The sequence below is a fragment of the Streptomyces sp. ADI95-17 genome (assembly GCF_003846175.1).
In the GTDB taxonomy this organism is placed as follows: domain Bacteria; phylum Actinomycetota; class Actinomycetes; order Streptomycetales; family Streptomycetaceae; genus Streptomyces; species Streptomyces sanglieri.
Map to the genome: position 1 here is coordinate 538787 of NZ_ML123047.1, position 57487 is coordinate 596273.

Below are 57487 nucleotides of genomic sequence, written 5' to 3' on the forward strand. Positions count from 1 at the left end.
ACACGAGCGAGATGAGCGCACGCACCCATGCGTTGCCCGGCAGATGCCGCCAGATCCAGCCGTACATGTTGTCCCCTCCATTCGGTACGAGACCAGACTAAAGGGCCGGGGCAGAAGCGTGGGTCAGCTGTGGAAAGCCGCCGGCTCGCCTTCGGAAACCGGCCGGGTGGCATCGAGGTGGGCCCAGGCGATGAGCCGGTGGCTGCTGCCCCACTCCGGGTCACAGGTGGTCAGCGTGAGATAGCGGCCGGGCCCGTCGAAGCCGGACTTGCGCGGGACGGGGTCGATGACCCCGATGTCGCCCGGCACGGTCCGGTAGGGCGGCTTGTCGATGCGGTACGTGAACCACGTCGTGCCGTCGCTCAGCACCACCGCGTCGCCCGGACGCAGCTTCGGGAAGTCCTTGAACGGGTCGCCGTACGTACGGCGGTGTCCGGCCACCGCGAAATTGCCCGTCGCGCCGAGGCGGGCGGTCCCCGAGTAGTGGCCAAGGCCCTTCTGCAGGGTCCGGACCCCGGTGTTCTCCAGGACGGGCCACTCCCAGTCCTTGCCGAAGCGGGGTATATACAGCATCGCGAACGGCTTGCCGTCCCGGTAGGCGGCGGGAGCGGGAGGCTGCGCGGGCGCATCCGGCGCCTTCGACGTCGGGGAGGGCCGCGGCTCGGGCGCGGACACCGGACCCTGCGCCCACCGGCTGCGCAGGTCGTCGATCTGCCCCGCGGTGGCGTCGGCCGCCTTCACCCCGGTCCAGAACAGCACGTACACCACAAAGAGAACGATCAGGGCGCCGACGGTGATGCAGAGTTCGCTGAACGTCCTGACAATCAGTCGCACCGACACCTGGCCGGCCTCCCCACAGCCGCTCGCCGATTCACAGCTTCGCGGCCGCTCGCTACTGCTCCACGGGCTCCGCGTAGTGGAGGTCCACTGTGCCCGAGTAGCCGGGAAGAGTCACCGCCTCGTGCTCATCGACTTTCCAGCCGAGCCCGTACGCCTTCACATACAGCAGGTAGTTGCTGATCGCCGGGGAGTTGTTGAGCGCCTGCTTGAGCTTGCCCTGGTCGCCGACCGCGGTGATCTTGTACGGCGGGGAGTAGACCCGGCCCTGGAGGATCAGGGTGTTGCCTACGCAGCGCACCGCGCTGGTGGAGATCAGCCGCTGGTCCATGACCTGGATGCCCCGGGCGCCGCCCTGCCAGAGGGCGTTGACGACCGCCTGGAGGTCCTGCTGGTGGATGACCAGGTCGTTGGGCTGCGGGTCGGGGTAGCCGGGGTTGGCGGTGGCGTTGGGCGGGGCGTCGTTGAGGGTGACGGACACCGACCGGCCGGTGAGCTTCGTGGTGCCGGCGGCCCGCTCCAGCTCCTTGAGCCGGGCCTCCTCCGCCTCGGTGCTGCCGTCGTCCCGCCGGACGAGGGCGTCGATGTCGTCGCGCACGGCCGCGGTGGTCTCGTCCAGCTGGGCGTTCTTGTTGCTGCGCTGCTGGATGAGGTCGGAGAGCTTCAGCAGCGAGGAGTCGGTCCGGATGTTGGTGCCCTTGGCCGTGTTGGCGCTGGTGACGAAGATCAGTCCGGCGAGGGCGAAGACGGCAGCGGTGAGCACACGGGCCGGGTGCCGGAAGGTGCGCCGGACCGGGCCTTGGGGGGAGTCGGCAGAATTGCTCAACGTACCCTTATCTCCTTCGGCGCCAGGGAAGCACTACGCTAACGGACGCCCGAGGTAGGCAGCATTCTCCTCGAGCTCCGCCCCGGCGCCAGCCACAGTTCCCTGCGCGGTCACGCAGCGCATCGACAGGAGAGTTCCTCGTGCCGAAGTCACGTATCCGCAAGAAGGCCGACTTCACGCCCCCTCCGGCGAAGCAGGCAACCAACATAAAGCTGACCAGCCGCAGCTGGGTGGCGCCGGTGATGCTGGCGCTCTTCCTGATCGGTCTGGCCTGGATCGTCGTCTTCTATGTGACCGACGGCGACCTGCCGATCAAGGACCTGGGGAACTGGAACATCGTCGTCGGCTTCGGCTTCATCGCCGGCGGCTTCGGCGTCTCCACACAGTGGAAGTAGAACCGCGACCGAAGTAGTACCGCGTCGGAGTCGGCACCGTAGCCCTCGTGATCGCGTTGCCCTTTGCACAGCGGGGCTCCGTCCCGCAACCCTTGCCCCGAGTTACCCACAGCGTTATCCACAGGCGGGGGAAAAGGTCAGACGATCTGTGGATAACTCCCTGACGGTTGACGCCGATGTGACTGCAGTCTCCCCCATCGGGGGATGGCACGCCCCTTGTCCCTGCTGGAAAAACCCAGCTCAGCGACAAGGGGCACAGTTGTTCCCACAGAATGCACAAGATCCGGCACCCGCTGTGGACAACTGGAGCTGTGGACGTGCGGTTCTGGAACGATGTCCGCTCAGGTGAGCGCGGCCGTTCTGATGACGACGACGAGGATCACGGCCGCAAGGACCAGGGCGCTGGTGCCGTACTGCACCAGCGCGCGCCGCTCGCGGGGTGCGTGCACCATGCCGATCGCGATCAGCGTGCCCGCGACCAGACCACCGACATGCGCCTGCCAGGCGATCCCGCCCCAGGGGTTGAAGGTGATGACCAGGTTCACCGCGAGGAGCGCGAAGACCGGGCGCATGTCGTAGTTGAGCCGGCGCATCAGCACGGCAGTGGCGCCCAGCAGTCCGAAGATCGCCCCGGAGGCTCCGAGCGAGCCCTGCTGGGGTGCGGAGAGCCAGTAGGTGAGGGCGCTGCCCGCCAGCCCGGACACCAGGTAGAGCGTGAGGTAGCGGGCGCGGCCGAGCGCCGCCTCCAGTGGCCCGCCGAGCCACCACAGCCCCAGCATGTTGAACGCGATGTGCCACATCTCCTGGTGCAGGAACATCGACGTCACCAGCCGGTACCACTGGCCTTCCGCGACACCTTCGGGCGGGCCGCCGTAATAGGTCGGGGCACTGCCGAGCAGCATCAGGTCGTCGACCAGCGCGGTGCCCTTCGCCAGCACCGCGAGGTACACCACGACGTTGATGCCGAGCAGGATCTTGGTGACGAGGCGGGGATCGGCCGTGATGCTGCCGCCCGCGACGGTGCGCGGCCGGCCGGCGGCGGGCCCGTGTCCCGTACCCGATCCCTGGCGGACGCAGTCCGGGCACTGGAAGCCGACGGAGGCGTCGATCATGCACTCGGGGCAGATCGGGCGCTCGCAGCGGGCGCAGCGGATGTTCGCCTCGCGACCGGGGTGGCGGTAGCAGCTGAGCGAGCCGTCCGCCGCGGCGGACTGGTCACTGCCTTCCGGCGGCTGCCGGTCCATCGGTCCCATCGCTTCCCGGTCCCTTCGGTCCTGGTCATGACGGGCACGGCACGCACGACGCCGCCCTGCTCGTCCGCTATGTATCAGTACGGACGGGCAGGGCGGTTGGTTCCCGGAAGGGAGATCAGCGTGTGATCAATCGACGACCGTTGGTGATCAGCGGGTCTCGATGACGACCGACTCGATCACGATGTCCTGCACCGGGCGGTCGGTACGGGCATTGGTCTGGGTACCCGCGATGGCGTCCACGACCTTCTGGCTGGCGGGGTCGACGACCTCACCGAAGATGGTGTGCTTGCCGGTCAGCCAGGCGGTCGGCGACACGGTCACGAAGAACTGCGAACCGTTGGTGCCCGGGCCGGCATTGGCCATGGCCAGCAGGTACGGCTTGTTGAAGCTGAGGTCGGGGTGGAACTCGTCCGCGAACTCGTACCCCGGGCCACCGGTGCCGTTGCCGAGCGGGTCGCCGCCCTGGATCATGAAGCCGCTGATGACGCGGTGGAAGACGGTGCCGTCGTACAGCTTGTCCGTCGACGTCTCACCGGTCTCGGGGTGCGTCCACTCACGCTCACCCTTGGCGAGCTCGACGAAATTCTTGACCGTCTTGGGCGCGTGGTTCGGCAGAAGCCGGATCTCGATGTCGCCCTGATTGGTCTTCAAGGTGGCGTAAAGCTGCTCGGCCACGATCTGCCTTCCGTAAGTCTTCGGTGACGTTGAGTCTTCTTCGGTGACGTTGCGTCTTCAGTGACGCCACCGATCCTCGCACGGACCGTACGTTCCGGCGTCCGGCCACCACCGTGGGGCGTACGGCACTCACCTTCCTGCCCCATTCCGCATTCCGCATTCCGCGGTCCGCAGCAACAAATGCGGCCAAGTGCGTGACGAAGCGGCGCGGGCCGGGGCGAACCGTGGCATTGTCGTCGACAAGCTCCCCTTGCACCGCATTGCTCAAGATGTCACCCATGACCTGAATGACCCGGATGCCCGCCCCGCATGCCATACCGGAATTCGGCAGGCATGATCTCGAAATGGGTGGAGAGGCGGAGTGTCTACCCGCCACCAAGGAGGAGGATCCCGTGACCCGCATCGACAGCGTGCGCGCCGCAACCGACTCGGCGAAGGACAGCGTGCAGCACGCCGCGGAAGTGGTGGCGCCCTACGCCGACACGGCCAAGGACCAGGCCGCACATCTCGCGCACGAGGCCCGCACGCGGCTCGCGCCGAAGGTGTCCAAGGCTGCCCAGCAGGCCCGCGTCCAGTACGACGCACATCTGGCACCACGTATCGAACTCGCCCTGACCCATGTGCCCCCCAAGGTCGACGAGGTCAGCCGGCGCGCCGCGCACCGCACCCGCCGGGCGGCCCGGACCGCCGCGGACTACACGGTGCCGCGCGTCGAGCACGCGATGGCCGTGGCCCAGCCGGTGGCCGAGGAGGCCTCGGCCCGCAGCGCCGCCGCACTGGCCGCACTGCGCGGCCAGGTCACGCCGCAGGAGATCAAGCAGCTGATCAGGAAGCACGAGCGACGGGCGAGGGCCGGCCGGCTGTTCAAGGGGCTCGTCGTGGCCGGCCTCGTGGTGGGCGGCGCCTACGCCGCCTGGCGGTGGTGGGACAAGCAGGCCAACCCCGACTGGCTGGTCGAACCGCCCGCCGCCACGGAGGTCTCCGACCGCGCCCCCCTGACCTCGGTCGACGGCTCCGGCCCGACCTCGCTCGACCCCGATGTCCGGGCCAGGCAGGCCGAGGCGGAGGCCGACGGGACGGACGGCCCGGAGGGCGTGAACGGCTCCGGCCCGGACGACCACCGCTGAGCGGAGCGCGGCGGCGCGACGACCGGCAGGGCCCCGAGCGGAGAAACCCCGCCCGGGGCACCGGCCCGAAGCACTCACGGCCTACGGCCCCGCCCTCCGCACTGAACTCCCGCAGGCACGAAAAATGCCCTCCGATACTGCGTTTCCGCAGATCGGAGGGCATTTTCTTCGTGTGGAGCCTAGGAGATTCGAACTCCTGACATCTGCCTTGCAAAGGCAGCGCTCTACCAACTGAGCTAAGGCCCCGAACAACGGACAGCCCCGAACGCCCCAGCGTCCCGGCCACCGCCGCAGACAAGAGTACCGGGTACTCCCCGGAATCCCGCAAAAAGATGGGGGCTCCCGGTCGGCGACCACTCTCCGTAAGATGCTCGGCGAGGTTCGCAGCAGCGAAGCCGCAGCGAAGGGGAGACGCCATGGACGCAGCGCAGCAAGAGGCAACGGCCAGAGCCAGGGAGCTTCAGCGCAGTTGGTACGGGGAGCCCCTCGGCGCGCTCTTCCGCCGGCTGATCGATGACCTCGGCCTGAACCAGGCCAGGCTCGCCGCCGCCCTCGGGCTGTCCGCCCCCATGCTCTCCCAGCTGATGAGCGGCCAGCGGGCGAAGATCGGCAACCCGGCGGTCGTCCAGCGGGTCCAGGCGCTCCAGGAACTGGCCGGCCAGGTGGCGGACGGCAGCGTCAGCGCGGGCGAGGCCACCGACCGCATGGAAGAGATCAAGAAGTCCCAGGGCGGCTCCGTGCTGACCAGCACCGGCCAGACCTCGCACACCGGCGGCGCCCCCACCGTCCGGCGCGTGGTCCGCGAGATCCAGTCGCTGATGCGGTCGGTCGCGGCGGCCGGTGACATCATCGATGCCGCCGACTCCCTCGCCCCGACCCACCCGGAACTGGCAGAGTTCCTCAGGGTGTACGGCGCCGGGCGCACCGCCGACGCGGTGGCGCACTACGAGGGACACCAGAGCTAGGACCGTTCGTCCGGGTCGGGCCGGGCACTGTCCCCCGAAAGCCGGCCGTGGGCCGAAACAGGAACTGGGAGCGGGCACAGCGCAATGGGTGAGGTCTTCGCCGGTCGGTACGAACTGATCGATCCGATCGGACGTGGTGGGGTCGGCGCCGTCTGGCGGGCCTGGGACCACCGGCGCCGCCGCTATGTGGCGGCCAAGGTCCTCCAGCAGAGCGACGCGCACACGCTGCTGCGCTTCGTCCGCGAGCAGGCGCTGCGGATCGAGCATCCGCATGTGCTCGCCCCGGCGAGCTGGGCCGCGGACGACGACAAGGTCCTGTTCACCATGGACCTGGTGAGCGGCGGTTCGCTGGCGCATGTCATCGGCGACTACGGACCGCTGCCGCCCCGGTTCGTCTGCACGCTCCTCGACCAGCTGCTGTCCGGGCTGTCCACGGTGCACGCGGAGGGTGTCGTGCACCGGGACATCAAGCCGGCCAACATCCTGATGGAGGCGACCGGTACCGGCCGGCCGCATCTGCGGCTGTCCGACTTCGGCATCTCCATGCGCAAGGGGGAGCCGCGCCTCACCGAGACCAACTACGTGGTGGGTACGCCCGGTTACTTCGCGCCCGAGCAGATGATGGGCGCGGAACCCGATTTCCCCGCGGACCTGTTCGCGGTCGGACTCGTCGCGCTCTATCTGCTCCAGGGCAAGAAGCCCGACGCGCAGGCGCTCGTCGAGCACTTCGCCTCGTACGGCACGCCCGCCGCCCCGGAGGGGATCCCCGAGCCGTTGTGGCAGGTCCTCGCGGGGCTGCTGCAGCCGGATCCGCAGGCCCGGTTCCGTACGGCCACGGGTGCGCGCAAGGCGCTGACGGCCGCGGTCGAGATGCTGCCGGAGCCCGGGGCCGAGGACGAGCCGGTCGAGGTCTTCGACCAAATCGGGCCGCTGCCCGCCGGTTTCGGCCCCGATGGACCGGTCCCGGCCCCCGCGCAGAACCCTCAGAGCGCACAGAACACACAGCACGCGCAGGGCGCACAGCAGCCCTACGCCCAGCCGCCGGTCCCGATGTCGGAGACGGGCAGCTTCCACCTCCCGCCTCCTCCGCAACAGCCCACACCGTCGCCCCAGCAGATTCAGCCGGCCCAGCCGGTCACGCCGAACACCCCGCTCCCGGCGCCCGCCGCGTCCCCGTACGCCGCTCCCGTCCCGGATCGCTCGCAGGCGCCCACGGCGGCCGTTCAGCACGAACCGGCGCTCACCCGCGCGTACACCACCGGACAGCCACAGCCACAGGCACAGCCGCCGGCGCAGGCGCATTCACCGGCGCCCGCTCCGGCGCACACGCTCGCCCCGCAGAGGCGTCCGGGACCGTCCCCGAAGGTGGCGGTCCCGGTGCTGGTGGTCGCGTTGATCTGTTTCGCGGTGGGCATCTGGGCGCTGACCCAGAGCTGAACCCGGCGACCGCCCCGGGATCCACGCCGTACAGGGCGGGGCCGTGCCCGGCCCCGCCCCCGTCACCAGGCCTGCGGCGGACCCCCGTACGGCTGGTTGCCGCCGGACGGGGCCGCCGGGGCGGTGGCCGCGCGGCGCCGGGCCAGCAGCGTCCACACCCCGAGCCCGAGCACCAGCACCGATCCCGCGCCGATCCCGGCCGCGCCGATCACCTTCATCCGGCCGCTCTTGACGGCCTGCGGGGCGCTCAGGCCTTTCTCAGCCGTGTTCCTGTCGTCCTGCGTGACCTTGAAGATCCCGGCGTCCCCCGTGTAGGGCGACTTCGCGGCCGTCCCCTCGACCTTGACCCTGAGGGTCAGCGGAATCCCGTTCTTGCCGTACGACTTCGCGACCTGCGGGCTGAGCGTCACCGACAGGTAGTACCAGCCGGCGAACCGCATGGCGCTGACGCTGCTGTTGGAGTCGTACCGGTTCTCGTACGCCACCGGGGGCAGCGGATCCAGCGAGATGGAGGTGGTTTTGCCGGAGTACGACAGCGGCGTCGCGGAGTCGACGTGGCCGTGCGCCGGATTGTCCAGGGACAGCGCGAGCGCGCTGCCGATGTACTCGTCCGAGGCGTTGTTGTTGCTGAGGGTGGCGGTGGCGAAGACCTGCTGCCCCCAGTCCACCGGCACGCGGTAGAAGAGGGTCTGTCCCGGCTTGATGCCGCCCTCCTCCTTCCACTCGCCGGTCCCCAGGCCGGTCGCGTCGTAGTAGCTGGTGCCGCCGGACCGCTTCTGCGGGGCGGTGGTGGGCGGCACGGGCGAGGCCGACGGCCAGTTCTCCGGCGCGTCGGTCGGCATCGAACCGGCCGACTTCAGCTGCGGCTCCGACTCGTAGCGCAGCTCCAGGTCCCACTCGCCGGGGGCGGAGGTCTCCTTGCTCTCCCGCTCGATCAGGACGTTGTACGTGCCGGCTTCCTGGCAGATACTGCTGTCCTTCGCCACGGTCCGGTAGGCGTACGCCGCGATCGGGCGCGGGAACTCCGCCGACTCGAACCGCGCGTCCTCCGAACTGCACTGGAGGTCCGAGCTGTCGCGGATGCTGACCGTGATGCCGTCCCCGTAGGCGACCTGGCCGGCCCCCCTGGGCACGACCACCGCCGAGACGTACCCGTTCGTCTTCGCGTCGAGATTCAGGCGGTAGTAGAGCTTCTGACCGGGCTTGATCGAACTCCGGTAGACCGATCCCGGCGTCAGCGCCGACGCGTCGGTGCTGGCCTCCGCACCGTCGACCTTCTTCGCCCCGGGATCGAAGGTGTACGCGGCGGGCTCCCCGGCCGCGTACGCCTGCCCCGGCAGCGCCACCGCCGCGCACATCGCCGCGGCCGCGGCCAGCGCCACCCGGCCCCTGTTGCGCTGCCTCATCACGCGCTTCCCCTCGTCGTCTGTGCGGTCCGCCCGCGACGCCCGCGTACGAACACGAGCCCTGCGATCACCACCACCACGGCGCCCGCCCCGGCAGCGGCCGCAATGCCGGTCCATCCTGCCCCGCCCGTACCGCCGCTGTCTCCGGCACTGCTCGAATTGCCCTTGTTGTCCGCATTCTTGTCCACAGCGCCGCCCGCCTTCCCGGCCGCGGCAGGGGCGTTGTGCTCGGGTCCGGCCAACTCGTCGCCGAGCACCGACACCCGCAGCACCACATCGATCCGCGCGTTCCGCGCGATGTCCGCGGCCCGCGCCCCCAGCGTCACCGAGATACAGAAGTCGCCTCCGGCGTGCACGGGCCGGACCTGGGAGGCGTTCTCGTAGCAGTTGGTCCAGGCGACCGGCACGCCGCCCATCGCGATCGCCGCCGGCCGGCCGCCGTACATGGTCGTCGGGGTGAACTCGCCGCCCCCGGCGAGCGGGAACCGGGCACAGTGCCGTACGCGATGCCGGTACGCATCGCGTCGAAGGTGTCGACGGCCGCCCCGGCCTGCGGCACCGCCGTGACCGAGAAGTCCGCCGTCGAGACGTCGCCCGGGTCGACCGCGTAGTACCGCTTCTCGCCCGGACCGATGGTGTCGAGGTACTGCCCCGGTACCAGCACGGGCGCCCCCGCGCCCGTCGCCGTGCCCGTGACCCGCTCGCCGCGGAACCGGTAGCCGTCCGCGGCGAGTTGCGAGGCCCGCTGGAGCTGTCCGGCCGGCGAATCGGCGTCCGGCGCGTCGTAGTAACGGCCGTTGCCCGCCGCAGCGACGCATTCGAACTGCTCGCGGGCCGCGCCCCTCACCTGGAAGCCCACGGTGTCGATCCGCAGCCCGGCGACCTCCTTGCCGAGCCGCTCGGCGACCTCGCAGGGCCCCGGCGCACCGCAGTTGTCCTCGCCGTCGGAGACCAGCAGGATCATGCGCGTGCCAACGGCGCCGCCCGAGGACCCCGGAAGGTCCTCGGCGGCCTTCCGCAGCGACAGACCGATGGGGGTGTCCCCCCGGGGCCGTACGGCCGCCACGGCCCGTTTCAGGGCCGCCCGGTCGAGTCCGCGCACCGGCCTCACCAGCCGGGTGTCCGTGCAGCCCCGGACGCGGTCGGCTCCGGTCCGGCGGCCGCGCCGCCCGGGGGTGCCGCCACGGCCGGTGTCCCGCCCGCGACCAGGGCGAGCAGTGCCCCGCCGACCCACGCCCCCGCGGCCGCACCACGAAATCGGTCCCGTGCCTTCACCCGTGCCCCCTCGACCCACCCGGTCATTTTGCTCACGCAACGCATTGATTTGCTCGGGTGAACTCAAGAGCACAGGTGTCACGGTCCCGCAACAGCACGAAGCCCCGGCCGCTCAGCGACCGGGGCCCGCAATCAGGCTGTTCTGTCTCACACACCCGAACCTGCGGGCACGGAGTCAGTCGCCTCCGTCCACAGATCCTGCTCGGCGCGATCCGCCTGGATCTGGCGGTACACGAGGAGCCCGCCGATGGCGGCCAGTGCGACCAGGAGAAGCTTCTTCACCGCGCGACCTCGTCTTTCCTTGACGTAGGGGACTTCTGCCGCCCGACTATACACACCGGCCGATATCAACCGGTGACCTGCCCGCGACCCAACTGGCGCCCGGGGAAGAGCGATCCCCCGAGGAGCGCTCCGGCCGGCGGAACGGACCCCGGTACGCGGCCCGGAACGAGCCCGTCGAGGCCGGTTGAACCATACGAGTGGTGTTCATCCGAAGATCGGCGGATCGGTGGCGTCGGTCCATGAAATCGGGAGCCACATCCACATCATCAGAAAGGTAAGCAAACCGGACCACCCGAAAGTGAGGGGCCATGAGCACCTTCAAGCCCAAGAGCATCTGGACCGCCTTCGTCACCGGCCTCTTCGCCCTGCTCGCCGCGCTGGGATTCATGAGCACCCCGGCGGCGGCCACGGAGCAGAGCGCCCCGGAGCCGACCACCACGAACCAGGAGCACACGGGTGCGACCGCGGCAACCGCGACCACCCCGTCGGTGCGATGGACCCTTCCGCGTGACCGGGCGCTGCCACCCACGATGAAGCAGCGCATCCGCGCCGAGGCACACGGCTCCTCGCCCGCCACCCGCCATCTGTCCGTGGACGCCACGGACACCACGGACACCAGGAACGCCGCCCGCACCAGCCACGGCGCCCCGGCGGGGGACGCGTCCCTGCTGCCACCCTGAGAGCCGCTCCACTGACTCACTGAGCCCCCGGGCCGGTTCACACCGGACGGGGGCTTCTCCGTGCCCTCAGCAGCCTTCTCGGCTACCTGAGCCGGCGCTGCGCCGCCTCTACGGTGTCGGCGGCACCGGTGTTGAACGCGATGGCGGCCTGCGGCGCATGGCGGCGGATCAGATTCACGATCTGCTCGAGGAGCGGCAGCAGCTGCTCGGTCTTGCGGATCCCGCCTCCGACGACCACCACGTCCCACGGACGCTCGGTCAGCGACGCGACGAGCGCGGGCTCGGCGGACTCGTCGAACACGACCAGCGTCATGGCCGCTTCGACACCGAGCTCGGCGAACCGCTTCAGCGCCCCGTCGAGAGCCGCGCGAACGGTCTCCGCGTCAGTACCGGGCAGCGCCTGCGGGTCGTAACCGACAACAAGTACGGAGGACATGCGGCCAACCTACTTACGCCGGTCATGGCCGTCAGCCGTAACTACGGCCGCAATGCCGAAGGCCCCCCACCGTTTCCGGTGAGGGGCCTTCGTGCTGGTGGGGCTAACAGGATTTGAACCTGTGGCCTCATCCTTATCAGGGATGCGCTCTAACCAACTGAGCTATAGCCCCGCCGCGCTGCTGCGCTGACTTCTGAAGATTAGCGCACGTCGGGGCCAGTCCCAAAATCGATACCGGGCGCCCTACTCGTCCTCGGCCAGCGTGAGCTCGATACCGCCCACGAAACCGGCCGACAAGTTGTAGATGAAGGAGCCCAGCGTCGCCAGCGCGGTCGCCAGGACCACGTCGATGACCGCGATGACCGAGGTGAAGATGAGCACCCTCGGCAGCGACAGGAACGACTGGAGATCGAAGCCGTTGCCCTCGTTCGAACCGGTGGCCTCGCTGATCGTGCCGCCCACGGTGGAGAAGACGCCCATCGCGTCCATCACCATCCACAGCACCGCGGACGCCACCACGGTGCAGATGCCGAGCGCGATGGAGAGCAGGAAGCTGACCTTCATCACCGACCACGGATCGGCCTTGGCCACCCGCAGCCGCGCCTTGCGGGTACGCGGGGTCGTCCGCGCCCCCGTCCGCGGCCGCCGGGCCGCCTGCGCGGCGCCGACGCCCTGCGCACCACCCTGTGTGCCCTGCGGCCGGCCGCCCTGGGTCCCGCCCGCGGGCGAGGGGTATGCCTGCGGCGGGTGGTACGGCCCGCTCGCCTGCCCCGGCGCGGGCTCACGCTCACCCGGCAACGGCCCGGTCGCATAGCCCTCGTACTGGGGCTGAGGCCCCCGGGTATCCGTCACAATGCCCCCTTGGGAGTCCGTGGCAGGGCCACGGGCACCGTTCGCTCCTGCTCCGGAAGCGGCCGAACCGGCGCCCGTGGCTCTGCTCACGCTCTACTCCTCGTGCTCCCCGGCCGAAGGCGACGTGCCTTCGACATTGCCCTCGACCGTGCTCTCGGCACCCTCCGCCGCAGCGGCCTCGGAGTCCTCGGACCCCTCGACCTCTTCGGCCTCACGACCGGCTTCGGCGTTACGGGCAATACCGACGACGGCATCGCGCTTGCCCAGATTGATCAGTTGGACGCCCATGGTGTCACGGCCCGTCTCCCTGACTTCATTGACTCGCGTACGAATCACACCACCGCCGAGCGTGATGGCGAGGATCTCGTCCGTCTCCTCGACCACCAGCGCGCCGACCAGCGAGCCCCGGTCCTCGACGATCTTGGCAGCCTTGATGCCCAGACCGCCACGGCCCTGAACCCGGTACTCGTCGACGGGGGTCCGCTTCGCGTACCCACCGTCGGTGGCAGTGAACACGAACGTACCCGGCCGGACAACATTCATCGAGAGCAGTTCGTCGCCCTCGCGGAAACTCATGCCCTTGACACCCGAGGTCGCACGGCCCATCGGGCGCAGCGCATCGTCCGTCGCGGTGAACCTGATCGACTGGGCCTTCTTGCTGATGAGCAGCAGGTCGTCCTCGGCCGAAACCAGCTCCGCGCCGATCAGCTCGTCGTCCGAGCCGTCGGCCGTCTCCCGGAGGTTGATCGCGATGACACCACCGGAACGCGGCGAGTCGTAGTCCTTCAGCGCGGTCTTCTTCACCAGACCGCCCTTCGTGGCCAGGATCAGATAGGGCGCGGCCTCGTAGTCGCGGATCGCCAGGATCTGCGCGATCTGCTCGTCCGGCTGGAAGGCCAGCAGGTTGGCGACGTGCTGACCGCGGGCGTCGCGGCCGGCGTCCGGGAGCTCGTACGCCTTCGCCCGGTACACCCGGCCCTTGTTCGTGAAGAACAGCAGCCAGTGGTGCGTCGTCGACACGAAGAAGTGGTCGACGATGTCGTCTTCCTTGAGCTTCGTGCCGCGCACGCCCTTGCCGCCGCGCTTCTGCGAGCGGTAGTCGTCCGTCTTGGTGCGCTTCACATAGCCGCCGCGCGAGATCGTGACGACGATGTCCTCCTCGGCGATCAGGTCCTCGATGGACATGTCACCGTCGAAGGGCACCAGCTTGGAACGCCGGTCGTCGCCGAACTTCTCGACGATCGCCGCCAGCTCCTCGCTGACGATCTTCCGCTGCCGCTCGGGCGACACCAGGATCGCGTTGTACTCGTTGATCTTCGCCTGGAGCTCGTCGTGCTCGGCGGTGATCTTCTGGTGCTCCAGCGCGGCCAGCCGGCGCAGCTGCATCTCCAGGATGGCGTTCGCCTGGATCTCGTCGATCTCCAGCAGGCCCATCAGGCCCTCGCGCGCCACCTCGACCGTCTGACTGCGCCGGATGAGCGCGATGACCTCGTCGATCGCGTCCAGCGCCTTGAGCAGACCGCGCAGGATGTGCGCCCGCTCCTCCGCCTTGCGCAGCCGGAACTTCGTACGCCGGACGATGACCTCGATCTGGTGCGTCACCCAGTGGCGGATGAACGCGTCGATCGACAGCGTGCGCGGCACCCCGTCGACCAGCGCCAGCATGTTGGCGCCGAAGTTCGACTGCAGGTCGGTGTGCTTGTACAGGTTGTTCAGTACGACCTTGGCGACCGCGTCCCGCTTCAGCACGACGACCAGGCGCTGCCCGGTACGCGACGACGTCTCGTCACGGACGTCCGCGATCCCGCCGACCTTGCCGTCCTTCACCAGGTCGGCGATCTTCTGCGCGAGGTTGTCGGGGTTGGTCTGGTACGGAAGCTCCGTGACGACCAGGCACTGCCGGTTCTGGATCTCCTCGACCGCGACGACCGCGCGCATCGTGATCGAGCCACGGCCGGTGCGGTACGCCTCCTCGATGCCCTTGCGGCCCACGACGAGCGCGCCGGTCGGGAAGTCCGGGCCCTTGATCCGCTCGATCAGCGCCTCCAGGAGCTCCTCCTGCGAGGCCTCCGGGTGCTCCAGGTACCACTGCGCACCGGCCGCGACCTCGCGCAGGTTGTGCGGCGGGATGTTGGTCGCCATGCCGACCGCGATCCCCGCCGAACCGTTGACCAGCAGGTTCGGGAACCGCGCCGGCAGAACCGTCGGCTCCTGGTTGCGGCCGTCGTAGTTGTCCTGGAAGTCGACGGTCTCCTCGTCGATGTCCCGGACCATCTCCATGGACAGCGGCATCATCTTGCACTCGGTGTACCGCATGGCGGCGGCCGGGTCGTTGCCCGGGGAACCGAAGTTGCCGTTGGAGTCCACCAGCGGCATGCGCATCGACCACGGCTGCGCCAGACGCACCAGGGCGTCGTAGATCGACGAGTCACCGTGCGGGTGGTACGTACCCATGACGTCACCGACGACACGGGCGCACTTGTAGAAGCCCTTCTCGGGCCGGTAGCCGCCGTCGTACATCGCGTACAGCACCCGGCGGTGGACGGGCTTGAGGCCGTCCCGTACGTCCGGCAGCGCACGCGAGACGATGACGGACATCGCGTAGTCGAGGTAGGAACGCTGCATCTCCGTTTCGAGCCCCACGGGCTCGACACGCATGCCCACCGCGGCGGCGGGCTCCTCTTCAGGTGTCACAGGGGTGTTCTCGTCGGCCATTGCTGGTCAAAGTCCTTTCGGGCGGCGGCTTGCTGGTACGGCCGACTCAGATGTCGAGGAAGCGGACGTCCTTGGCGTTGCGCTGGATGAACGAGCGCCGCGCCTCGACGTCCTCGCCCATCAGCACCGAGAAGAGGTCGTCGGCCTGCGCCGCGTCGTCCAGCGTGACCTGGCCGAGAACCCGGTGGTCGATGTCCATGGTGGTGACGCGCAGCTCCTCGGCGTTCATCTCACCGAGACCCTTGAAGCGCTGGATCGAGTCTTCCTTGATCCGCTTGCCGTTCTGCTTGCCCAGCTGGACCAGGGCGTCGCGCTCCCGGTCCGAGTACGCGTACTCGAAGTCGTCCCGGCCCCACTTGATCTTGTAGAGCGGCGGGCGGGAGAGGTACACGTGCCCGGCCTCGACCAGCGGACGCATGAAGCGGAAGAGGAACGTCAGCAGCAGGGTGTTGATGTGCTGACCGTCGACGTCGGCGTCCGCCATCAGGATGATCTTGTGATAGCGCAGCTTCTCGATGTCGAAGTCCTCGTGGACTCCGGTACCGAAGGCCGAGATCAGCGCCTGGACCTCGGTGTTCTGCAGGATCTTGTCGACCCGGGCCTTCTCGACGTTCAGGATCTTGCCGCGGATCGGCAGGATCGCCTGGTACATCGGATTACGGCCGGACTTCGCCGAACCACCGGCGGAGTCACCCTCGACGATGAAGATCTCGCACTTCGTCGGGTCGTTGGACTGGCAGTCGCTCAGCTTGCCCGGCAGCGAGGCGCTCTCCAGGAGCCCCTTGCGGCGGGTCAGATCGCGCGCCTTGCGGGCCGCGACGCGGGCCGTGGCCGCCGCGATGCCCTTGCGGATGATGTCGGCCGCCTCGTTGGGATTGCGGTCGAACCAGTCCGTGAGCTGCTCGTGGACGACCTTCTGGACGAAGGTCTTGGCCTCCGTGTTGCCCAGCTTGGTCTTCGTCTGGCCCTCGAACTGCGGCTCGCCCAGCTTCACCGAGATGATCGCCGTCAGACCCTCGCGGATGTCGTCACCCGTGAGGTTGTCGTCCTTCTCGCGCAGCAGCTTCTTCTCGCGCGCGTACTTGTTGACCAGCGTGGTCAGCGCGGCGCGGAAGCCCTCCTCGTGGGTACCGCCCTCATGCGTGTGGATCGTGTTCGCGAAGGAGTAGACACCCTCGCTGTACTGCGTGTTCCACTGCATGGCGATCTCGGCCGAGAGGAGACGCTCCTTGTCCTCGGCCTCGATGTCGATCACCGACTGGTGGATGACATCGCCCTTGCGGGAGTTCAGGTACTTCACGAAGTCGACGATGCCGCCCTCGTAGTGGTACGTGACCGTGCGGGCCTGCTCCGCCTCGCCGGCCTCGGCCACCTCGGCGACGTCCGCGCCCAGCGTCGCCTTCGCCGACTCGCGCTCGTCGGTGAGCTTGATCGTCAGGCCCTTGTTGAGGAACGCCATCTCCTGGAAGCGGCGCGACAGGGTCTCGAAGGAGTACTCGGTCGTCTCGAAGATGTCCCCGTCGGCCCAGAAGGTGACGGACGTCCCCGTCTCCTCGGTGGCCTCGTTGCGGGCCAGCGGAGCGGTGGGCACACCGAGCTTGTAGTCCTGGGTCCAGCGGTAACCGTCCGTCCGGACCTCGACCGAGACCCGCGAGGACAGCGCGTTGACCACGGAGACACCGACACCGTGCAGACCGCCGGAGACGGCGTAGCCGCCGCCGCCGAACTTGCCGCCGGCGTGCAGCACCGTCAGCACGACCTCGACCGCGGGCTTCTTCTCCGACGGCACGATGCCGACCGGGATGCCTCGGCCGTTGTCGATCACGCGGACCCCGCCGTCGGCGAGGACCGTGACGTCGATCGTGTCCGCGTGCCCTGCCAGCGCCTCGTCGACCGAGTTGTCGACGACCTCGTACACAAGGTGGTGGAGGCCGCGCTCACCGGTGGAACCGATGTACATGCCAGGTCGCTTGCGGACCGCGTCCAGACCCTCGAGGACGGTGATCGCGCTGGCGTCGTACGAGGCCGTGACCTCGCCCGCGCCCGCGGACTCGCCCGCAGCGACAGCCTCGGCGCTCTCACCGGGTGTGGACGGAATGTTCTCGTTGGGGTTGCCGGAATCGGCCACGAAGCGCCCTTTCTGGCACAGCACAGGCCGTTCTCCGGGCAAACGGGAGCGGCTGCGTCGTTCGGCTTGTATCGACGACTCCCGCAAGACACGGGATTGTTCACCAGTCTACCGGTAGCGCCGACATGAATGGGGGTTTGCCGGTACCTGAGTACGCATGTGCCGCCCTGAATGAGCGGCTGACGACTCCCCATATTCAGGGAGGGCCCTCAGGAGGCTCACACAGGCCTTGAGCGCTTCGGCCTGTCAACCTCTCGCTACCGTGAGGGACACCCCAATCTCACCGCGTGGCCGCAACCACCACAGACCCGCACAACACGGACCCGGCGGACAAGCGCCCCGGGCGGACAGCACAGAGCCGCGGCGGAGCCGGGAAGGGGGACCGCGCAACGCCCGGGAACAGCCCGGACACCGGTCAGTCATGAGAAAAGCGCAGGTCAGCCGTATGTGTCGCCGGGGCCGGTGCTTCCGGGCGCGCGCAGCGGACCGAACCTGCGCTGCGGGCCGCCGGGCCCCAGCACCTTGATCAGCCGGACCGTGCCCTGCCCGAGGTCCGCGTTCAGCCGGGCCACCAGCTGGGGCGCCAGCAGGCGCAGCTGCGTCGCCCACGCCGTCGAGTCGCACTGCACCGTCAGCACCCGCTCGTCCGGGTCCTCGTCGTACTTCAAAGGCACACAATGTTTGGCCAGATCTTCACCCACGATCTGCGGCCAGCGCCCCATGACCCCGCCCACCGCCGCCGGGGTCTCCCAGCCGCGCTCGGTGATCAGCCGGTTGATCGCGGAGCCCAGCGGCAGCGGGTCACGCCCGTCGGCCCGCGCGCCCGACCGCAGTCCGCCGCCCCGCCGGGCCTGCTTCTTCTGCTGCGCGGCGGCGCCGCGCGCCCGCGCCTGCTCCTTCGCCGCGCGCAGGGCGACCCGCGCCAGATCGACGCCCGAGGGCTCCGGCGCCCTGCCCTCGCCTGCACGCTCCCGGCCCGGCTCCCCGGCTCCGTCGCCGCGGCCGCTCACAGCCGCTCCACCTCACCCGCGGACACCGCGAACCGGGTCCCCGCCAGCACGCCCGGAACGTCGTCGTCCACCGCGGCCGTCACGAGTACCTGCTCACCCGGGGCCACCAGCTCCGCCAGCCGCTCCCGGCGCCGGGAGTCCAGCTCCGCGAAGACGTCGTCCAGCACCAGCACCGGCTCGTTGCCCTCGCTGCGCAGCAGATCGTACGAGGCCAGCCGCAACGCCAGCGCGTACGACCAGGACTCGCCATGGCTCGCGTACCCCTTGGCCGGCATGCCCCGCAGCCCCAGCAGCAGATCGTCGCGGTGCGGCCCGACCAGCGTCACGCCCCGCTCGATCTCCTGCTTGCGGACCTCCACCAGGGCGGCGATCAGCTGCTCGTACAGGTCCTCACGGGTACGCGCGGACTCCACGCCCGCCCCGACCGAGCTGCGGTACTCCAGCGCCAGCGGGCCGCCGCCCGGCGCGACATCCGCGTACGCCTTGTCCGCCAGCGGCTGAAGGGTGGCGATCAGATCCAGCCGCTGCGCCAGCAGCTCCGCGCCCACCCGGCCCAGGTGCTGGTCCCACACGTCGAGCGTGGACAGGTCCATCGACCGGCCGCCGTGCCGGCGCGCCATCGCCGCCGACTTCAGCAGGGTGTTGCGCTGCTTCAGCACCCGCTCGTAGTCCGAGCGCACCCCGGCCATCCGCGGCGAACGGGCCGTGATCAGCTCGTCGAGGAAGCGCCGGCGCTCCCCGGGGTCGCCCTTGACCAGCGCCAGATCCTCCGGCGCGAACAGCACCGTACGTACTATCCCCAGCACGTCACGGGGCCTGACCTGCGACGATCTATTGATACGTGCCCGGTTGGCCTTGCCCGGATTGAGCTCCAGCTCGATCAGCTGCGAACGCTCCCCCTGCGTCACGGCGGCACGGATCACGGCCCGGTCGGCGCCCATCCGCACCAGCGGCGCGTCGGAGGAGACCCGGTGGCTGCCGAGCGTCGCGAGATAGCCGACCGCCTCGACCAGATTCGTCTTGCCCTGGCCGTTGGCCCCCACGAAAGCGGTGACGCCCGGTTCGAGAGGTACCTCGACCCGGGCGTACGAGCGGAAGTCGGCCAGCGAGAGATGCGTGACATGCATGGGTGTACGCCGACCTTCCCGGCTTCCTGCTCCGTGCTTCGTGGAGCGGACCGGCCGCCGTGGCCCGGCCCGCTTCCCGTTGCGTTACTTCTTGTTCTCGACCGCGTGGCCACCGAACTGGTTGCGCAGCGCGGCGATCATCTTCATCTGCGGGGAGTCCTCCTGGCGCGAGGCGAAACGCGCGAAGAGCGACGCGGTGATCGCGGGCAGCGGCACCGCGTTGTCGATCGCGGCCTCCACCGTCCACCGGCCCTCGCCGGAGTCGGCGGCGAAGCCGCGCAGCTTGTCGAGGTGCTCGTCGTCGTCCAGCGCGTTGACCGCCAGGTCGAGCAGCCAGGAACGGATGACCGTGCCCTCCTGCCAGGAGCGGAAGACCTCGCGCACATCGGTGACGGAGTCGACCTTCTCCAGGAGCTCCCAGCCCTCGGCGTAGGCCTGCATCATGGCGTACTCGATGCCGTTGTGGACCATCTTCGCGAAGTGGCCGGCGCCGACCTTGCCCGCGTGGACGGAGCCGAAGTCGCCCTCGGGCTTCAGCGCGTCGAAGACCGGCTGGACCTTCGCCACGTTCTCGGCGTCGCCGCCGTACATCAGCGCGTAGCCGTTCTCCAGGCCCCAGACGCCGCCGGAGACGCCGCAGTCGACGAAGCCGATGCCCTTGATGCCCAGCTCGACCGCGTGCTTCTCGTCGTCGGTCCAGCGGGAGTTCCCGCCGTCCACGACGATGTCGCCGGGCGAGAGAAGACCGGCGAGCTCGTCGATGGTGGCCTGGGTCGGGGCGCCGGCCGGAACCATCACCCAGACGACCCGGGGACCCTTCAGCTTGCCCACAAGCTCTTCGAGGCTGTGGACATCGGAGACGTCCGGGTTGCGGTCGTAACCGATGACGGTGTGGCCTGCGCGGCGGATGCGCTCGCGCATGTTGCCGCCCATCTTGCCGAGGCCGACGAGACCGAGCTCCATCAGAGATTCCTTAAGCGTTGTGCCGATTCGTACCCGAGGACGAGCCTACGCCCGGCCGGGGACGGACCGACGGGCATGCTCGTCACCGAGCGTGCCCGTCGGGAACCGCCGTGACGGGACCGATGCCGGATCGGCCGATAAGCCGGATCGGCCGGAGAAGCGGATCAGCCTGGGAGGCGGATCAGCCGGAGAGGCGGACCGGCATGATCAGGTACTTGTACGCGTCGTCCGCCTCGGCGTCCACAGCAGGGCGACCGCTGAGCAGCGCGGGCTTGGTGGACGTCGTGAACGAGAGCTGGGCGACCGGGGAGTCGATCGCGCTCAGCCCGTCCAGCAGGAAGGTCGGGTTGAAGGCGATCGAGATGTCGTCACCCTCCAGCACCGCGTCGACCCGCTCCACAGCCTGTGCGTCGTCGCTGGAACCGGCCTCCAGGATCAGCACGCCCTGCTCGAAGCTGAGCCGCACCGGGGTGTTCCGCTCGGCGACGAGGGCCACGCGCTTGACGGCCTCGACGAACGGTGCCGTCTCGATGACCGCGACCGAGTTGAACTCGGTGGGGAAGAGCGTGCGGTACTTCGGCAGATCGCCTTCGAGCAGCCGCGTGGTCGTACGCCGGCCGGCGCCCTCGAAACCGATCAGACCCTCACCGGCACCAGAGCCGGACAGCGCCAGGGTGACCGTGTCACCGCTGGTCAGGGCCTTGGCGGTGTCCAGCAGCGTCTTGGCGGGCACCAGGGCGACCGCGGAGGCGTCCGGGTTCTCCGGCTTCCAGAGGAACTCTCGGACCGCGAAGCGGTAGCGGTCGGTCGAGGCCAGGGTGACGGTGTCGCCCTCGATCTCGATCCGCACACCGGTCAGCACCGGCAGCGTGTCGTCGCGGCCCGCGGCGATGGCGACCTGGGCGGCGGCCGAGGCGAAGACCTCGCCGGGGACCGTGCCGGTGGCGGTCGGCATCTCGGGGAGTGCCGGGTACTCCTCCACAGGAAGGGTGTGGAGTGTGAATCGCGAGGAGCCGCAGACCACGGTCGCCCGTACACCGTCTGTGGAAATCTCCACCGGGCGGTTGGGGAGGGCGCGGCAGATGTCGGCGAGGAGCCGGCCGGAGACCAGCACCGTGCCGTCCTCCTCGACCTCGGCGTCCACCGAGACCCGGGCCGAGACCTCGTAGTCGAAGCTGGAGAAGCTGAGGGCGCCGTCCTCAGCCTTCAGCAGAAGGCCCGCAAGAACGGGCGCCGGCGGACGGGCCGGGAGGCTACGGGCCACCCAGGCCACAGCCTCCGCGAGTACATCGCGCTCCACCCGGATCTTCACCGGAACCGCCTCCTGCTGTTGCTCGCTCGCCCTGCTGGCCTTCGTCGTCTGATCGCGTCCTTTGCCGCCGAGGCAGCGAGGACGCCGGGGACCAGTCTGACGTACGGCACCGACACTCGGTGCTGCTCGGGGTCAAGTCGCGACAAGAGGTTCGGAGAGCTCCGGCGCCGAGTTGTGCACAGGCCCCACTTCGAAGCGGATTCCGGGCTAACTCTATGTGGCAGTAGTAGTAGGGCCTGTGGAAACCGTGGATAACGTCGTTTCCGCAGGTCAGGTCCTGTTTTTTATCCACTGCCCCTGTGGGCGGCACCGGTGGACAACACGGTGCTTCTGTGGACACAGGAAAGTTCTGCACACCCGATGCACAGGCCAGGGGGGTTTCTCCCCAGGGCTGTCCCCAGCTTTACCCAGGTTCCCCACAGCCCAACCGACCCTCCTGGTGTGACGCCTTTCACTCGGCGCGGTGAAAGGCGGTGCCGCGTTGCCGAACAGTGGACAGAGGTGTGGAGAAGCGGCGGGAAGCTGGGGACAAGACGGCTCGGCCTGTGGGTCGCCGGTGGACAACTTCATCCACGCCCTGTGGACGAATATTTTGTCCACAGGCTGTGGATCATTGTTGACCACAAATCCCCAACCCCTTGACCTGGCCTGATGGAGTATCGGCAGTCGCCCCTGTGGAAGCAATATGGACAACTTCCGGATCCCCAGGCTGTGGAGGGAGAAAACTCCCCAGATCTGTGGAGAACAGGCGGTCAGCGGCAGGTATTCGAACACCGCGGCGGCGCTGGAACGGCGGCAGCGGGTCGGGGGCGGGTCTCGGATCGGGTTCTGGGGCGGCTGCGGACGGCTCCGAGGAAGCGTTCAGGAGCCGTTCAGGGAGCGCTCAGGAGGTCTCGGGCCCGGGTTCAGGCCCGGCTCAGGCCCGGCTCAGGCCCGGCTCGTGGCCGGCTCGTGGCCGGCTCAGGACCCGCCCCGGACCGGGCCTGAGCCGGCTCGGGCCCGCTGCCGGGCGTCCTCCGGACAACGAAAAGGGCGCCCGATGAACCCTGTTGAGGATTGCTCGGGCGCCCTGTCGGCGCGTGCGGCGCGTCCGCCGGCGGCGGTGCGTCAGCCGTTCTTGATGCGGTTGGTGAGCTCGGTGACCTGGTTGTAGATGGAGCGCCGCTCCGCCATCAGCGCGCGGATCTTCCGGTCCGCGTGCATCACCGTCGTATGGTCGCGGCCGCCGAACTGCGCACCGATCTTGGGCAGCGAGAGATCGGTGAGCTCCCGGCAGAGGTACATGGCGATCTGGCGGGCCGTCACCAGCACCCGGCTGCGCGAGGTACCGCAGAGATCGTCCACCGTGAGACCGAAGTAGTCCGCGGTCGAGGCCATGATGGCCGTCGCAGTGATCTCCGGGGCCGAGTCCTCGCCTCCCGGGATCAGGTCCTTCAGCACGTGCTCGGTCAGTCCGAGGTCCACCGGCTGCCGGTTGAGACTGGCGAAGGCCGTGACCCGGATCAGCGCCCCCTCCAGCTCCCTGATGTTCCGGGAGATCCGGGAGGCGATGAACTCCAGCACCTCCGGCGGGGCGTTGAGCTGCTCCTGCACCGCCTTCTTACGGAGGATCGCGATCCGCGTCTCCAGTTCCGGCGGCTGCACATCGGTGGTCAGGCCCCACTCGAAACGGTTCCGCAACCGGTCCTCCAGGGTCACCAGCTGCTTGGGCGGCCGGTCGGAGGACAGCACGATCTGCTTGTTCGCGTTGTGGAGCGTATTGAAGGTGTGGAAGAACTCCTCCTGCGTCGACTCCTTGCTCGCCAGGAACTGGATGTCGTCGACGAGCAGGATGTCCACGTCCCGGTACCGCTTGCGGAAGGTGTCGCCCTTGCCGTCGCGGATCGAGTTGATGAACTCGTTGGTGAACTCCTCGGAGCTCACGTACCGCACCCGGGTGCCCGGGTAGAGGCTGCGGGCGTAGTGCCCGATGGCGTGCAGCAGGTGGGTCTTGCCGAGCCCGGACTCCCCGTAGATGAAGAGCGGGTTGTAGGCCTTGGCGGGGGCTTCGGCGACCGCGACCGCAGCCGCGTGCGCGAACCGGTTGGACGCGCCGATGACGAAGGTGTCGAAGAGGTACTTCGGATTCAGCCGGGCCGCCGGCTCGCCGGGGCCGGGCGTGGGAGTGGGCTGCGAGCCCATCGGCCCGGTGGCGCCGCCGGGCCGTCCGGTGCCGGCGCCGCCCTGCCGGTGCTGGGGCTGGTGCTGGTGCTGGTGCTGGTGCTGGGGCTCCTGCATGTCGTGGTGCTCGGGGCGCTGCTGCTCGTAACCCTGGCGCTCGGGCGGCTGCGGCCGATAGGCGTGCTGCGGTTGCTGGCGGCCGCCGGCGTACGGCTCGCGCCACTGCTCCGCGGGAGCCTCGCGGTCCTGGAATCCGCCGAGCCGGGGCTGCTGCCAGGAGAGATCCTCCTGGGTGCGCGGCCACGCGCCGGGTTCGGGGCGCTGCTGCTGGTAGTCGGGGTAGGCCGGCCGAGCGGTCGGCATGCCGTCGTCGGAGGGCCGGTGTCCGTACCCGTCGTACGCGTCGTTGTGCTGCCGTTCGTCGTGCTGCGGTCCCTGGTAGCGGTGCTGCTGAGGTTGCTGGGACTGGTGCATCGGAGGCGCGGGCGGGCTCGGCGGCTCGCCCGCGGAGTCGTCGACGGTGATCGCGATGCGGATCGGGCGGCCGCATTCGCGGCTCAGCGTCTCGCTGATGAGCGGCGCGAGCCGGCCCTCCAGGACGCGCTTGCCCCATTCATTGGGTACTGCGAGCAGCGCCGTGTCGGCGACCAGGGCGAGCGGCTGGCAGCGCTCGATCCACTGTTTGTCCTTCGGCTCGATCCCCTGCTGGCCCTCCCCGAGGAGTTGCTCCAGCACTCGCGGCCACACTGCGGCAAGATCGGCAGGTACGTCAGCCACAGGGCACGCTCTCTCGCTGGTCCCACGAATGTGTGGTTCTCGGGACGGGATGGGTCGGGACGGGTGAGGACCGGCAGGCAGTAAGAAAAGAACCGGAGCTCAGCCACGGTAGTCAGGGCGACCCGCGTGGTTCAAGTTGTTGTCCACAGCCTGTGCACAGTGGGGGGTGCTGTGGAGCCGGTTTGACCGGATGGCGTAGCCGCGCGTACCGTGACCAGGTCGAGTTGTCGATGGCTGCTGCCGCCTGCCTCCGATGGGCAAAGATCACGATCTGTGATCGTGAAGCGGTGCACTAGAGCGTTTACGCGAGTCTCTCGTGGGCGCACGGTGACAGCCAGGCGATGTCCCGCCAACACACGAGTCATTTCTGGAGCCCCCTAGTGAGCAAGCGCACCTTCCAGCCGAACAACCGCCGCCGCGCGAAGACCCACGGCTTCCGGCTGCGTATGCGCACCCGTGCCGGCCGCGCGATTCTCGCGTCCCGCCGTGGCAAGGGTCGCGCCAACCTGTCCGCCTGATCGCCTACAGGTCATGACGTGCTGCCTACCGAGAATCGGCTGAGGCGGCGCGAGGACTTCGCGACCGCAGTACGCCGAGGACGCCGGGCCGGCCGCCCGCTACTCGTCGTTCATCTACGCAGCGGTGCAACGGACCCGCACGTGACTGGGGAGAATGCTCCCCCGCCGCGTGCGGGTTTCGTTGTCAGCAAAGCAGTGGGTGGAGCGGTTGTGCGCACAGCGGTGAAGCGCAGGCTTCGCCACCTGGTCCGCGAACGGCTTGCCCTGCTGCCCCCCGGTAGCCTGGTTGTCGTACGAGCGCTGCCCGGAGCGGGCGACGCCGACCATGAACAGCTGGCCCGAGACCTGGACGCCGCTTTGCAGCGGCTGCTGGGAGGGGGCGCGCGATGAAGTACCCGCTGCTGGCTCTTATCAAGCTGTATCAGTGGACGATCAGCCCACTTCTCGGGCCTGTCTGCCGTTACTACCCGTCGTGTTCCCACTATGGATATACGGCGATCGACCGGCACGGAGCGATCAAGGGAACCGCGCTGACGGCCTGGCGCATCCTTCGGTGCAATCCGTGGTCACCCGGCGGCGTGGACCATGTTCCACCACGCAAACGTCCGCGTTGGCATGAACTGCTGCGTAATGCCATGCGCGGTGGCAAGGGCGGGGACTCCGCCGCTGATGTGCCTGTCCGGGGATCGGTCTCCGAATCCCCGAGCCAGGCCGCAGAGACTTCGCCCAATGCTCAAGGAGCCTGATTAGTGGACACGATTGCCAGTCTGTTCAGCTTCATCACCTGGCCCGTCTCATGGGTCATCGTCCAGTTCCACTCGATGTACGGGGCGATCTTCGGCCCTGACACCGGCTGGGCCTGGGGCCTGTCCATCGTGTCGCTGGTGGTGCTGATCCGGATCTGCCTGATCCCGCTTTTCGTGAAGCAGATCAAGTCGACCCGCAATATGCAGGTGCTCCAGCCGAAGATGAAGGCGATCCAGGAGCGCTACAAGAGCGACAAGCAGCGTCAGTCCGAAGAGATGATGAAGCTGTACAAGGAGACGGGTACCAACCCGCTCTCCTCGTGCCTTCCCATCCTGGCGCAGTCGCCGTTCTTCTTCGCCCTGTACCACGTGCTGTCGGCCATCGCCTCGAACAAGAAGATCGGCGTCATCGACCAGTCGCTGCTCGACAGCGCCCGTCAGGCACACATCTTCGGTGCTCCGCTCGCTGCCAAGTTCATGGACAGCCAGGAGAAGGTCCAGGCTCTCGGCGCCTCGCTGACCGACGTCCGGGTCGTCACCGCGATCATGATCGTGATGATGTCGGCGTCGCAGTTCTTCACTCAGCGCCAGCTGATGACGAAGAACGTCGACCTGACGGTCAAGACGCCGTACATGCAGCAGCAGAAGATGCTGATGTACATCTTCCCGGTGATCTTCGCCGTCATGGGCATCAACTTCCCCGTCGGTGTCCTCGTCTACTGGCTGACCACCAACGTCTGGACCATGGGTCAGCAGATGTACGTGATCAACCAGAACCCGACTCCGGGCAGCAAGGCGCAGGACCAGTACCTGGGACGTCTGCTGAAGAGTGTCACCACTCACGGCGAGGTCCGCGGCAAGACCCGGCGCAACACCGTCAAGCGGATCGTGTCCAAGGGCCCGGACCGCAATGACATCGAGCGGAAGTTCATCACGGGGCTGGCCAAGCTGGGCCTCGCCGCCAAGGAGGACGGCACCGTGATCAAGAGCGACACCGCTGCCGCCGAGGCCGAGGGCGGAGCCGCGCAGCGGCGTCAGCAGCCCAAGCGCCAGACCAAGTCCCAGCGCCAGACCGGTACCGCGCAGGCGGGGACCAAGGACGCCGACTCCAGCGAATCGGGTTCCAAGACCTCCCTGCAGAAGCGGGATGCCGCACAGGACGAGAAGTCCAAGCCGGCGGGCAAGTCCGCGTCCGGCTCCTCACGCCAAGCCAAGTCCGGACAGCGCAAGGGCCCGCAGCGGCCCAAGCACCCGTCCAAGAAGTAAGAAGGAGTCCATCCGTGACGGAAGGCACCACCTCCACGGCCGCTGAGGGCAGCGACACCTTGACCCGCCTTGAGCAGGAGGGCGAGATCGCAGCGGACTACCTTGAGGGTCTGCTCGACATCGCCGACCTCGACGGCGACATCGACATGGATGTCGAGGCGGACCGGGCCGCGGTCTCGATCATCAGCGACTCGGCACGTGATCTGCAGAAGCTCGTGGGCCGCGACGGTGAGGTGCTGGAGGCGCTCCAGGAGCTGACGCGGCTTGCCGTTCACCGGGAGACCGGGGACCGCAGCCGGCTGATGCTCGACATCGCGGGCTTCCGGGCCAAGAAGCGGGCGGAGCTCGCCGAGCTGGGTGCCAAGGCCGCGGATGAGGTCAAGAGCACCGGCGAGCCGGTGAAGCTGGACCCGATGACGCCGTTCGAGCGCAAGGTCGTGCACGACGCGGTTGCGGCCGCCGGCCTGCGCAGCGAGTCCGAGGGCGAGGAGCCGGAGCGCTTCGTCGTCGTCCTCCCGGCCTGACCGGACCCTGGTTCTGTCGGCCCCGTCTGTTCTCAGGCGGGGCCGATCTTTGTCAGCCTGATAGATCAGCCACCCACAGTGCGGTAGTGCGGTATGGAAGGACGGTTCCCGTGACGGAGGAAGTAGAGCTTCCCCAGGCGCCCGAAGGGGCGCGGGCGGTTTTCGGCGAGTTCTTCCCGGAGGCTGTCCGGTACGCGGAACTGCTGGCGGACGCCGGGGTGAAGCGGGGGCTGATCGGCCCGCGTGAGGTGCCGCGGCTGTGGGAGCGGCATCTGCTGAACTGCGCGGTGCTCTCCGAGGTCGTGCCCGAGGGCGTCACGGTCTGCGATGTGGGTTCGGGGGCCGGCCTTCCTGGCATCCCCCTGGCGCTGGTGCGCCCCGACCTCAAGATCACCTTGCTGGAGCCTCTGCTCCGGCGCACGAATTTCCTCCAGGAAGTGGTGGAGCTGCTGGGCCTGGACCATGTGACGGTTGTGCGTGGTCGGGCCGAGGAGGTTCTGGGCTCGCTCCAGCCGGTGCATGTGGTGACCGCTCGGGCCGTGGCACCGCTGGACCGGCTGGCCGGCTGGGGCGTTCCGCTGCTGCGTCCGTACGGGGAGATGCTGGCCCTCAAGGGGGACACCGCCGAGGAGGAGATCGCCGGGGCACGTGCGGCCCTGGGCAAGCTCGGAGTGGTGGAGACCGAGGTGCTGCACGTCGGGGAGGGCGTGGTCGACCCGATGTCCACCGTGGTGCGTGTGGTGGTCGGTGAGAGTCCGGGCGGTGTGAGGTTCGCCGCAAAGCGAGCCAAGGCCGCCAGGACGAGCCGTACGAGGCGTCGTCGCTGACGTCACCGTTCACTCCGTTTCGCTCTGCGGGATCGAGTGTTGCGTGCGGTACATGCCGTCTGCCGGTCGTGGGTCCGGTACGTAGCTGTATGCACCCATACGGAGTGTCGTGCCCCCGTGGCTAGGCTGCGGGGGCATCGTGTTTCACGTGAAACGTCGCTCTCTGCTGCATGGAATCATCAGCCGCGGTCGCGCGGCTGCCGCGCCGCGGCATCGCAGGCCCGTTAGGGCTACGGAGTTGTCCACAGAAGTGGATTCATCCACAGAAGAGCGGGCCTCGCTGGTTCACGACCCCGAAAGCATGGCAGGCTCTGCTCATTGCGAGCCTGAAGTCGAGGAGAGTGAATCCTTGCGGTCCGACGCCAACATCGCGGGACCGATGACCGATCCGGTCCCCGGTCCCCGAACCGAATCGGCGGGGGACGGTGTTTCACGTGAAACACCGCCGCCGATGGACGACACACCCATCGGTCGCGCGGCCCAGCTGGCGGTTGAGGCCCTTGGCCGCGCCGGCGAGGGCCTGCCCCGTCCTGACCGGACGCGCGTCATGGTGGTGGCCAACCAGAAGGGCGGAGTGGGCAAGACGACCACGACGGTCAATCTTGCTGCCTCGCTCGCGCTTCACGGCGCCCGTGTGCTGGTGGTCGACCTCGACCCGCAGGGGAATGCCTCTACGGCTCTGGGTATCGATCACCATGCTGAAGTCCCTTCCATCTATGACGTCCTGGTGGAGAGCAGGCCGCTCTCCGAGGTGGTTCAGCCCGTACCGGACGTCGAAGGCCTCTTCTGCGCCCCCGCCACCATCGATCTCGCCGGTGCGGAGATCGAGCTGGTGTCGCTGGTGGCGCGGGAGAGTCGACTGCAGCGGGCGATCCAGGCGTATGAGCAGCCGTTGGACTACATCCTCATCGACTGCCCGCCTTCGCTCGGTCTGTTGACGGTCAATGCCCTGGTCGCCGGGGCCGAGGTGCTGATCCCCATCCAGTGCGAGTACTACGCGCTGGAAGGGCTGGGCCAACTGCTGCGGAATGTGGACCTGGTGCGGGGGCATCTCAACCCCGATCTCCATGTGTCGACGATCCTGCTCACCATGTACGACGGCAGGACCAGGCTCGCTTCTCAGGTCGCGGAGGAGGTGCGCAGCCACTTCGGCAAGGAGGTGCTGCGGACGAACATTCCGCGATCCGTGCGGATCTCGGAGGCGCCCAGCTACGGGCAGACCGTGTTGACCTATGACCCGGGTTCCAGCGGGTCGCTTTCGTACCTTGAAGCGGCGCGTGAGATCGCCCTGCGGGGCGTCGGGATCCACTACGAGCCCCAGCATGCCCGGACGGGCATGGGGAACAGCCAGCAGAGCACTTCGGAGGGGATTCAGTGAGCGAGCGTCGAAGAGGGTTGGGGCGTGGGCTGGGTGCCCTGATCCCCGCCGCTCCGCAGGAGAAGCAGGTGCCGTCCATGGGGATGGGATCGACCTCTGCCGGGGCGAATCCTGTACTGACGGCGGAGCGGGGGGTGGCTGCGGCAAAGGTGGCCGCTCGCACGGGTGCTCCGATCGTGCCCGAGCCGAGCGCGCCGGTCTCGGGGTCCGGAGCGGCCAACGATTCGGTGGATCCTGCTGCGGCGTACTTCGCCGAGATTCCTATCGGCGACATCACTCCGAACCCCCGCCAGCCCCGTGATGTGTTCGACGAGGACGCGCTCGCGGAGTTGGTGACCTCCATCAAGGAGGTGGGCCTTCTCCAGCCCGTCGTCGTGCGGGAGGTGGAGCCGGAGCGCTACGAGCTCATCATGGGCGAGCGGCGCTGGAGGGCCTGCAGCGAGGCGGGCCTGGAGCGGATTCCGGCTATCGTCCGGGCCACGGACGACGAGAAGCTGCTCCTGGACGCGCTCCTGGAGAACCTCCACCGGGCTCAGCTGAACCCGCTGGAGGAGGCAGCCGCGTACGACCAGCTGCTCAAGGACTTCGAGTGCACGCACGACGAGCTGGCCGACCGTATCGGGCGTTCCCGGCCGCAGGTGTCCAACACGCTGCGTCTGCTGAAGCTGTCGGGTCCGGTACAGCGGAGGGTGGCGGTCGGGGTACTTTCGGCCGGTCATGCGCGTGCTCTGCTGTCCGTGGACGACTCGGAGGAGCAAGACCGGCTGGCCCATCGCATTGTGGCCGAGGGGCTGTCGGTGCGTGCGGTCGAGGAGATCGTGCGGCTCATGGGTTCCAATCCCACGAGCCCTGCCAAGGCCAGGGGGCCTCGGGCCGGCGGCCGGGTGTCACCCGCCCTGTCCGATCTCGCCACCCGGCTCTCGGACCGCTTCGAGACCAGGGTGAAGGTCGACCTCGGCCAGAAGAAGGGGAAGATCGTCGTCGAGTTCGCATCGATGGAGGATCTGGACCGTATTCTCGGCAGCCTGGCACCGGGCGAGGGGCGTGTGCTGGATCAGGCACCGTCCGAGGAATCCACTGAGGAGGACGAGGGCTGACCCTGCCTCTGGGGTTGTCGGGCGGGCTGTGTTCCGGTGGTTACCTGAACACAGCCCGCCCTTTGCTCTTTCTCGGTGTCGGCTTCATTCCTGGGTGGATACGATGCGTTCTGGTATGGCACATCCGGCTTGACCGCCTCGGTAGGGAGGGTCATGCGATCAGTGAGCCGCAGCCGACTGATGACAGTCGGGCTGGGCCTGGGGGCTGTCGGAAGGTTCGTCGGCAGCCTGCTCCTCGAACGGAGTGCACTGACCGTCGCACACGATGCGGCGGGCGAAGGAAGCGAGGAACAGCCTTCATGGGGCGTCGGCTCGTACCGCTCACACTGGACAACCTTTCCGATCTCCCCAGACGATGCCGTGCCTGTGTCTTCTGGGAGCTTGATCCGGTCAGTGGGGAAGCTGCGGTAAAGGCGGGGACGCCCGAGCTGGAGAAGGAGGCCTGGATCTCGGCTGTTCTCCTGGAGTGGGGGTCGTGCGGCCGGGTCGTCTATGTCGACGATGTGCCGGTGGGCTATGTGCTCTACGCCCCGCCCGCCTACGTGCCGCGCTCGACCGCGTTTCCCACCAGCCCCGTCTCCTCCGATGCCGTGCAGCTGATGACTGCCTGGATCATGCCGGGCTACCAGGGGCAGGGGCTGGGCCGGGTGATGGTGCAGACCGTCGCCAAGGATTTGCTGCGCCGGGGATTCAAGGCGATCGAGGCGTTCGGTGACGCCCGGTGGAAGGAGCCGGCCTGTGTGCTTCCCGCAGATCATCTGCTGGCAGTCGGCTTCAAGACCGTACGGCCGCACCCCGCCCATCCGAGGCTGAGACTGGAACTGCGTACGACGCTGTCCTGGAAGGAAGACGTCGAACTGGCACTGGACCGGCTGCTGGGCGCAGTGCAGAAAGAGCCGGCGCTCAGGCCGCTGTGATCCGGGATTGCATGACGATCCGAGGGCTATGACGATCCGAGAGCCCAAGGCAACGTGAAACGGGTCCATCCCCCGAGGGACGGACCCGTTTCACGTGAAACATCGGCGTGCGGTACGCCTAGCCGAGGAAGGCCTCAAGGTCACGGACGATCGCGGCCTTCGGCTTGGCGCCGACGATGGTCTTCGCGACCTCGCCGTCCTGGTAGACGTTCAGGGTCGGGATGGACATGACGCCGTACTTGGCGGCCGTGGCCGGGTTCTCGTCGATGTTGAGCTTGACGACCTCGATCTGGTCGCCGTGCTCGGCGGCGATGGCCTCCAGGGACGGGGCGATCTGGCGGCACGGACCGCACCAGGCTGCCCAGAAGTCCACCAGCACGGGCTTCTCGCTCTTCAGGACGACCTCGTCGAAGGAGTCGTCGGTCACGTTCTTCAGGGCGCCGGCCACGGCGGCCTCCTTAACTTCTTGGGGTGTAGTGGGGTGAGAGGCGTGAGTCAGACGGTGGCCGCAGCGGCCTTCTCGTCATCGGCGAGTGCGGCCAGGAAGCGCTCCGCGTCGAGAGCGGCCGAGCAGCCCGTGCCGGCGGCCGTGATGGCCTGCCGGTAGGTGTGGTCGACGACGTCACCGGCACCGAAGACACCGGTCAGGTTGGTCCGGGTCGAGGGGGCGTCGACCTTGAGGTAGCCCTCTTCGTCGAGGTCGAGTTGGCCCTTGAAGAGCTCGGTGCGCGGGTCGTGGCCCACCGCGATGAACAGGCCGGTCACCGCGAGCTCGGACGTCTCGCCCGTCTTGGTGTTCCGCAGCGTCAGACCGGACAGCTTCTGCTCGCCGTGTACTCCGGCAACCTCGCTGTCCCAGGCGAACTTGATCTTCGGGTCGGCGAAGGCCCGTTCCTGCATGGCCTTGGAGGCACGCAGCGTGTCCCGGCGGTGGACGATGGTTACCGACTTGGCGAAGCGGGAGAGGAAGGTCGCCTCCTCCATCGCGGTGTCGCCACCGCCGACCACGGCGATGTCCTGGTCCTTGAAGAAGAAGCCGTCACAGGTGGCGCACCAGGAGACGCCGCGTCCGGAGAGGGCGTCCTCGTTGGGCAGGCCGAGCTTGCGGTGCTGGGAGCCGGTCGTGACGATGACGGACTTGGCGCGGTGCACCGTACCGGCCGTGTCCGTGACCGTCTTGATGTCTCCGGTGAGGTCCACGGAGACGACGTCGTCCGGGACGAGCTCGGCGCCGAAGCGCTCGGCCTGGGCGCGCATGTTGTCCATGAGCTCGGGGCCCATGATCCCGTCCTGGAAGCCCGGGAAGTTCTCCACGTCGGTGGTGTTCATCAGCGCGCCACCGGCGGTGACGGCGCCCTCGAACACCAGCGGCTTCAGCGAGGCGCGTGCGGTGTAAAGGGCGGCCGTGTAGCCCGCAGGGCCGGAGCCGATGATGATCACATTACGGACGTCGCTCACGGGTTTCTTCCTCGTCTCTGCAGACTGCCTACTGTCCACGCCTACTGGGGCCGGTTCAACGACTCTCACCCCACCCAACGGATCCTACGGGGGATGCATTCCCCGACGTGCCGAGGCGGCTTCCGGGGGGATTCTCAGCGTCGCGGGTAGGTACGGGTCAGCAGGAGCTCACCCTTACCCGCAGGCTCCGCCTGGACGCAGGCCGCATCGACGACGTACGCCTGTACCCGCGCAGCATCGGACGGGTGCGGGAGAACGACGAGGAAGACATCCGTGCCTGCGTAGGTGCCTTCCTCCACGGCGAGGGCGGCAGTATCACGTCCGGTGCCCTGCTCCACGCAGGGCGGGACAGGGACGGTGCGTGCGCGCAACGGAGTCTGGGGCGACTCGGATCCGGCGGGGGCGCTCTTGGGCGACGATTGCGCCCCGGTGGACGGCGTCTGCTCCTCGGCCCCCACACCGTCCACCGACTTCGACGGCTTCGAGCCGGTGCTCAGAAGAAGAGTGTGTACCCGGTCCTCAAGCGTGGACTCCGAGAACGTCCCTCCGCCGTTCTCCCCGGCGCTGGAACTGCGGTCCGCTGCCTTGAGGCTCCCGGAATTCTGGGACGGCTGGACGTTCTGCAGCAGGAAGACGCTCACACCGACCACGGCCGCGCCGAGAGCCGCCCCGAGCACGGCTGTGCGACGGCGGCGTCGGAGCGGCCGGCGGCCGGGGCCGGTGGTTGCCCGGGGGTGCCCTGCGGGACGGCCCGAGGGGCTGGGCTCTGCATTCGGCTTCTCAACTGCGGGCGGCTCTGTTTCACGTGAAACACGCAGCGAGCCGGATGGCGGCGTGGCGCCGAGAGCCGCTTCAGCGACGAGTGCGGCGTCGATGCGGTCCGCGATGTCGTCCGGCATCCGCTGCGGCGTGGGCACGGTGCCGAGCAGCTCGCGGATCTCCATGAGGGAGGCATGGACCTCACCACAGAGTTCGCAGCCGTCCACATGGTCGCGTACCTCTGCCGCCCGTGATGGTGGGAGCAACTCCTCCGTCAGGTCGGAGATCTCCGTGACATCCGGATGCTGGGTCGTGTCGGCCGTTGAAGTCATGTGCGCCCACCTCCGCCCTTCACTGAAGCGGGATCGCTTGTGGCCGCGTCTCTCGGCCCCGATGCCGGTGGGACGGATGTACGCGGCGTCCGGTTCCTTGTAGCCGTCTCATCGGCTCCCGCGACCTCGCTGCGCAGATGAGTGAGCAGCGGCGCCAGCCGGGCCCGCCCCCGCGCGCAGCGGCTCTTCACGGTGCCTGTCGGTACGTCGAGGATGCGTGCTGCCTCGGCCACGGGGTAGCCCTGCATGTCCACGAGGACGAGGGCGGCCCGCTGTTCGGCGGGCAGGGTGGCGAGCGCGGCCAGGAGCTCGCGGTGGAGGTCCTGGCGTTCTGCCGGTGCCTCCGCGGATTCATGAGGTTCCAAGAGCTGCTCGAACCGTTCGGTGTCATCGATCGGCGCGGTCCTGCGGCTGGCCGCCTTGCGGACCCGGTCGAGGCAGGCGTTGACCGTGATGCGGTGCAGCCAGGTGGTGACGGCGGACTGACCCCGGAAGGTGTGGGCGGCCCGGAAGGCGGAGACAAGGGCGTCCTGAACGGCGTCCGCGGCTTCCTCGCGGTCCCCCAGGGTCCGTATCGCCACGGCCCACAGCCGGTCGCGGTGGCGCCGTACGAGCTCACCGAAGGCGTCCGGTTCACCGGCCACATGGCGAGCGAGGAGGTCTGAGTCGCTAGATTCGGGTTCTAAGGATTCAGCAACCAACGCGATACCCCTAAGTGCCTAAAAGTAACCTTCACCTCGGGCTATCGCGAAGTGGGTCGTCCAAGGCTTGATCAGGAAAGCGGAAAGTGCCCCTGATCGGAAAACTCCATGGTCAGGTGGGCATTACCAAGCAGCCCCCGGTGGCGTGCGCTGTCAGGCGGCTGCCGGGATGAGCGTGACGCTGTGGCCGAGGGCCTTGAGCCGGCGGGCGAGGCCGCAGCTCTTGCGGCCCGGGTCGAGGTTGTGGGTGTGGAGGCGGGTGCCGTTACTGAGGCTGAACACCATACCAATGACTGCTGGCAGGCACGTTTTCGCCGGAGTTGGTGGACCGGGTGACCGCTGAGTGCGGCCGTTCCGGCCTGCGCACCGGGCTGCTGACGCCGCGGGTGGTGGCTGGTGGCGATCGGCGGCACGGTCTTCGACAGCTGTGATTCCCAGCGCCTGGTTCTCTTCTGCAACACCGGCTACGCGGGCTCGTACACGAGGTTCAGCTCCACCGGTTCTGGCAGCGAGGGAAGTAGATCCTCTCTTGCAGATGAGTCATGGCGACACCGTGCATTTCTGGAGGCTGCGGGGATTGCGGCGTCGCCCGCTCAAGGTTTGAGTTCATGGAGAATGCGCGGCATCGGTGAACAAGGGGGGCGGGCGTGATGACCCGTGAGCAGGTAGTCAGCCCATGAACTTAACTTCGGTGATGGATTGTTTGTAGCCTGCTGAGCTGTAACGATCGGCGGGTGACTTCGGCATGTCCGTAAGCCATACGAGAACGAACCGGGTCTTTACCGGGTTCTTCGTCTGCAGTTTCGCTTCTGTGCCGGTCGTCTCGGTCGTTGCGATCTTCTTCATCGACGTCAGCGGCGTTGATGAGTTGAGGGAGTCGGCCGCGTAGAGCGAGGCGGTGGTGTGATCGCCACCGAATTGAAGGCTTACGGAGGCTGACGAAATGAACTGAGCAGAGTCGAGTTCATACACGATGCCGACGCCCTGTTTGAAGGGCGCCAATTTGGGGCCGCCTATGAAGCTCTTGGACCGCCAGTACGTCGAGCTGTCGCCGTCATACGTCAGGTGGACGTCGTTGGGGTGCTGTGCCTTTCCATCCGGAAAGTACTCGACCGCGTCCTTGACCGTGAGCGGTTGGCCCGTGGACTTCTTCTTGCCGTCCTCACCGTTTTTCGGGTCGGTCTGTGTGCTGCCGGGGTCACTCGACTCGTTGTTGAGCAGCGTCTCGGCGAGCTGCCAGCTGCCGAGGCCCAAGGCCGCGATCAGCAATGCGGAAACGGCCCACTTGAGAGCCTTGCCGGTACGGCTCTGGAGCGGCGCCGGGGGTGCGGCCATCACGGGCATGGTCACAGGTGCGCCGGGACGGGCGGACGAGCGCCCGTAGGAGCCCTGCTGGTAGGTCGTGCGCTGATACTCGGGCGGCGCCGTGAAGACGGGCTCCGGAGGACGGATGCGGGGCATCGCGGCAACGGCCTTGGCCAGCTCGTCCGGCGTCGTGCACGGCTGCTCCTGCCGGGAGGCAGTCGCGCCGTCGTTGGCGAGGGCGCGCATGGCGAGCTCGGAAAGGCCGCGGTGGACGCCCGCGCGCACCTGGTCGGGGGCGATCAGCCCCACTCCCTTGGGCAGCCCGGCCAGGCCGTACGCGTCGCTCTCGTACGGCCAGCGCTGGGTCAGTGCGGCGTACAGCAGAGCCCCGATGGCCTCGGTGTCCGCACGCTGGGGACCGTCGGCGGTGATGCCCCGCAGGGCGGCGTTCACCGCGAGGCCGCGGATCCGGTACTGCCCGGTCGAGCTCCGCAGTACCGCCCCCGGGGTGAGCCTCAGATGTGCGAGGCCTTCCCGGTGGGCTGCCGCCATGGCCTGGGATACCTGGCTGACGAGCTGGTACGCGTCGTGCGCGTCCATCGGCCCCGAGGCCAGCAGAGAGGTGAGCTCGGTGGCGTCGGGGAGCCATTCGTGGACGACATAGACGAGGTCGTCCTCCTCCACCGCGTCGAGGACCTGCACGAAACGCGGGTCACCGAGCAGCGCGGAGGAGCGGGCCGCGGCCAGCACGGAGCGGGCTCGCGGGTGGTCGGCCGGAAGAAGATGGACGCCCACCGCGCGGCGCAGCTTCTCGTCGACAGCGCGCCAACTGCTGAAGCCGTCCAGACGGGTGACGCACTCCTCCAGCCGGTAGCGTCTGGCAAGTTTGTGCCCGCTGTGCAGGTCAGGGGTCGGCAGGGTGACCTCGGAGCTGATGCGTTCACCATCCGTGTCCTGCGGCTTCGTGCCCTTGGTGTCCTGAGATTCTGCCGTCCCGTCGGTCGTGGCCTCGTCCGCCTTGGCGGTCAGCGGCTCATCGCCGCTGTTGTCGGCCACGTCGACGGCAGCCGTGCTACGTTCCGCCACCGTCGTTCCTGCCTCCCCATCCGTTGCGCGATGCCAGCCAGCTCTGCACAGTCACGCCAATTGTGCCCACACTCCGGCGCTATGCACGACACGCAAGGGGTGGTGATGGTTGTGCGGTGGTTGATTCTCAGCGACCGAGCCGCCCTCGGACCATCCCGACCATGCCGTTGATCTCCTCGATCCGCATCCGCTTGGCGGCGACGAAAAAGACGCCGAGCAGTACCGCTCCGCCGCAAATCAGAGCGGCGAGCGAACCGAAGGCACCCTCGCCGAGACCCAGGAGAACGGCAAAGCCCACACCGCCGCCGAGTACCGCTGCCGGGATCGCGGCCAGGCACAGCCGGGCGTACGTACGCACGACATGTGCACCGTCCAGATCCCCGCCCAGGCGGTTGCGCAGCCGCCGCCAGGCGATGCCCACGCCGACGGCATAGGCGAGCCCGTACGAGGCGGCCATGCCGACCACGGCCCACCGGGCGGGCAGGACCACGTAGCAGAGGGCCGAGGCGGCCGCGTTGACCGCGGCGACGATGACCGTGTTGTAGAAGGGCGTGCGGGTGTCCTCGTACGCGTAGAAGCCACGCAGTACGACGTACTGCACGGAGTAGGGGATCAGACCGAGACCGAAGGCCATGAGGATGAAGCCCATGGAACGGGCGGCCTCGGTGCCCGCGGAGGCGTACAGCAGGGTGCACATCGGCAGGCCGAGGGCGAGGAAGGCGAAGGCCACTGGCACGATCGCGACGGCCGAGTTCCGCAACCCCTGGGAGATGTCGTCACGAACGGCGCCCGGGTCGTCGTCGTGGGCGGCGCGGGAGATACGCGGCAGCAGGGCGGCCATGACGGAGACGGTGATGATCGCCTGCGGCATGCCCCAGATGAGCTGGGCGTTGGAGTAGGCGAGGAAGCCGGTGCCGTCCTTGCCAGACAGTTTGCCCGCCGACGTCGCGAGCTGGGTGACGACGATCACACCCGCCTGGTTGGCGAGCACGAACAGGACGGTCCACTTGGCCAGCTTGACCGTTTTGCCGAGCCCGTGTCCCTTCCAGTCGAAGCGCGGACGGAAACGGAACCCGGCCTCGCGCAGATACGGGACCATCGCCAGGGCCTGGACGACCAGACCGAGCAGCGTGCCGATACCGAGGAGCCGGACGCCCTCCGGCGGAATGGTCTGGACGCCCATCTGGGACTCGGCGGACGTTCCGTAGACCCAGATGAACATGCCGAACGTGAAGATCATGACGATGTTGTTGAGGACCGGCGTCCACATCATCGCGCCGAACTTGCCGCGGGCGTTGAGGATCTGGCCCATGACGACATGCACGCCCATGAAGAAGATGGTCGGCAGGCAGTACCGGGCGAAGGTCACGGCGACGCTGTTGGCCGCCGCGTCATTGGCGATCGTCGGCGACATCATGTGGATCAGCCATGGAGAGGCGAAGGCCGCGAGTGCGACGATCACGCCGAGCGCGACCATGACGAGCGTCAGAAGCCGGTTGGCGTAGGCCTCGCCGCCGTCCTCGTCGTCTTTCATGGAACGGACGAGCTGAGGAACGAAGACCGAGTTCAGGCCGCCGCCCACGGTGAGGATGTAGATCATCGTGGGCAGGGTGTAGGCGATGGTGAAGCTGTCGCCGAGCAGTGCCGCACCGAGCGCGGCGGTCATGACGAGGGTACGTACGAAGCCGGTGAGGCGGGACACGAGCGTGCCGGCCGCCATCAGCGCGCTGGACTTCAGTATCCCGGCGGCCCGGCTGCCCGACTTCGGCGGGGCGGGTGCCGGGGCAGGCTCGGGCTCCGGGGGGACGGGGGCGGACCCCGCCGGGCCCTCCTGGTCCCGGAAGAGGTGTGCGAAGGCGTCCGGCTGCTCGTCGTCCCGGGACGCCTGGCTCACCAGGTCGTCCACCCCGACGAACTGGGTGGTGGCCGGATCGTCGCCGTACGGCAGGTGCCGCGACGGACCGCCGGGCTCGGGCGGCGGGGTCTGCGCCCAGATGCGAGGATCGGGCGGGTACTGGGCTGCGGGCGGCTGCTGGTAGAGGGGCTGGGGCTGCTGGTAGGTGCCCGGGGGCGGCGGCGGGTGCGCGGCCCGGTCGTACAGCGCTTCGGTCACCGGGTCCTGGACGGAAAGGTCCTGGGCTCGGTAAGGATCGTGGTCGTAGGCGTCCTGCAGGTACGGATCGGGCATCGGCGGAACCTGGCCAGGGCCTGGGGGCACCGGGGGCCCGCCGGAAGACCCGGCTCCGCCCGCACCCTGACCGCGGTCACCGTCGTACGGCGCGTTCATCGAAACCCCACCTCATCGTCCCCGGCCGACCGGCCACGACAGACATCGCTCAACGTTCCACTTTCTCACCCGAGTCCGACGGCTCCCCGCTTTCCGGACCGGTGTCCGGAGTCGGGTCACTCGGCTGCTCGGGTTCGCCGCCGTCTTCGCCGCCCGCGCCGCCCGCGTTGGCACGCTTGCGATGGGTGTACATCCTGATGCCCGCGAGGACCAGAAGCAGCAGGCCGCCGGCGATGACCAGCAGCACGGTCGGGGTGAGCTCGGAGACCTTCACGGTGAAGGTCATCGCTCCGCCGTACGGCGTGCCGTCCTCGGTGTAGAGCTGCGCCGTCATCTGCACCTGGCCGTTGACGTTGGCAGCCGCGTCGAACTTCACGGACTGGCTGTGGCCGGGGCCGATCCGGATCGGCTGCTCCGCCACGGCCCCGCCGTCGTTCAGCTTGAGGCGGGTCGCGTTCTCCGACTTCAGCCGGAGAACGAGATGGTCCACGCCCTGCAGCAGCCTGTTCTGCACGGTCACCGGGATCGTGGCGCTGCGGCCGGACAGGGTGACGTCCGACTTCGAGATGAGCTGGACCTCGCCGACGAGGTCCTGCAGATAGCCGCGGACCGAGTCCCGGTACTGCTGGGCCTCCAGCGGCCTGCCGCGCCACGACGTCGACATGGACCGGTTGAGCGCGTTGCCGAAGGGGGTCACCACCCGCTCGGGCTGGGTGAGGATGACCTGGAAGTTGTTCAGTGACACCTGGGTGGACTTGATGTCCTGGAAGGCCTGGGTGGGCAGCTCCTGGCTGCGGAGCTTCTTCGGGTACTGGGAGGCCCCGGGGACGCTGGTCGTCGCGTCCGCGTCGGGCTTCGCCGCGGCCGCGTCCACCAGCCCGAGGGGCTGGGTCCAGCGCCCGTCGTCGAGCCCGTGCAGGGCGCGGGCCATCGACTGGGCCTGGGCCACGGTGGGCATCCGCTGCGGTGCGACGACGATGCTCCGCTCGGTGTCCGTGTCCTGTTCGGTCAGGGCGAGCGTCTGAGCGAGGAACTTCTGCACGGCGAGGGTGGACTTCCCTGCCTTCGACATGTCGCCCTGGAAGGCCGTGGAGAGCCGGGCATCGGCGACGACCGCGGTGGTTCCGCCACCGATCGGCCGGGCAGCGGTCGGCGTGTACGTCAGACCACCGGTCTCCTGGAGGCTGTCGCTCCGGGCGATCACCTTGTGGGCCCCGGCCGACGTGGCGACATCTACGACCGACGGGTCGATCGCCCCGTCGACGGGCCACGCGAAGTCGGTCGACGGCTTCACATGGAGGATCGTCTGTACCGTCATCCCGGCCACTTCGGTGGCGGTCTGAAGGTGGCTGAGAGTGCCGGAGACGTTCTTGCCGCGGTGTGCGATGGACGCCAGATCGGGGTCGGCGAACGGCAGCGCGACGACCTTCCCGTCCGACACCGCGGCTTCGAGCGCGGTGAGCCACTGCTTGGCGACGGCCTGGTTCGTCCCGGCGACGGTGGTGTCACCGGACTTGACGCGGTAGTTCCCCGTCATCGCGTCGACACTGGCCAGCAGGTCCGGGTCGATCACCCAGGTCACGGGCAGCTGGCTGCCCAGCGATACCAGCTGTTCGAGCCGTCCGCCCGGAGCCAGCTCGGCGGCCAGGTCGTCGTCCGCGAACACGGGCGTCTGCTGATCGTCGGTGCCCGTCTCGGCGGTGACATGGGCCGACGCGATGAGTGGCCAGAGGTAGGTGACCTTCGTCCGGGAGTCGCGCTCCTCCTCCTGCCAGGGCAGGAAGGTGCGCTCGATCCCCAGCACCTGGTCGTACTGGACCCGGGAGGTCTGTCCTGTCAGCGAGACACCGAGCTGGTAGACGCCGTCGTCGCCGAGCCCCAATTTGCCGACCGGGACGGAGAGCGTGAAGTCCTGGCTGATCCCGGAGGACAGCTTCGCGAACTTCACCGTGTACTTGCCGCCGATCGGGGCGGGGTCGCTGCCGAGCACATATCCGGTGCGCCTGGCGGCGGTGTCGATCTCCGTCCTGCTGTCGAGCTTCGGGCCCACCCGCAGGTCGACCACGGCCTGCGTGATCGCGTCCTTGCCCCGGTTGGTCACGGTGCCCGAGACGGTCAGGGTGTCCCCCTTGACCGGCGCGCTCGGAGCCAGGGTGTTCAGGGCCACATCCACCGTTTCGGACCCGGTGGGGGCCTTGCCGGTCCCGCCGGCCTGCGCCGCGGGTGCGGCCGGACCGGCCAGCAGCGTCGCGACAAGCGGCGCTCCGATGATCAGGGCGGCTGTGCGCCGCAGCCACCGGCGGGCAGGAGAGGGATCGATCCCCTGAATGTCTGCCGCCTCGGCCACGCGCCTACCCGTCCCTCGTCGTCGTCAGCTGGTGTCGATGGTTGTCGGTTCTTGCGTCCACGCATGGTAACGATGTGCGCGGGTGCCAAGTGCTGGGGAGTTCGCTACATGATCGGAAGAGTCTTGCAGGGCGGGCCGAAACCAGGGCGACCGGGCCGGTCCGGGCACGTACCCTTTTCTGTTGTGTCGAACGCCAATGAAGACAGCTCCCGTGCCCTGACCCAGGTGCAGCACCGCGCAGTCAGCGAACTGCTGCGGGTGTCCCCGGTCGCCGACGACCTCGCTCGCCGTTTCCAGGACGCCGGGTTCAGTCTCGCGCTGGTCGGAGGTTCGGTCCGCGACGCACTTCTCGGCAGGCTCGGGAACGACCTGGACTTCACGACCGACGCCCGCCCCGAGGCCGTACTGAAGATCGTCCGGCCGTGGGCGGACTCCGTGTGGGAGGTCGGGATCGCCTTCGGCACGGTGGGCGCGCAGAAGGACGGCTACCAGATCGAGGTCACCACCTACAGGTCGGAGGCGTACGACAGGACCTCGCGGAAACCCGAGGTGTCCTACGGCGACTCCATCGAGGAAGACCTGGTCCGTCGTGACTTCACGGTCAACGCGATGGCCGTCGCGCTTCCACAGAAGGAGTTCATCGATCCTCACGGCGGCCTGGAAGACCTGGCGGAGCGCGTTCTGCGCACCCCCGGAACGCCCGAGGAGTCCTTCTCGGACGATCCGCTGCGGATGCTGCGCGCCGCACGCTTCGCGGCCCAGCTGGACTTCGACGTCGCTCCCGACGTGGTCACCGCGATGACGGAGATGGCCGGGCGCATCGAGATCGTCTCCGCCGAGCGGGTCAGGGAGGAGCTCAACAAGCTGCTGCTCTCCACCCACCCCCGCAAGGGCCTGGCGCTGCTCGTCGACACAGGACTGGCACAGCAGGTGCTGCCGGAGCTCCCCGCACTGCGTCTGGAAAGTGACGAGCATCACCGTCACAAGGATGTCTACGAGCATTCGCTGACTGTTCTGGAGCAGGCCATCGATCTGGAGCAGAACGGCCCGGATCTGGTCCTGCGCCTCGCCGCGCTCCTCCACGACATCGGGAAGCCGAGGACGCGACGCTTCGAGAAGGACGGGCGCGTCTCGTTCCATCACCATGAAGTGGTGGGCGCGAAGATGGTCAAGAAGCGGATGACCGAGCTCAAGTACTCCAACGACATGGTCAAGGACGTCTCGAAGCTGGTGGAGCTGCATCTGCGCTTCCACGGCTACGGCGATGGGGAGTGGACGGACTCCGCGGTCCGTCGCTATGTGCGGGACGCCGGCCCCCTGCTGGAGCGGCTGCACAAGCTGACCCGCTCGGACTGCACCACGCGGAACAAGCGCAAGGCCGCCGCCCTCTCGCGGACCTACGACGGGCTGGAGGAGCGCATCGCGCAGTTGCAGGAGCAGGAGGAGCTGGATGCCATCCGCCCCGACCTGGACGGCAACGAGATCATGAAGACCCTGGGTGTCGGCCCCGGGCCGGTGATCGGCAAGGCATACGCGTTCCTGCTGGAGCTGCGCCTGGAGCACGGCCCGATGGGGCATGACGCGGCGGTCGAGAAGCTCAAGGAGTGGTGGGCCGCTCAGGGCTGAGCCCGATCCTGCGGGAGCGCCGGTCATGTTTCACGTGAAACACGACCGGCCTCCGGTGCCGCACTCCGATAGGCCGAGAGGCGTTGTTTCACGTGAAACAACGCCTCTCGATGACGTTAGACAGCTTCTCCGGTGCGGCTCCACCGGAACATCAGCACCGCGACGATCGCGTAGAGGGCAGCCACTGCGCCCGCAAGCACGGCCGATCGCCCGTCAGGGGGCAGTATCAGGGCGGAGACTGCGGCGGCTCCCACGAAGGCGACGTTGAACAGCACGTCGTAGAGGGAGAACACCCGGCCGCGGAAGGAGTCCTCCACCGAGGTCTGCACCACCGTGTCGGTCGCGATCTTCGCCCCCTGTGTGGCCAGCCCGAGGACGAACGCCGCGGCCAGCATGGGTGCGGGGGCGAACCACAGCCCAAGTGCCGGTTCGAGGACGGCCGCCCCCGCCGCGCACACCGTCAGCCATCGGAGCCGGCCGAGCCGGCCTGTAGCCCAGGGCGTCAGTACGGCCGCCGCGAAGAATCCCGCGCCGGAGACCCCCACGGCCAGCCCCAGAAGCGCCAGGCCTTCGGATTCGCTGTCGGTCCAGGCGTACCGGCACAGCATCAGCACCATGACGGTCAGTGCTCCGTAGCAGAAGCGCATCACGGTCATGGCGGCCAGCACCCGGGTGGCCTGCTTCCGCTGTGCCAGATGACGCAAGCCGTCGGACAGTCCCCGCACGGTGGCGGCCAGGGCCTCCCTCAGCCCGATCCGGTGTCCGTCCCGGTCCGGTCCGAGGAGTCCGGTGGCAAGGGTCAGGGAGGCCAGTGCCGACGTGAGGTAGAGCGCCGCCCCCAGCAGCACCACCACGGCATCGGAGTCCGCGACCAGCAGTCTCACGGCGAAGGCGAGGCCACCGCCCGCCGTGGCCGCGAGCGTCCCTGCGGTCGGCGAGATCGAGTTGGCCAGCACCAGCCGGTCGTTGTCGACGACGCGCGGCAGTGCGGCCGAGAGTCCGGCCAGGACGAAGCGGTTGACCGCGGTGACGCACAGCGCCGAGGTGTAGAAGAGCCAGTCGGGTGCGGAGCCGAGGACGAGGAGCGCCGTGCAGCAGGCGAGCGCGGCACGCAGCAGGTTTCCGTACAGAAAGACCTGGCGGCGCGGCCAGCGGTCCAGCAGAACCCCCGCGAAGGGGCCGATGAGCGAGTACGGCAGCAGCAGTACCGCCATGGCGGAGGCGATGGCACCCGCCGAAGCCTGCTTCTCCGGCGAGAAGACGACATGAGCCGCCAGCGCAACCTGGAAGACACCGTCGGCCGACTGGGAGAGAAGTCGTACGGCCAGCAGACGACGGAAGTTCCGAAGGCGCAGAAGAACACGCAGGTCACTCACGACGGCCATGTGATCAAGAGTCACATACGTTGAGGGTCCCCGGGCAGATGCCCGGGGACCCTCAACAGCACGGAAGGGAATGAGCGTTGCCGCTCGGCACCCGGCCGTGTGGACGTGCCGTGTCCGGCTGCGTCAGTTGGAGACCTCGCCGCGGATGAACTTCTCGACGTTCTCGCGGGCCTCGTCGTCGAAGTACTGGACCGGCGGGGACTTCATGAAGTAGGACGACGCGGAGAGGATCGGGCCACCGATGCCGCGGTCCTTGGCGATCTTCGCGGCGCGGACGGCGTCGATGATGACACCGGCGGAGTTCGGGGAGTCCCAGACCTCCAGCTTGTACTCCAGGTTCAGCGGAACGTCACCGAAGGCACGGCCCTCAAGGCGCACGTACGCCCACTTGCGGTCGTCCAGCCAGGCCACGTAGTCCGACGGGCCGATGTGGACGTTGTCCGCACCGAGCTCGCGGTCCCGGATCTGGGAGGTGACGGCCTGCGTCTTGGAGATCTTCTTGGACTCCAGGCGCTCACGCTCAAGCATGTTCTTGAAGTCCATGTTGCCGCCGACGTTCAGCTGCATCGTGCGGTCCAGGACGACACCCCGGTCCTCGAAGAGCTTCGCCATCACGCGGTGCGTGATGGTGGCGCCGACCTGCGACTTGATGTCGTCGCCGACGATCGGCACACCGGCCTCGGTGAACTTGTCCGCCCACTCCTTGGTGCCGGCGATGAAGACCGGGAGGGCGTTGACGAACGCGACCTTGGCGTCGATGGCGCACTGCGCGTAGAACTTCGCAGCGACCTCGGAACCGACGGGCAGGTAGCAGACGAGGACGTCGACCTTGCGGTCCTTGAGGACCTGGACGATGTCGACCGGGGCCTCGGCCGACTCCTCGATGGTCTGGCGGTAGTACTTGCCGAGACCGTCGTGGGTGTGGCCGCGCTGGACGGTGACGCCGGCGTTCGGCACGTCGCAGAGCTTGATGGTGTTGTTCTCGCTGGCACCGATGGCGTCCGCGAGGTCGAGACCGACCTTCTTCGCGTCGACGTCGAAGGCGGCGACGAACTCGACGTCCCGCACGTGGTAGTCGCCGAACTGGACGTGCATCAGACCGGGCACCTTGCCGGCCGGATCGGCGTCCTTGTAGTACTCGACGCCCTGGACCAGCGAGGCGGCGCAGTTGCCCACGCCGACGATGGCTACGCGAACCGAACCCATTCCGGTTGCTCCCTGTGTGTTTTGGATGTTTCCGATGAAGGCCCCGCGGATCTGCGGGGACCTCACTTTGCGGTGTCGTCGGACGGATCCGGCGGGGTGTCACCCCGGCGCCGGGGCAGGCCGTCCGTCTCTCCTGCGGTGTTCTGCTGAGCTTCGCTCCCGGGCGAGGACCGTCGCTGGTCCCGTCCCGACCGCTCGCTCTCGATGAGCTCGTTCAGCCAGCGCACTTCGCGCTCCACGGACTCCATGCCGTGTCGCTGCAGCTCAAGTGTGTAGTCGTCGAGGCGCTCACGGGTGCGGGCCAGCGAGGCCCGCATCTTCTCCAGCCGCTCCTCCAGCCGGCTGCGCCGGCCTTCCAGCACCCGCATCCGCACTTCGTGCTCCGTCTGCCCGAAGAAGGCGAAGCGGGCTGCGAAGTGCTCGTCCTCCCAGGAGTCGGGGCCGGTGTGCGAGAGCAGCTCCTCGAAGTGCTCCTTACCTTCCGCCGTCAGCCGGTAGACGATCTTGGCGCGGCGCCCGGCCAGTGAGGAGGCGGGGGCGACCGCACGGCCGGTGGCGGGCGGCTGGTCGGCGGGGGCGGCACCTGGTTCCTCGATCAACCAGCCGTTGGCGACCAGCGTCTTGAGGCAGGGATAGAGGGTGCCGTAGCTGAAGGCGCGGAAGATCCCCAACGAAGTGTTGAGACGTTTGCGCAGCTCGTACCCGTGCATCGGGGATTCGCGGAGCAGGCCGAGAACGGCGAATTCGAGGATGCCGGAGCGTCTGCTCAACTTCGCCTCCTCCTTCTCCGAGTGCGTCCGAGTGCGTCCGAGTGCGTTCGAGTGCTCCTGCGGAGCTCTCTGCCGGGCCAATGTACCGAGCTGATGTATCGACTCGATACATCACGACGATAGATCGGTCGCCGCGATGCGACAAGGGGAGTCATCGTGAACGGCGTCACATCGTGAATTCGTAGGCACCGACTTGCGTTGTTTGGGGTGAAGTTCGGCCCTAGGAGGGTTTTGACCGTGCGTAGTCTGTGCGGCATGCAGACCACCGGGAACCGCGTGACGCCCTCGCGCGTCAGTCTTCGCGGACCAGCCGGACGCATGGCGGACGTGCCTGTCGCAAGGCTTGTCCGTAATTCGGGGGGACCGGATCTCAACTGCCGCTTCCAGGCGCTCTCGCCTGCCCGAGGAGTAGTCGTTCGATGAGCGAGCACCGTCGCAAAACGCCGCAACCGCAAGGTGGCGGGCGTGCAGCGGCCAGACGAGCCGCCCAGCAGTCCTCAGGACGCCGCGCCGCCCCGTCACGTGGAGTAACTTCCGAGTCACCTTCCGGTTCGCACGGCGGCGACAGCCCGTACGGCGGCCGCGCCGAGGCCAGACGTGCCGCCCAGCGGGGCGGCGGGAGCCGTCGCGCCGAGGGCGGCGGAGCGGGCCGCGGGGGCGGGGGCCGACGCCGCGGAGGCGGCGACGGCGGGCACGAAGGGCCGGGCCGGGGGCGGGGCCGGGGCTCCCAGCGCCCTGTCAAGAAACGCTTCATCGACTACCCGCGGGCCGGTAAGTACGGCTTCCGGCGCTGGGTCCCGTCGTGGAAGCTGGTCCTCAGCCTCTGCATCGGCTTCTTCGGCCTGCTGATGGGTGTCGGCGGTATCGCGTACGCGATGGTCGGCCTGCCCGACGTGCAGAAAGCCGCAACCGCACAGAACAACGTCTACCTGTGGGACGACGGCTCGCAGATGATCGCCACCGGCGGTGCGGTCAACCGTCAGCTCATCCCCTACGCGCAGATCCCCGAAGCCATGCGGGACGCCGTCATCTCCGCCGAGAACAAGTCCTTCGAGCATGACCGGGGCATTGACCCCATGGGTATCGCCCGGGCCCTGTTCAACATGGCCGCCGGTGGTGAGACCCAGGGTGGTTCGACGATCACCCAGCAGTACGTGAAGAACTCGCGTCTGTCCCAGGAACAGACCCTGAGCCGGAAGTTCCAGGAACTCTTCATCACGCTCAAGGTCACCAACAAGATGAAGAAGAACGAGATCATCAGGGACTACCTCAACGTCTCCTACTACGGACGGGGTGCCTCGGGGATCCAGGCGGCGGCCCGTACGTACTACGGCAAGGACGCCGTAAAACTGAATCCGAGCGAGTGCGCGTTCCTGGCCACGCTGCTCAAGGGCGCGTCCTACTACGACCCGGCGGGTGCCACCGACGTCGACCCCGTGCAGGCGACGGAGAAGCTGAACACCGCACGGGCCATCAAGCGCTGGAAGTGGATCCTCGACGAAGAGGTGAAGGACGGGCGCCTCTCGCAGGCGGAGCGCGCCAAGTACACCAAGTTCCCGATGCCCGACCCGCCGAAGAAGAACGCTCAGCTGGGCGGCCAGACCGGTTATCTGGTCGAGCTCGCCAGGCAGTACTTCCTCAGCAACAACGAGCAGGGCGTCACGGCGGAGAAGTTGGCGCTGGGTGGCTACCAGATCCGTACCACCTTCAACAAGAAGAAGGTCAACGAGCTCAACGACGCGGTCCAGAAGGTCTACGACAGCAAGATCAAGCCGAAGGAGCGCCCGAAGACGGACACCCACGTCCAGTTCGGCGGTGGCTCGGTGGATCCCAAGACCGGTGCCATAGTGGCGATCTACGGCGGTCAGGACGCGACCAAGCACTTCACCAACAACGCCAACCCCACCGGTGCGCAGGTCGGTTCGACCTTCAAGCCGTTCGTGCTGGCGGCGGCGATGGAGTACGGCAAGCGGAACCCGGCGCTCCCGGAGGACCAGGGCCCGTCCGAGCGTACGAAGGTGTCACCGCTCAGCATCTACAACGCCGACGACAAGCTGAAGATCAAGAAGTACAACGGCGAGATCTGGACCGACGAGAACGGTAAGGAGTGGCTGCAGGCCAACGACGGCCACGAGTCGAAGGGCAACATCACCCTTCGCGAGGCGATGCAGTGGTCCGCCAACTCCCCCTACGTACAGCTCGGTATGGACGTCGGCACCGACAAGGTGAAGGAAGTCGCCATGGAGGCGGGGCTCAAGGACGACGAACAGATGGCGGACTCGCACGTGCCGTCGTTCTCCATCGGCACGTCCTCGCCCAGCGCGATCCGGATGGCCGGCGCGTACGCGACCTTCGCAGCCAGTGGCCAGCAGCGTGAGCCCTTCTCGGTCTCCGAGGCGAAGTACGAAGGCAAGACCGTCTACCGGCACGAGGGTGCCCCCAAGCGTGCCTTCGACGCCGCGATCGCCGACAACGTCACCGACGTCCTGAAGAACGTCGTCGAGAAGGGCACCGGTACTCCCGCGCAGATCCCCGGCCGGGACGTGGCGGGCAAGACGGGTACGACGGACGACAACAAGTCGGCCTGGTTCGTCGGCTACACGCCGCAGCTGTCCACGGCCATCAGCATGTACCGGCTCGACGACGACGCGACCAACAAGGACCGTAAGTTCGAAAAGATGTACGGCACGGGTGGCGAGCGGACGATCCACGGTGCCTCGTTCCCGGCCCAGATCTGGCACGACTACATGGTGGGCGCGCTGAAGGGGCAGCCGGTCCTGAGCTTCCCGGAGCCGGGGCCGATCGGTGACAAGGTCTACGGCGGCGGCGCGCAGAGCCCCAAGCCGACGCCCACGGCGCCGGTGACACCCTCGCCGACCATGTCGGTGACCGAGTCGCCCTCGAAGACCCTGCCCCCGTCACCGCCGGAGCCCACCGAGACCTGCGGTACGTGGGACTGGGACTGCCAGCACAACAACGGCGGGACCAGTACCGGCGCGAACGGCGGGGACACCGGTGGTCCCGGCGGCAGTCCATCGACGACCCCCGATCCGCCAACCGGAGGGAACGGGAACGGCGGCGGGAACGGAAACGGCGCCGACGGCGGGAACGGCAACGGCGGATTCATCGCCGGGCCGGCCGGATAGCGCCCGCGCGGCCTCCGGGCCGACCCGGTCATGAGGGCCGCCGCACCCACACGGTGCGGCGGCCCTCGTCGTTTCCACAGTCCCGTACGGCAGGATGAGCGGCATGCCAAGCGCAGAAGACACGAGTGTGCACCAGCACGAGGAACGGTCGGTCGTACGGCCCACGCACCAGGACGAGGTCGCCGCGGCCGGCAGCGAGCTGATCGGCGGGCGGTCGGGGCGCTGGACACGGCTCGGCAGCACGGCCCTCACGCCGGTGGGCGCCATCGCGCTGGTGGCCCTCGGGATGTTCGCGCTGGGCATGGTGCAGAAGCTGCCCTGCTACAACTGGGCCTGGTTCAGAGGCGCGGGCTCGCAGTACACGCATGCCTGCTACTCGGACATTCCGCACCTCTTCGCCGCCCGTGGATTCTCCGACGGCCTGGTGCCGTACTTCGACCGGCTGCCCGGCGACATGCAGTTCCTGGAGTACCCCGTCCTGACGGGTGTGTTCATGCAGATCGCCGCCTGGCTGACGCCGGGCGGATCCATTCAGCACCAGGAGCAGATGTACTGGATGGTCAACGCGGGCATGCTGATGATCTGCGCCGTGATCATCGCCGTCTGTGTCGCCCGTACGCACCGGCGCCGCCCCTGGGACGGGCTGCTGGTCGCCCTCGCGCCCGCCTTCGCGCTCACCGCGACGATCAACTGGGACCTGCTGGCCGTCGCGCTGACGGCCGCGGCGATGCTCATGTGGTCCCGGGGACGGGCGCTGGCGTTCGGCATCCTCATCGGGCTCGCCACGGCCGCCAAGCTCTATCCCGTGTTCCTGCTGGGGCCGGTGTTCGTCCTGTGCTGGCGGGCGGGCAAGTGGCGGGAGTTCGGCATGGCGACGCTCGGGGCGGCGGTGTCCTGGCTGGTGGTGAATCTGCCGGTGATGGCCTTCGCGCCCGAGGGGTGGAAGAAGTTCTACACGTTCAGCGAGGAGCGGGGCATCGACTTCGGCTCCTTCTGGCTGATCATCACCCAGCGCACCGGCGAGAGCATCGAGGTCTCGACCGTCAACACGGTCTCGACGCTGACGACGGTCCTGCTGTGCGCGGCGATCGGCGCGCTCACTCTGATGGCACCGCGCAGGCCGCGGTTCGCGCAGCTCGCCTTTCTCGTCGTCGCGGCGTTCATCCTCGTCAACAAGGTCTACTCGCCGCAGTACGTGCTGTGGCTGATCCCCCTGGCCGCACTGGCCCGGCCGCGCTGGCGCGACTTCCTGATCTGGCAGGCGTGCGAGGTCATGTACTTCCTGGGGATCTGGATGTACCTCGCGTACACGACGAGCGGGGACAAGCACCAGGGGCTGCCCACCGAGGGGTACCAGCTGGCGATCGCCCTGCATCTGCTGGGCACGCTGTACCTCTGCGCCGTGGTCGTGCGGGACATCCTCAAGCCGGAGCGGGACGTCGTACGGCGCGACGGGTCGGACGACCCGTCCGGCGGGGTGCTCGACGGGGCCCCGGACGTGTTCGTGCTGGGGCGGGCGGCGCATCCGGCGCGGTATGCCCACCCGGCGGTGGAAGGGCCGCGGGTGGAGTGGGGAGGGGCGCGCGGACCGGTCGCAGACTGAGAGCCGGGCCCCCCGTTGGGAAAGGCCCGGCTCCGGACCCGGCTGGATCGGCCGTACCGGCCGATCAGCGGTCGTACTACCGGTCGACGAGGCGGTCGAACTGGGTGGTCGTGTGGCGCAGATGGGCGACCAGCTCGTCGCCGACCTTCGGCTCCTGGGCGTCCGACGGGACGAACAGGATCGACACCTGCATGTGCGGCGGCTCGGCGAACCAGCGCTGCTTGCCCGCCCAGACGAACGGCGACAGGTTGCGGTTGACAGTGGCCAGGCCCGCGCGGGCGACTCCCTTGGCGCGCGGCATCACGCCGTGCAGGGCCTTCGGGGCCTCCAGGCCCACGCCGTGCGACGTGCCGCCGGCGACGACGACCAGCCAGCCGTCCGAGGCGGCCTTCTGCTGGCGGTAGCCGAAGCGGTCGCCCTTGGCCACGCGGGTGACGTCCAGGACGGCACCCCGGTACTCCGTCGCCTCGTGGTCGCCGAGCCACAGCCGGGTACCGATACGGGCGCGGAAACGGGTCTGCGGGAACTGCTGCTGGAGCCGGCCCAGCTCCTCGGCGCGCAGATGGCTGACGAACATGGTGTGCAACGGCAGCCGGGCCGCGCGCAGCCGGTCCATCCAGCCGATGACCTCCTCGACCGCGTCCGAGCCGTCCGTGCGGTCCAGCGGCAGGTGCAGGGCAAAGCCTTCGAGCCGTACGTCCTCGATGGCGGCGTGCAGCTGCCCGAGCTCCTCCTCCTTGACGCCGTGGCGCTTCATCGAGCTCATGCACTCGATGACGACCCGAGCGCCCACCAGGGCGTGCACGCCGTCCACGGAGGAGACCGAGCGGATCACACGGTCGGGCAGCGGCACCGGCTCCTCGCCCCTGCGGAACGGGGTGAGGACCAGAAGGTCGCCGCTGAACCAGTCCTTGATGCGGGCCGCCTCGTAGGTGGTCCCGACGGCGAGCATGTCGGAGCCGAAGCGGATGGCCTCGTCGGCCAGCCGCTCGTGGCCGAAGCCGTATCCATTGCCTTTGCAGACCGGTACGAGACCGGGGAACTGGTCGAGGACGGATTTCTGGTGCGCCCGCCAGCGCGCGGTGTCGACGTAGAGGGAGAGCGCCATGGCCGGTCCGGAACCCTTCTGGTGGCTGCTGTGTGGGAGGTGTGTGAAGCCGAAGCCCCATTGAAACCAATGAAGCCGGTTTCGTCAGCGGGGCGACGCGTAACAAGCGAGGCGTAACAGCGGTGCGACGCCTGCGGTGCGACGCGGGTCAGCGGCGCGACATGTAGATGTCGAGCGCCTTGTGCAGCAGCTTGTTGAGCGGGAAGTCCCACTCGCCGAGGTACTCGGCCGCCTGGCCGCCGGTGCCCACCTTGAACTGGATCAGACCGAAGAGGTGGTCGGTCTCGTCCAGCGAGTCGGAGATGCCGCGCAGGTCGTAGACCGTGGCCCCCATGGCGTACGCGTCGCGCAGCATTCGCCACTGCATCGCGTTCGAGGGCCGGACCTCGCGCTTGTGGTTGGCGGAGGCGCCGTAGGAGTACCAGACGTGCCCGCCGACGATCAGCATGGTCGCGGCCGCGACGTTCTCGCCCTCGTGCCGGGCGAAGTACAGCCGCATCCGGTTCGGGTCCTCATTGTTGAGGGCCGTCCACATGCGCTGGAAGTAGCCCAGCGGACGCGGCCGGAAGTGGTCGCGCTCCGCCGTGATCTCGTACAGCCGCTGCCACTCGGCGAGGTCGGCGTAGCTGCCCTGGACGACCTCGACGCCGGCCTTCTCGGCCTTCTTGATGTTGCGTCGCCACAGCTGGTTGAAGCCCTTGTGGACGTCTTCGAGCGACCGGTTGGCCAGCGGCACCTGGAAGACGTAGCGCGGCTGTACGTCACCGAATCCGGCGCCGCCGTCCTCGCCCTGCTGCCAGCCCATCTTCCGCAGCCGGTCCGCCACTTCGAAGGCACGCGGCTCGATGTGGGTGGCCTCGACGTCGCGCAGGCGCTTCACTTCCGGGTCCTGGATGCCCGACTTGATGGCGGCCGCGTCCCAGCGGCGGATGATGACCGGCGGGCCCATCTTCACGGAGAAGGCGCCCTGCTGCTTGAGGTGCGCCAGCATCGGCCGCAGCCAGTCGTCCAGATTCGGGGCGTACCAGTTGATGACCGGGCCCTCGGGCAGATAGGCGAGGTACCGCTTGATCTTGGGCAGCTGCCGGTAGAGCACCAGGCCGGCGCCGACGAGCTGTCCGTTCCCGTCGAACCAGCCGAGGCTCTCCGAGCGCCACTCGGCCTTCACATCTGCCCATGCCGGGACCTGCATGTGACTCGCCGCGGGCAGATTCTGGATGTAAGCCAGATGCTGCTCTCGGCTGATGGTCCTCAGGGTCAGGCTCATGCGGGGCGCTCCTCGGCAGGTGTGTCCCCATCGGTCAGGGGCTCCGGCTCTCGCGCCGAAGCCTACTGTGGCCGACGAGCACGCCGTCTGGCCCTATGGCCTTGCCGCTCCGCCGCCGTCGCGACCCGGGTTGCCGGGTCCGTTCCTACGGGGAACGGCGCGGAGACCCCGTGAGGTTCCCGCGCCGCTCCGCTTGTCCGGTTGTGACTGCTGTGTATGTCGCGATTCAGCCCACCACGCCGCCGAAGAGGCCGCCGTGGGCCATGCCCAGGAAGAACCCGATGGCGGCCGCGCCCATGCCGATGATCAGCGGGAACCGTTCGCGGGTGGTCACCGAGACATACTGCCCGTACGCGCCTGTGAGGATTCCGATGAGCCCGGCCCACGAACTGATCAGATGCAGGTTGTGGAACATCGCCGTGATGAAGGCGAGCACACCGAGGATCAGCGTCACCGCCACCAGGGTCTCCTGGAGCGGATGGGTCTTGCCGTCCGTGGCGAGTAGGGAAACGGGGGGACGGGGTCGTATTGCCTGTGCCATGGAGTACCTCCTGGCCGAATGGGGCGCGTGGTGGCGCCGCTCACACCCGATGTGTCCAGATTGCGTCTCCTGACCACCGGATTTCAACCGGAAGCCGTTGTGCAGGTACTCTGTACGGTCTGCACCGGTGTCTGCCCAGGCCAGCACGGCAGCCCCTCTCCATGGAGGGCATTGTCAGTGGCGGCTGTTTTACTCGGAGACACTGATGCTCACGCATCACGACCCTCCTGCCACGGAACGACCGTGGCCGCTGAGTCCAAAGGAGGTGGGTTCCACATGCGTCACTACGAGGTGATGGTCATCCTCGACCCCGATCTCGAGGAGCGCGCTGTCTCCCCGCTGATCGAGAACTTCCTCTCCGTCGTCCGTGAGGGCAACGGAAAGGTCGAGAAGGTCGACACCTGGGGCCGTCGTCGTCTCGCTTACGAGATCAAGAAGAAGCCCGAGGGCATCTACTCGGTCATCGACCTGCAGGCCGAGCCTGCGGTCGTCAAGGAGCTCGACCGCCAGATGAACCTGAACGAGTCGGTCCTCCGGACCAAGGTCCTCCGTCCCGAGTCCCACTGAGCATCTAGCTCAGTGGTCATCGGGTTCGAGTAGCAGCAAGCAGCCAGAAGCAATCCCCGCCGAGAGGTTCATCCATGGCAGGCGAGACCGTCATCACGGTCGTCGGCAATCTCGTCGACGACCCCGAGCTGCGCTTCACCCCGTCCGGTGCGGCGGTCGCGAAGTTCCGTGTCGCGTCCACTCCCCGCATCTTCGACCGGCAGACCAATGAGTGGAAGGACGGCGAAGGCCTGTTCCTCACCTGCTCGGTCTGGCGGCAGGCGGCGGAGAACGTCGCCGAGTCGCTCCAGCGAGGCATGCGCGTTGTCGTGCAGGGCCGGCTGAAGCAGCGGTCGTACGAAGACCGCGAGGGCGTCAAGCGCACGGTCTACGAGCTGGATGTCGAGGAAGTCGGCCCCAGCCTGAAGAACGCCACGGCCAAGGTCACCAAGACCACCGGTCGCGGTGGTCAGGGCGGCCAGGGTGGATACGGCGGTGGCCAGCAGGGCGGCGGCAACTGGGGCGGCGGTCCCGGTGGCGGTGGCCAGCAGGGTGGCGGCGGCGCTCCCGCCGACGACCCGTGGGCCACTGGCGCGCCGTCCGGCGGTCAGCAGGGCGGGGGTCAGCAGGGCGGCGGAGGCGGCTGGGGCGGAAGCTCCGGCGGTTCCGGCGGCTCTGGCGGCGGCTACTCGGACGAGCCTCCCTTCTAGGGCAGCTCGTACCCCCACTTCTTGATCACACAGGAGAAACACCATGGCGAAGCCGCCTGTGCGCAAGCCTAAGAAGAAGGTCTGCGCGTTCTGCAAGGACAAGACCCAGTACGTGGACTACAAGGACACGAACATGCTGCGGAAGTTCATTTCCGACCGCGGCAAGATCCGTGCCCGCCGCGTCACCGGCAACTGCACGCAGCACCAGCGTGACGTCGCCACGGCAGTCAAGAACAGCCGTGAGATGGCGCTGCTGCCCTACACGTCCACCGCGCGATAAGGGAAGGGTGACCGAATCATGAAGATCATCCTCACCCACGAGGTCTCCGGCCTCGGTGCTGCTGGCGACGTCGTCGACGTCAAGGACGGGTACGCCCGTAACTACCTGGTTCCGCGTGGCTTTGCCATTCGCTGGACCAAGGGTGGCGAGAAGGACGTGGCGCAGATCCGCCGCGCCCGCAAGATCCACGAGATCGCCACGATCGAGCAGGCCAACGAGATCAAGACCAAGCTCGAGGCCGTGAAGGTCCGTCTGGCCGTTCGCTCCGGCGACGCCGGCCGTCTCTTCGGCTCCGTGACCCCGGCCGACATCGCCTCGGCGATCAAGGCTGCCGGTGGCCCCGACGTCGACAAGCGTCGCGTCGAGCTCGGCTCGCCGATCAAGACGCTCGGCGGACACCAGGTGTCCGTGCGTCTGCACCCCGAGGTCGCTGCGAGCCTCGGCATCGAGGTCGTTGCTGCCTAAGGGCACAGCTCACCTGAGCAGTTGAAGGGCCGCACCCTACGGGGTGCGGCCCTTCGTCGTGGGTTTCGCCGTGGTTTCCAGCGGTGCTGAGCGGCGGCGAGTGGTGTCGAACGGCTCCTCGGTTCTCCTGTTTCACGTGAAACAGGAACACGGCGGGTGGCTCAGCGGGTGGCCCCGGTGACTATCCACTTGCCGGAGCGGGTGCGCAGCCAGAGCGTCACCATGCGGACGGTCATCATCAGGGCCATCGCCCACCACAGCGTCGTCAGGCCACCACCGATCACCGGTACCAGCAGGGCGACCGGGGCGAAGACCGCGAGAGTGACGAGCATGGCCCAGGCCAGGTACCGCCCGTCGCCGGCACCCATCAGCACTCCGTCCAGGACGAAGACCACTCCTGCGATCGGCTGGGACAGCGCCACCACCAGCAGCGCCGGGAGCAGGGTGTCCTGTACGGCCCGGTCGCTGGTGAACAAGGGAACGAACAGCGGTCGGGCGAGGACGATCAGTGCTCCGAACACCATCCCTGAGACGATGCCCCACTGAACCATGCGACGGCATGCCTCGCGGGCGCCCTTGGCGTCATCGGCTCCCAGATAGCGGCCGATGATCGCCTGACCGGCAATCGCGATGGCATCCAGAGCGAAG

Annotated in this window: 55 protein-coding genes and 2 tRNA genes (2 of these 57 cut by a window edge); 21 read left to right on the forward strand and 36 right to left on the reverse strand. The window is 68.3% G+C overall.

What is annotated here, in order from left to right:
- The 3 genes in view from EES42_RS21415 to EES42_RS21425 are tightly spaced (at most 56 nt apart) and all read right to left on the reverse strand, a layout consistent with a single transcriptional unit that may run on beyond the window.
- Nucleotides 1-67, reverse strand: the 5' portion of a protein-coding gene (locus EES42_RS21415; RefSeq protein ID WP_124719854.1) for a hypothetical protein. 119 nt of this gene lie to the left of the window's left edge; only the first 67 of its 186 coding nucleotides appear in the window; it begins with the start codon at nucleotides 65-67; its stop codon lies off the left edge, out of view.
- 56 nt (nucleotides 68-123) lie between these two features.
- Complete coding sequence (locus EES42_RS21420) at nucleotides 124-840, reverse strand: class E sortase (protein ID WP_124719855.1); 717 nt, start codon at nucleotides 838-840, stop codon at nucleotides 124-126.
- 52 nt (nucleotides 841-892) lie between these two features.
- Nucleotides 893-1663 (reverse strand): DUF881 domain-containing protein, encoded by a 771-nt coding sequence (locus tag EES42_RS21425; RefSeq protein ID WP_124719856.1) that lies wholly within the window; start codon nucleotides 1661-1663, stop codon nucleotides 893-895.
- Nucleotides 1664-1803: 140 nt separating this feature from the next.
- On the opposite strand from EES42_RS21425, the gene crgA reads away from it, so the two are divergent.
- Entirely contained in the window at nucleotides 1804-2058 is a 255-nt protein-coding gene (gene crgA / locus EES42_RS21430; RefSeq protein ID WP_093548084.1) for a cell division protein CrgA, read from the forward strand.
- Between the two features lie 341 nt (nucleotides 2059-2399).
- Here the strand turns inward: crgA and EES42_RS21435 are convergent, their stop codons facing one another.
- A complete protein-coding gene (locus EES42_RS21435) occupies nucleotides 2400-3302 on the reverse strand; it encodes a rhomboid family intramembrane serine protease (RefSeq protein WP_124720171.1) in 903 nt (300 codons plus the stop codon).
- 156 nt (nucleotides 3303-3458) lie between these two features.
- On the reverse strand, nucleotides 3459-3986 hold the full coding sequence (locus EES42_RS21440; protein WP_124719857.1) for a peptidylprolyl isomerase: 528 nt from the start codon (nucleotides 3984-3986) through the stop codon (nucleotides 3459-3461).
- A 392-nt stretch (nucleotides 3987-4378) separates the two neighbouring features.
- On the opposite strand from EES42_RS21440, the gene EES42_RS21445 reads away from it, so the two are divergent.
- Nucleotides 4379-5113, forward strand: coding sequence for a DUF5324 family protein (locus EES42_RS21445; protein WP_124719858.1), 735 nt, complete (start codon nucleotides 4379-4381; stop codon nucleotides 5111-5113).
- A gap of 173 nt (nucleotides 5114-5286) precedes the next feature.
- On the opposite strand, the gene EES42_RS21450 is transcribed toward EES42_RS21445, so the two are convergent.
- A tRNA-Ala gene (locus EES42_RS21450) sits at nucleotides 5287-5359 on the reverse strand.
- Nucleotides 5360-5529: 170 nt separating this feature from the next.
- Between EES42_RS21450 and EES42_RS21455 the strand changes: the two genes are divergently transcribed.
- Together EES42_RS21455 and EES42_RS21460 are read left to right on the forward strand one after the other, a co-directional pair.
- Complete coding sequence (locus EES42_RS21455; RefSeq protein WP_124719859.1) at nucleotides 5530-6078, forward strand: helix-turn-helix domain-containing protein; 549 nt, start codon at nucleotides 5530-5532, stop codon at nucleotides 6076-6078.
- Between the two features lie 84 nt (nucleotides 6079-6162).
- Nucleotides 6163-7515 (forward strand): serine/threonine protein kinase, encoded by a 1353-nt coding sequence (locus EES42_RS21460; protein WP_124719860.1) that lies wholly within the window; start codon nucleotides 6163-6165, stop codon nucleotides 7513-7515.
- Nucleotides 7516-7577: 62 nt separating this feature from the next.
- Here EES42_RS21460 and EES42_RS21465 read toward each other — a convergent pair whose 3' ends face one another.
- The 5 genes from EES42_RS21465 to EES42_RS46275 all read right to left on the reverse strand — a co-directional run bounded on the left by EES42_RS21465 (nucleotide 7578) and on the right by EES42_RS46275 (nucleotide 10478).
- Entirely contained in the window at nucleotides 7578-8921 is a 1344-nt protein-coding gene (locus EES42_RS21465) for a hypothetical protein (RefSeq protein ID WP_206433528.1), read from the reverse strand.
- Nucleotides 8921-9247 (reverse strand): hypothetical protein, encoded by a 327-nt coding sequence (locus tag EES42_RS46270; RefSeq protein ID WP_241196499.1) that lies wholly within the window; start codon nucleotides 9245-9247, stop codon nucleotides 8921-8923. The genes EES42_RS21465 and EES42_RS46270 overlap by 1 nt, the downstream gene beginning before the upstream one ends.
- Complete coding sequence (locus EES42_RS21470) at nucleotides 9244-10023, reverse strand: vWA domain-containing protein (protein ID WP_241196500.1); 780 nt, start codon at nucleotides 10021-10023, stop codon at nucleotides 9244-9246. Before EES42_RS21470 ends, EES42_RS46270 begins: the two co-directional genes overlap by 4 nt.
- 5 nt (nucleotides 10024-10028) lie before the next feature.
- A complete protein-coding gene (locus EES42_RS44805) occupies nucleotides 10029-10232 on the reverse strand; it encodes a hypothetical protein (RefSeq protein ID WP_164495270.1) in 204 nt (67 codons plus the stop codon).
- Between the two features lie 111 nt (nucleotides 10233-10343).
- Nucleotides 10344-10478 carry a DLW-39 family protein gene (locus EES42_RS46275; RefSeq protein ID WP_003958712.1) on the reverse strand — a complete coding sequence of 45 codons (135 nt, stop codon included), beginning with the start codon at nucleotides 10476-10478 and terminating at the stop codon, nucleotides 10344-10346.
- Between the two features lie 308 nt (nucleotides 10479-10786).
- Here EES42_RS46275 and EES42_RS21480 point away from each other — a divergent pair, with 308 nt between their 5' ends.
- Nucleotides 10787-11158, forward strand: coding sequence for a DUF6344 domain-containing protein (locus EES42_RS21480; protein ID WP_124719863.1), 372 nt, complete (start codon nucleotides 10787-10789; stop codon nucleotides 11156-11158).
- Between the two features lie 82 nt (nucleotides 11159-11240).
- Here the strand turns inward: EES42_RS21480 and EES42_RS21485 are convergent, their stop codons facing one another.
- From EES42_RS21485 to dnaA, 10 genes are all read right to left on the reverse strand, one after another.
- A complete protein-coding gene (locus tag EES42_RS21485) occupies nucleotides 11241-11594 on the reverse strand; it encodes a hypothetical protein (RefSeq protein WP_124719864.1) in 354 nt (117 codons plus the stop codon).
- Nucleotides 11595-11689: 95 nt separating this feature from the next.
- A tRNA-Ile gene (locus tag EES42_RS21490) sits at nucleotides 11690-11766 on the reverse strand.
- Nucleotides 11767-11837: 71 nt separating this feature from the next.
- Nucleotides 11838-12446, reverse strand: coding sequence for a DUF3566 domain-containing protein (locus EES42_RS21495; RefSeq protein WP_124719865.1), 609 nt, complete (start codon nucleotides 12444-12446; stop codon nucleotides 11838-11840).
- Between the two features lie 93 nt (nucleotides 12447-12539).
- Nucleotides 12540-15161, reverse strand: a complete 2622-nt coding sequence (gene gyrA / locus EES42_RS21500; protein WP_124719866.1) for a DNA gyrase subunit A — start codon at nucleotides 15159-15161, stop codon at nucleotides 12540-12542.
- A 46-nt stretch (nucleotides 15162-15207) separates the two neighbouring features.
- On the reverse strand, nucleotides 15208-17313 hold the full coding sequence (gene gyrB / locus EES42_RS21505) for a DNA topoisomerase (ATP-hydrolyzing) subunit B (protein ID WP_124719867.1): 2106 nt from the start codon (nucleotides 17311-17313) through the stop codon (nucleotides 15208-15210).
- A 413-nt stretch (nucleotides 17314-17726) separates the two neighbouring features.
- Nucleotides 17727-18299, reverse strand: a complete 573-nt coding sequence (locus EES42_RS21510) for a DciA family protein (RefSeq protein ID WP_124719868.1) — start codon at nucleotides 18297-18299, stop codon at nucleotides 17727-17729.
- The gene (gene recF, locus EES42_RS21515) at nucleotides 18296-19426 is read right to left on the reverse strand and encodes a DNA replication/repair protein RecF (RefSeq protein ID WP_124719869.1); all 1131 of its coding nucleotides are present in this window, start codon (nucleotides 19424-19426) and stop codon (nucleotides 18296-18298) included. The genes EES42_RS21510 and recF overlap by 4 nt, the downstream gene beginning before the upstream one ends.
- An 84-nt stretch (nucleotides 19427-19510) precedes the next feature.
- The gene (gnd, locus tag EES42_RS21520; protein WP_124719870.1) at nucleotides 19511-20389 is read right to left on the reverse strand and encodes a phosphogluconate dehydrogenase (NAD(+)-dependent, decarboxylating); all 879 of its coding nucleotides are present in this window, start codon (nucleotides 20387-20389) and stop codon (nucleotides 19511-19513) included.
- Between the two features lie 181 nt (nucleotides 20390-20570).
- On the reverse strand, nucleotides 20571-21701 hold the full coding sequence (gene dnaN / locus EES42_RS21525) for a DNA polymerase III subunit beta (RefSeq protein WP_072487582.1): 1131 nt from the start codon (nucleotides 21699-21701) through the stop codon (nucleotides 20571-20573).
- A gap of 1107 nt (nucleotides 21702-22808) precedes the next feature.
- Entirely contained in the window at nucleotides 22809-24638 is a 1830-nt protein-coding gene (gene dnaA, locus EES42_RS21535; RefSeq protein WP_124719871.1) for a chromosomal replication initiator protein DnaA, read from the reverse strand.
- A 380-nt stretch (nucleotides 24639-25018) separates the two neighbouring features.
- On the opposite strand from dnaA, the gene rpmH reads away from it, so the two are divergent.
- The 9 genes from rpmH to EES42_RS21580 all read left to right on the forward strand — a co-directional run bounded on the left by rpmH (nucleotide 25019) and on the right by EES42_RS21580 (nucleotide 31911).
- A complete protein-coding gene (gene rpmH / locus EES42_RS21540) occupies nucleotides 25019-25156 on the forward strand; it encodes a 50S ribosomal protein L34 (protein WP_030930485.1) in 138 nt (45 codons plus the stop codon).
- 18 nt (nucleotides 25157-25174) lie between these two features.
- Nucleotides 25175-25546: a ribonuclease P protein component gene (gene rnpA, locus EES42_RS21545; protein ID WP_093895046.1), complete on the forward strand. Its 372-nt coding sequence runs from the start codon at nucleotides 25175-25177 to the stop codon at nucleotides 25544-25546.
- The gene (yidD, locus tag EES42_RS21550; protein ID WP_124719872.1) at nucleotides 25543-25902 is read left to right on the forward strand and encodes a membrane protein insertion efficiency factor YidD; all 360 of its coding nucleotides are present in this window, start codon (nucleotides 25543-25545) and stop codon (nucleotides 25900-25902) included. Before rnpA ends, yidD begins: the two co-directional genes overlap by 4 nt.
- A gap of 3 nt (nucleotides 25903-25905) precedes the next feature.
- Nucleotides 25906-27168, forward strand: a complete 1263-nt coding sequence (yidC, locus tag EES42_RS21555) for a membrane protein insertase YidC (RefSeq protein WP_124719873.1) — start codon at nucleotides 25906-25908, stop codon at nucleotides 27166-27168.
- Nucleotides 27169-27182: 14 nt separating this feature from the next.
- On the forward strand, nucleotides 27183-27692 hold the full coding sequence (locus tag EES42_RS21560; RefSeq protein WP_124719874.1) for a Jag family protein: 510 nt from the start codon (nucleotides 27183-27185) through the stop codon (nucleotides 27690-27692).
- Between the two features lie 110 nt (nucleotides 27693-27802).
- Nucleotides 27803-28519: a 16S rRNA (guanine(527)-N(7))-methyltransferase RsmG gene (gene rsmG / locus EES42_RS21565; RefSeq protein WP_124719875.1), complete on the forward strand. Its 717-nt coding sequence runs from the start codon at nucleotides 27803-27805 to the stop codon at nucleotides 28517-28519.
- 301 nt (nucleotides 28520-28820) lie between these two features.
- Nucleotides 28821-29897: a ParA family protein gene (locus tag EES42_RS21570; RefSeq protein WP_124720173.1), complete on the forward strand. Its 1077-nt coding sequence runs from the start codon at nucleotides 28821-28823 to the stop codon at nucleotides 29895-29897.
- Nucleotides 29894-30994, forward strand: coding sequence for a ParB/RepB/Spo0J family partition protein (locus EES42_RS21575; protein ID WP_124719876.1), 1101 nt, complete (start codon nucleotides 29894-29896; stop codon nucleotides 30992-30994). Before EES42_RS21570 ends, EES42_RS21575 begins: the two co-directional genes overlap by 4 nt.
- Before the next feature lie 299 nt (nucleotides 30995-31293).
- Entirely contained in the window at nucleotides 31294-31911 is a 618-nt protein-coding gene (locus EES42_RS21580) for a GNAT family N-acetyltransferase (RefSeq protein WP_124719877.1), read from the forward strand.
- 118 nt (nucleotides 31912-32029) lie between these two features.
- On the opposite strand, the gene trxA is transcribed toward EES42_RS21580, so the two are convergent.
- The 8 genes from trxA to EES42_RS21615 all read right to left on the reverse strand — a co-directional run bounded on the left by trxA (nucleotide 32030) and on the right by EES42_RS21615 (nucleotide 42186).
- Nucleotides 32030-32359, reverse strand: coding sequence for a thioredoxin (gene trxA / locus EES42_RS21585; RefSeq protein WP_124719878.1), 330 nt, complete (start codon nucleotides 32357-32359; stop codon nucleotides 32030-32032).
- 47 nt (nucleotides 32360-32406) lie between these two features.
- On the reverse strand, nucleotides 32407-33369 hold the full coding sequence (trxB, locus tag EES42_RS21590) for a thioredoxin-disulfide reductase (RefSeq protein WP_124719879.1): 963 nt from the start codon (nucleotides 33367-33369) through the stop codon (nucleotides 32407-32409).
- Between the two features lie 134 nt (nucleotides 33370-33503).
- Nucleotides 33504-34460, reverse strand: a complete 957-nt coding sequence (locus tag EES42_RS21595; protein WP_124719880.1) for an anti-sigma factor family protein — start codon at nucleotides 34458-34460, stop codon at nucleotides 33504-33506.
- Nucleotides 34457-35161: an RNA polymerase sigma factor SigM gene (sigM, locus tag EES42_RS21600; RefSeq protein ID WP_124719881.1), complete on the reverse strand. Its 705-nt coding sequence runs from the start codon at nucleotides 35159-35161 to the stop codon at nucleotides 34457-34459. Before sigM ends, EES42_RS21595 begins: the two co-directional genes overlap by 4 nt.
- 153 nt (nucleotides 35162-35314) lie before the next feature.
- Nucleotides 35315-35446, reverse strand: a complete 132-nt coding sequence (locus EES42_RS47305; RefSeq protein WP_266797257.1) for a hypothetical protein — start codon at nucleotides 35444-35446, stop codon at nucleotides 35315-35317.
- Nucleotides 35447-35830: 384 nt separating this feature from the next.
- A complete protein-coding gene (locus EES42_RS21605) occupies nucleotides 35831-37552 on the reverse strand; it encodes a protein kinase family protein (protein WP_124719882.1) in 1722 nt (573 codons plus the stop codon).
- 127 nt (nucleotides 37553-37679) lie between these two features.
- The gene (gene murJ, locus EES42_RS21610) at nucleotides 37680-39839 is read right to left on the reverse strand and encodes a murein biosynthesis integral membrane protein MurJ (RefSeq protein ID WP_124719883.1); all 2160 of its coding nucleotides are present in this window, start codon (nucleotides 39837-39839) and stop codon (nucleotides 37680-37682) included.
- A gap of 49 nt (nucleotides 39840-39888) precedes the next feature.
- On the reverse strand, nucleotides 39889-42186 hold the full coding sequence (locus tag EES42_RS21615; protein ID WP_124719884.1) for a DUF6049 family protein: 2298 nt from the start codon (nucleotides 42184-42186) through the stop codon (nucleotides 39889-39891).
- 183 nt (nucleotides 42187-42369) lie between these two features.
- On the opposite strand from EES42_RS21615, the gene EES42_RS21620 reads away from it, so the two are divergent.
- Nucleotides 42370-43812 (forward strand): CCA tRNA nucleotidyltransferase, encoded by a 1443-nt coding sequence (locus EES42_RS21620; RefSeq protein WP_124719885.1) that lies wholly within the window; start codon nucleotides 42370-42372, stop codon nucleotides 43810-43812.
- A 116-nt stretch (nucleotides 43813-43928) separates the two neighbouring features.
- Here the strand turns inward: EES42_RS21620 and EES42_RS21625 are convergent, their stop codons facing one another.
- The 3 genes from EES42_RS21625 to EES42_RS21635 all read right to left on the reverse strand — a co-directional run bounded on the left by EES42_RS21625 (nucleotide 43929) and on the right by EES42_RS21635 (nucleotide 47173).
- Nucleotides 43929-45197 (reverse strand): MFS transporter, encoded by a 1269-nt coding sequence (locus EES42_RS21625; protein ID WP_124719886.1) that lies wholly within the window; start codon nucleotides 45195-45197, stop codon nucleotides 43929-43931.
- 123 nt (nucleotides 45198-45320) lie between these two features.
- Nucleotides 45321-46403 (reverse strand): inositol-3-phosphate synthase, encoded by a 1083-nt coding sequence (locus tag EES42_RS21630; RefSeq protein ID WP_124719887.1) that lies wholly within the window; start codon nucleotides 46401-46403, stop codon nucleotides 45321-45323.
- Between the two features lie 62 nt (nucleotides 46404-46465).
- On the reverse strand, nucleotides 46466-47173 hold the full coding sequence (locus tag EES42_RS21635) for a PadR family transcriptional regulator (protein ID WP_124719888.1): 708 nt from the start codon (nucleotides 47171-47173) through the stop codon (nucleotides 46466-46468).
- Nucleotides 47174-47592: 419 nt separating this feature from the next.
- Between EES42_RS21635 and EES42_RS21640 the strand changes: the two genes are divergently transcribed.
- Together EES42_RS21640 and EES42_RS21645 are read left to right on the forward strand one after the other, a co-directional pair.
- Nucleotides 47593-50319: a transglycosylase domain-containing protein gene (locus tag EES42_RS21640; RefSeq protein WP_124719889.1), complete on the forward strand. Its 2727-nt coding sequence runs from the start codon at nucleotides 47593-47595 to the stop codon at nucleotides 50317-50319.
- A 103-nt stretch (nucleotides 50320-50422) separates the two neighbouring features.
- Entirely contained in the window at nucleotides 50423-51922 is a 1500-nt protein-coding gene (locus EES42_RS21645; RefSeq protein ID WP_124719890.1) for a glycosyltransferase family 87 protein, read from the forward strand.
- A gap of 76 nt (nucleotides 51923-51998) precedes the next feature.
- Here the strand turns inward: EES42_RS21645 and EES42_RS21650 are convergent, their stop codons facing one another.
- From EES42_RS21650 to EES42_RS21660, 3 genes are all read right to left on the reverse strand, one after another.
- Nucleotides 51999-53030, reverse strand: coding sequence for an alanine racemase (locus tag EES42_RS21650; protein ID WP_124719891.1), 1032 nt, complete (start codon nucleotides 53028-53030; stop codon nucleotides 51999-52001).
- 148 nt (nucleotides 53031-53178) lie between these two features.
- Complete coding sequence (locus EES42_RS21655) at nucleotides 53179-54297, reverse strand: lipid II:glycine glycyltransferase FemX (protein ID WP_124719892.1); 1119 nt, start codon at nucleotides 54295-54297, stop codon at nucleotides 53179-53181.
- 226 nt (nucleotides 54298-54523) lie between these two features.
- A complete protein-coding gene (locus tag EES42_RS21660) occupies nucleotides 54524-54838 on the reverse strand; it encodes a hypothetical protein (RefSeq protein ID WP_124719893.1) in 315 nt (104 codons plus the stop codon).
- 276 nt (nucleotides 54839-55114) lie between these two features.
- On the opposite strand from EES42_RS21660, the gene rpsF reads away from it, so the two are divergent.
- The 4 genes from rpsF (at nucleotide 55115) to rplI (ending at nucleotide 56839) form a co-directional block, all read left to right on the forward strand.
- Nucleotides 55115-55405 (forward strand): 30S ribosomal protein S6, encoded by a 291-nt coding sequence (gene rpsF, locus EES42_RS21665; RefSeq protein ID WP_072487610.1) that lies wholly within the window; start codon nucleotides 55115-55117, stop codon nucleotides 55403-55405.
- 74 nt (nucleotides 55406-55479) lie between these two features.
- A complete protein-coding gene (locus EES42_RS21670) occupies nucleotides 55480-56094 on the forward strand; it encodes a single-stranded DNA-binding protein (RefSeq protein ID WP_124719894.1) in 615 nt (204 codons plus the stop codon).
- 43 nt (nucleotides 56095-56137) lie between these two features.
- Entirely contained in the window at nucleotides 56138-56374 is a 237-nt protein-coding gene (gene rpsR / locus EES42_RS21675; protein WP_003967857.1) for a 30S ribosomal protein S18, read from the forward strand.
- A gap of 18 nt (nucleotides 56375-56392) precedes the next feature.
- A complete protein-coding gene (gene rplI / locus EES42_RS21680; protein WP_124719895.1) occupies nucleotides 56393-56839 on the forward strand; it encodes a 50S ribosomal protein L9 in 447 nt (148 codons plus the stop codon).
- A gap of 161 nt (nucleotides 56840-57000) precedes the next feature.
- Here rplI and EES42_RS21685 read toward each other — a convergent pair whose 3' ends face one another.
- Nucleotides 57001-57487, reverse strand: the 3' end of a protein-coding gene (locus tag EES42_RS21685; protein ID WP_124719896.1) for an MATE family efflux transporter. 851 nt of this gene lie beyond the right edge of the window; 487 of the gene's 1338 nt are visible here — the last part of the coding sequence; its start codon lies off the right edge, out of view; it ends in the stop codon at nucleotides 57001-57003.

Bases quoted from the DNA above. Each gene is read 5' to 3' on its own strand.
- EES42_RS21655 (WP_124719892.1), bottom strand. From the start codon at position 54,297: ATGAGCCTGACCCTGAGGACCATCAGCCGAGAGCAGCATCTGGCTTAC.
- yidD (WP_124719872.1), top strand. From the start codon at position 25,543: ATGAAGTACCCGCTGCTGGCTCTTATCAAGCTGTATCAGTGGACGATC.
- murJ (WP_124719883.1), bottom strand. From the start codon at position 39,839: ATGAACGCGCCGTACGACGGTGACCGCGGTCAGGGTGCGGGCGGAGCC.
- EES42_RS21660 (WP_124719893.1), bottom strand. From the start codon at position 54,838: ATGGCACAGGCAATACGACCCCGTCCCCCCGTTTCCCTACTCGCCACG.
- EES42_RS21580 (WP_124719877.1), top strand. From the start codon at position 31,294: ATGGGGCGTCGGCTCGTACCGCTCACACTGGACAACCTTTCCGATCTC.
- EES42_RS21640 (WP_124719889.1), top strand. From the start codon at position 47,593: ATGAGCGAGCACCGTCGCAAAACGCCGCAACCGCAAGGTGGCGGGCGT.
- recF (WP_124719869.1), bottom strand. From the start codon at position 19,426: ATGCATGTCACGCATCTCTCGCTGGCCGACTTCCGCTCGTACGCCCGG.
- EES42_RS21645 (WP_124719890.1), top strand. From the start codon at position 50,423: ATGCCAAGCGCAGAAGACACGAGTGTGCACCAGCACGAGGAACGGTCG.
- gnd (WP_124719870.1), bottom strand. From the start codon at position 20,389: ATGGAGCTCGGTCTCGTCGGCCTCGGCAAGATGGGCGGCAACATGCGC.
- EES42_RS21435 (WP_124720171.1), bottom strand. From the start codon at position 3,302: ATGGACCGGCAGCCGCCGGAAGGCAGTGACCAGTCCGCCGCGGCGGAC.
- rpsF (WP_072487610.1), top strand. From the start codon at position 55,115: ATGCGTCACTACGAGGTGATGGTCATCCTCGACCCCGATCTCGAGGAG.
- rplI (WP_124719895.1), top strand. From the start codon at position 56,393: ATGAAGATCATCCTCACCCACGAGGTCTCCGGCCTCGGTGCTGCTGGC.
- EES42_RS21630 (WP_124719887.1), bottom strand. From the start codon at position 46,403: ATGGGTTCGGTTCGCGTAGCCATCGTCGGCGTGGGCAACTGCGCCGCC.
- rpsR (WP_003967857.1), top strand. From the start codon at position 56,138: ATGGCGAAGCCGCCTGTGCGCAAGCCTAAGAAGAAGGTCTGCGCGTTC.
- EES42_RS21455 (WP_124719859.1), top strand. From the start codon at position 5,530: ATGGACGCAGCGCAGCAAGAGGCAACGGCCAGAGCCAGGGAGCTTCAG.
- EES42_RS21595 (WP_124719880.1), bottom strand. From the start codon at position 34,460: ATGACTTCAACGGCCGACACGACCCAGCATCCGGATGTCACGGAGATC.
- gyrA (WP_124719866.1), bottom strand. From the start codon at position 15,161: ATGGCCGACGAGAACACCCCTGTGACACCTGAAGAGGAGCCCGCCGCC.
- EES42_RS21460 (WP_124719860.1), top strand. From the start codon at position 6,163: ATGGGTGAGGTCTTCGCCGGTCGGTACGAACTGATCGATCCGATCGGA.
- EES42_RS21570 (WP_124720173.1), top strand. From the start codon at position 28,821: ATGGCAGGCTCTGCTCATTGCGAGCCTGAAGTCGAGGAGAGTGAATCC.
- EES42_RS21670 (WP_124719894.1), top strand. From the start codon at position 55,480: ATGGCAGGCGAGACCGTCATCACGGTCGTCGGCAATCTCGTCGACGAC.
- EES42_RS21650 (WP_124719891.1), bottom strand. From the start codon at position 53,030: ATGGCGCTCTCCCTCTACGTCGACACCGCGCGCTGGCGGGCGCACCAG.
- EES42_RS47305 (WP_266797257.1), bottom strand. From the start codon at position 35,446: ATGGTGTTCAGCCTCAGTAACGGCACCCGCCTCCACACCCACAACCTC.
- EES42_RS21625 (WP_124719886.1), bottom strand. From the start codon at position 45,197: ATGGCCGTCGTGAGTGACCTGCGTGTTCTTCTGCGCCTTCGGAACTTC.
- EES42_RS21485 (WP_124719864.1), bottom strand. From the start codon at position 11,594: ATGTCCTCCGTACTTGTTGTCGGTTACGACCCGCAGGCGCTGCCCGGT.
- EES42_RS21480 (WP_124719863.1), top strand. From the start codon at position 10,787: ATGAGCACCTTCAAGCCCAAGAGCATCTGGACCGCCTTCGTCACCGGC.
- EES42_RS21465 (WP_206433528.1), bottom strand. From the start codon at position 8,921: ATGAGGCAGCGCAACAGGGGCCGGGTGGCGCTGGCCGCGGCCGCGGCG.